The organism is Thermus altitudinis, assembly GCF_022760835.1.
GTDB classification, from domain to species: domain Bacteria; phylum Deinococcota; class Deinococci; order Deinococcales; family Thermaceae; genus Thermus; species Thermus altitudinis.
In genome coordinates this window covers 1-53,581 of the sequence record NZ_JAKTNQ010000004.1, presented here as the reverse complement: position 1 = coordinate 53,581, position 53,581 = coordinate 1, and the positions used below count along the sequence as shown (strand labels likewise).

Annotated in this window: 58 protein-coding genes and 2 tRNA genes (1 of these 60 cut by a window edge); 35 read left to right on the top strand and 25 right to left on the bottom strand. The window is 66.0% G+C overall.

The window, feature by feature from the left end:
- On the top strand, nt 1–596 hold the final stretch of the coding sequence (locus tag L0D16_RS02655) for an ATP cone domain-containing protein (RefSeq protein WP_243029838.1). The gene continues 838 nt to the left of window position 1, outside the view; the window shows 596 of its 1,434 coding nt (coding positions 839–1,434); its start codon lies off the left edge, out of view; the stop codon is at nt 594–596.
- Nucleotides 589–927 (top strand): hypothetical protein, encoded by a 339-nt coding sequence (locus L0D16_RS02650; RefSeq protein ID WP_243029836.1) that lies wholly within the window; start codon nt 589–591, stop codon nt 925–927. Before L0D16_RS02655 ends, L0D16_RS02650 begins: the two co-directional genes overlap by 8 nt.
- Here the strand turns inward: L0D16_RS02650 and L0D16_RS02645 are convergent.
- From L0D16_RS02645 to L0D16_RS02625, 5 genes are all read right to left on the bottom strand, one after another.
- Entirely contained in the window at nt 900–1,196 is a 297-nt protein-coding gene (locus tag L0D16_RS02645; protein WP_243029835.1) for a hypothetical protein, read from the bottom strand. The two genes, L0D16_RS02650 and L0D16_RS02645, sit on opposite strands and share 28 nt — an antisense overlap.
- Nucleotides 1,196–1,510: a hypothetical protein gene (locus L0D16_RS02640; protein ID WP_243029834.1), complete on the bottom strand. Its 315-nt coding sequence runs from the start codon at nt 1,508–1,510 to the stop codon at nt 1,196–1,198. The genes L0D16_RS02645 and L0D16_RS02640 overlap by 1 nt, the downstream gene beginning before the upstream one ends.
- Nucleotides 1,511–1,522: 12 nt before the next feature.
- Entirely contained in the window at nt 1,523–2,578 is a 1,056-nt protein-coding gene (gene thrC, locus L0D16_RS02635; RefSeq protein ID WP_243029833.1) for a threonine synthase, read from the bottom strand.
- A 134-nt stretch (nt 2,579–2,712) separates the two neighbouring features.
- On the bottom strand, nt 2,713–3,273 hold the full coding sequence (locus tag L0D16_RS02630) for a Uma2 family endonuclease (RefSeq protein ID WP_243029832.1): 561 nt from the start codon (nt 3,271–3,273) through the stop codon (nt 2,713–2,715).
- A 4-nt stretch (nt 3,274–3,277) separates the two neighbouring features.
- A complete protein-coding gene (locus L0D16_RS02625) occupies nt 3,278–4,276 on the bottom strand; it encodes a homoserine dehydrogenase (protein ID WP_243029831.1) in 999 nt (332 codons plus the stop codon).
- A 31-nt stretch (nt 4,277–4,307) separates the two neighbouring features.
- On the opposite strand from L0D16_RS02625, the gene queG reads away from it, so the two are divergent.
- Nucleotides 4,308–5,456 carry a tRNA epoxyqueuosine(34) reductase QueG gene (gene queG / locus L0D16_RS02620; protein WP_243029829.1) on the top strand — a complete coding sequence of 383 codons (1,149 nt, stop codon included), beginning with the start codon at nt 4,308–4,310 and terminating at the stop codon, nt 5,454–5,456.
- On the opposite strand, the gene L0D16_RS02615 is transcribed toward queG, so the two are convergent.
- Nucleotides 5,364–6,068, bottom strand: a complete 705-nt coding sequence (locus L0D16_RS02615; protein ID WP_243029827.1) for a metallophosphoesterase family protein — start codon at nt 6,066–6,068, stop codon at nt 5,364–5,366. The two genes, queG and L0D16_RS02615, sit on opposite strands and share 93 nt — an antisense overlap.
- A 70-nt stretch (nt 6,069–6,138) precedes the next feature.
- On the opposite strand from L0D16_RS02615, the gene lnt reads away from it, so the two are divergent.
- Together lnt and L0D16_RS02605 are read left to right on the top strand one after the other, a co-directional pair.
- Nucleotides 6,139–7,470, top strand: a complete 1,332-nt coding sequence (gene lnt / locus L0D16_RS02610) for an apolipoprotein N-acyltransferase (RefSeq protein WP_243029825.1) — start codon at nt 6,139–6,141, stop codon at nt 7,468–7,470.
- Nucleotides 7,449–7,535 (top strand) — tRNA-Leu (locus tag L0D16_RS02605). The genes lnt and L0D16_RS02605 overlap by 22 nt, the downstream gene beginning before the upstream one ends.
- A gap of 128 nt (nt 7,536–7,663) precedes the next feature.
- On the opposite strand, the gene L0D16_RS02600 is transcribed toward L0D16_RS02605, so the two are convergent.
- From L0D16_RS02600 to L0D16_RS02580, 5 genes are all read right to left on the bottom strand, one after another.
- Nucleotides 7,664–8,245 carry a DJ-1/PfpI family protein gene (locus L0D16_RS02600; protein WP_243029823.1) on the bottom strand — a complete coding sequence of 194 codons (582 nt, stop codon included), beginning with the start codon at nt 8,243–8,245 and terminating at the stop codon, nt 7,664–7,666.
- Nucleotides 8,246–8,292: 47 nt separating this feature from the next.
- Nucleotides 8,293–9,054: a methyltransferase domain-containing protein gene (locus tag L0D16_RS02595; RefSeq protein ID WP_243029821.1), complete on the bottom strand. Its 762-nt coding sequence runs from the start codon at nt 9,052–9,054 to the stop codon at nt 8,293–8,295.
- On the bottom strand, nt 9,045–9,689 hold the full coding sequence (locus tag L0D16_RS02590; protein WP_243029820.1) for a class I SAM-dependent methyltransferase: 645 nt from the start codon (nt 9,687–9,689) through the stop codon (nt 9,045–9,047). The genes L0D16_RS02595 and L0D16_RS02590 overlap by 10 nt, the downstream gene beginning before the upstream one ends.
- Before the next feature lie 5 nt (nt 9,690–9,694).
- The gene (locus L0D16_RS02585; protein ID WP_243029818.1) at nt 9,695–11,281 is read right to left on the bottom strand and encodes an alpha-amylase family glycosyl hydrolase; all 1,587 of its coding nucleotides are present in this window, start codon (nt 11,279–11,281) and stop codon (nt 9,695–9,697) included.
- 82 nt (nt 11,282–11,363) lie between these two features.
- Nucleotides 11,364–11,573, bottom strand: coding sequence for a CDGSH iron-sulfur domain-containing protein (locus tag L0D16_RS02580; protein WP_243029816.1), 210 nt, complete (start codon nt 11,571–11,573; stop codon nt 11,364–11,366).
- 31 nt (nt 11,574–11,604) lie between these two features.
- Here L0D16_RS02580 and L0D16_RS02575 point away from each other — a divergent pair, with 31 nt between their 5' ends.
- The 3 genes from L0D16_RS02575 to L0D16_RS02565 all read left to right on the top strand — a co-directional run bounded on the left by L0D16_RS02575 (nt 11,605) and on the right by L0D16_RS02565 (nt 13,604).
- Nucleotides 11,605–11,997, top strand: a complete 393-nt coding sequence (locus tag L0D16_RS02575) for a hypothetical protein (RefSeq protein ID WP_243029815.1) — start codon at nt 11,605–11,607, stop codon at nt 11,995–11,997.
- Nucleotides 11,990–13,534 (top strand): tRNA lysidine(34) synthetase TilS, encoded by a 1,545-nt coding sequence (gene tilS, locus L0D16_RS02570; protein WP_423247853.1) that lies wholly within the window; start codon nt 11,990–11,992, stop codon nt 13,532–13,534. The genes L0D16_RS02575 and tilS overlap by 8 nt, the downstream gene beginning before the upstream one ends.
- Nucleotides 13,513–13,604: transfer RNA gene (locus tag L0D16_RS02565), tRNA-Ser, on the top strand. The genes tilS and L0D16_RS02565 overlap by 22 nt, the downstream gene beginning before the upstream one ends.
- Before the next feature lie 21 nt (nt 13,605–13,625).
- Here the strand turns inward: L0D16_RS02565 and L0D16_RS02560 are convergent.
- Nucleotides 13,626–14,234, bottom strand: coding sequence for a YkgJ family cysteine cluster protein (locus L0D16_RS02560; protein ID WP_243029813.1), 609 nt, complete (start codon nt 14,232–14,234; stop codon nt 13,626–13,628).
- On the bottom strand, nt 14,231–14,443 hold the full coding sequence (locus L0D16_RS02555) for a hypothetical protein (protein WP_243029811.1): 213 nt from the start codon (nt 14,441–14,443) through the stop codon (nt 14,231–14,233). Before L0D16_RS02555 ends, L0D16_RS02560 begins: the two co-directional genes overlap by 4 nt.
- A gap of 23 nt (nt 14,444–14,466) precedes the next feature.
- Between L0D16_RS02555 and L0D16_RS02550 the strand changes: the two genes are divergently transcribed.
- Both L0D16_RS02550 and L0D16_RS02545 read left to right on the top strand, forming a co-directional pair.
- Entirely contained in the window at nt 14,467–14,961 is a 495-nt protein-coding gene (locus L0D16_RS02550) for a DinB family protein (RefSeq protein WP_243029810.1), read from the top strand.
- A 38-nt stretch (nt 14,962–14,999) separates the two neighbouring features.
- Complete coding sequence (locus L0D16_RS02545) at nt 15,000–15,395, top strand: DUF3197 domain-containing protein (RefSeq protein ID WP_243029809.1); 396 nt, start codon at nt 15,000–15,002, stop codon at nt 15,393–15,395.
- Here the strand turns inward: L0D16_RS02545 and L0D16_RS02540 are convergent.
- From L0D16_RS02540 to L0D16_RS02500, 9 genes are all read right to left on the bottom strand, one after another.
- The gene (locus L0D16_RS02540; RefSeq protein ID WP_243029808.1) at nt 15,392–16,252 is read right to left on the bottom strand and encodes a hydroxymethylglutaryl-CoA lyase; all 861 of its coding nucleotides are present in this window, start codon (nt 16,250–16,252) and stop codon (nt 15,392–15,394) included. The two genes, L0D16_RS02545 and L0D16_RS02540, sit on opposite strands and share 4 nt — an antisense overlap.
- Nucleotides 16,253–16,256: 4 nt before the next feature.
- A complete protein-coding gene (locus tag L0D16_RS02535; RefSeq protein ID WP_243029807.1) occupies nt 16,257–17,933 on the bottom strand; it encodes an acyl-CoA carboxylase subunit beta in 1,677 nt (558 codons plus the stop codon).
- A gap of 24 nt (nt 17,934–17,957) precedes the next feature.
- Entirely contained in the window at nt 17,958–18,428 is a 471-nt protein-coding gene (rnhA, locus tag L0D16_RS02530; protein ID WP_243029806.1) for a ribonuclease HI, read from the bottom strand.
- Nucleotides 18,425–18,754 (bottom strand): Uma2 family endonuclease, encoded by a 330-nt coding sequence (locus L0D16_RS02525; RefSeq protein WP_243029804.1) that lies wholly within the window; start codon nt 18,752–18,754, stop codon nt 18,425–18,427. The genes rnhA and L0D16_RS02525 overlap by 4 nt, the downstream gene beginning before the upstream one ends.
- A 4-nt stretch (nt 18,755–18,758) precedes the next feature.
- The gene (locus L0D16_RS02520; RefSeq protein WP_243029802.1) at nt 18,759–19,139 is read right to left on the bottom strand and encodes a VOC family protein; all 381 of its coding nucleotides are present in this window, start codon (nt 19,137–19,139) and stop codon (nt 18,759–18,761) included.
- A complete protein-coding gene (locus L0D16_RS02515) occupies nt 19,139–19,426 on the bottom strand; it encodes a glutamine synthetase/cystathionine beta-lyase binding protein (protein WP_243029800.1) in 288 nt (95 codons plus the stop codon). Before L0D16_RS02515 ends, L0D16_RS02520 begins: the two co-directional genes overlap by 1 nt.
- Before the next feature lie 141 nt (nt 19,427–19,567).
- The gene (gene guaA / locus L0D16_RS02510) at nt 19,568–21,079 is read right to left on the bottom strand and encodes a glutamine-hydrolyzing GMP synthase (protein ID WP_243029799.1); all 1,512 of its coding nucleotides are present in this window, start codon (nt 21,077–21,079) and stop codon (nt 19,568–19,570) included.
- 76 nt (nt 21,080–21,155) lie between these two features.
- Nucleotides 21,156–21,905: a DNA-processing protein DprA gene (locus L0D16_RS02505; protein WP_243029797.1), complete on the bottom strand. Its 750-nt coding sequence runs from the start codon at nt 21,903–21,905 to the stop codon at nt 21,156–21,158.
- A complete protein-coding gene (locus L0D16_RS02500; protein WP_243029795.1) occupies nt 21,890–22,393 on the bottom strand; it encodes a ComF family protein in 504 nt (167 codons plus the stop codon). The genes L0D16_RS02505 and L0D16_RS02500 overlap by 16 nt, the downstream gene beginning before the upstream one ends.
- Before the next feature lie 370 nt (nt 22,394–22,763).
- On the opposite strand from L0D16_RS02500, the gene L0D16_RS02495 reads away from it, so the two are divergent.
- The 19 genes from L0D16_RS02495 to L0D16_RS02405 all read left to right on the top strand — a co-directional run bounded on the left by L0D16_RS02495 (nt 22,764) and on the right by L0D16_RS02405 (nt 44,098).
- Complete coding sequence (locus L0D16_RS02495) at nt 22,764–23,231, top strand: S-ribosylhomocysteine lyase (RefSeq protein WP_243029794.1); 468 nt, start codon at nt 22,764–22,766, stop codon at nt 23,229–23,231.
- The gene (mtnN, locus tag L0D16_RS02490) at nt 23,228–23,893 is read left to right on the top strand and encodes a 5'-methylthioadenosine/S-adenosylhomocysteine nucleosidase (RefSeq protein WP_243029792.1); all 666 of its coding nucleotides are present in this window, start codon (nt 23,228–23,230) and stop codon (nt 23,891–23,893) included. Before L0D16_RS02495 ends, mtnN begins: the two co-directional genes overlap by 4 nt.
- A gap of 15 nt (nt 23,894–23,908) precedes the next feature.
- Nucleotides 23,909–24,832 carry a ribose-phosphate diphosphokinase gene (locus L0D16_RS02485; protein WP_243029790.1) on the top strand — a complete coding sequence of 308 codons (924 nt, stop codon included), beginning with the start codon at nt 23,909–23,911 and terminating at the stop codon, nt 24,830–24,832.
- Nucleotides 24,833–24,999: 167 nt separating this feature from the next.
- Complete coding sequence (locus L0D16_RS02480; protein ID WP_243029789.1) at nt 25,000–25,344, top strand: hypothetical protein; 345 nt, start codon at nt 25,000–25,002, stop codon at nt 25,342–25,344.
- Between the two features lie 2 nt (nt 25,345–25,346).
- A complete protein-coding gene (locus L0D16_RS02475) occupies nt 25,347–25,751 on the top strand; it encodes an OsmC family protein (RefSeq protein ID WP_243029787.1) in 405 nt (134 codons plus the stop codon).
- The gene (locus tag L0D16_RS02470) at nt 25,748–26,470 is read left to right on the top strand and encodes a sulfite exporter TauE/SafE family protein (RefSeq protein WP_243029785.1); all 723 of its coding nucleotides are present in this window, start codon (nt 25,748–25,750) and stop codon (nt 26,468–26,470) included. The genes L0D16_RS02475 and L0D16_RS02470 overlap by 4 nt, the downstream gene beginning before the upstream one ends.
- 84 nt (nt 26,471–26,554) lie before the next feature.
- Nucleotides 26,555–27,175 (top strand): 50S ribosomal protein L25, encoded by a 621-nt coding sequence (locus L0D16_RS02465; protein WP_243029783.1) that lies wholly within the window; start codon nt 26,555–26,557, stop codon nt 27,173–27,175.
- A gap of 134 nt (nt 27,176–27,309) precedes the next feature.
- Nucleotides 27,310–27,879: an aminoacyl-tRNA hydrolase gene (gene pth / locus L0D16_RS02460; RefSeq protein WP_243029781.1), complete on the top strand. Its 570-nt coding sequence runs from the start codon at nt 27,310–27,312 to the stop codon at nt 27,877–27,879.
- Nucleotides 27,880–27,888: 9 nt separating this feature from the next.
- Nucleotides 27,889–28,857, top strand: a complete 969-nt coding sequence (ddl, locus tag L0D16_RS02455; protein WP_243029779.1) for a D-alanine--D-alanine ligase — start codon at nt 27,889–27,891, stop codon at nt 28,855–28,857.
- Between the two features lie 95 nt (nt 28,858–28,952).
- A complete protein-coding gene (locus tag L0D16_RS02450) occupies nt 28,953–29,744 on the top strand; it encodes a carbohydrate deacetylase (protein WP_243029777.1) in 792 nt (263 codons plus the stop codon).
- 12 nt (nt 29,745–29,756) lie between these two features.
- Nucleotides 29,757–31,010: an MFS transporter gene (locus L0D16_RS02445; protein ID WP_243029775.1), complete on the top strand. Its 1,254-nt coding sequence runs from the start codon at nt 29,757–29,759 to the stop codon at nt 31,008–31,010.
- A 6-nt stretch (nt 31,011–31,016) separates the two neighbouring features.
- On the top strand, nt 31,017–32,744 hold the full coding sequence (locus L0D16_RS02440) for a glycoside hydrolase family 2 TIM barrel-domain containing protein (protein ID WP_243029774.1): 1,728 nt from the start codon (nt 31,017–31,019) through the stop codon (nt 32,742–32,744).
- Between the two features lie 12 nt (nt 32,745–32,756).
- The gene (locus L0D16_RS02435) at nt 32,757–35,246 is read left to right on the top strand and encodes a glycoside hydrolase family 31 protein (RefSeq protein WP_243029773.1); all 2,490 of its coding nucleotides are present in this window, start codon (nt 32,757–32,759) and stop codon (nt 35,244–35,246) included.
- Nucleotides 35,243–37,291: a glycoside hydrolase family 2 TIM barrel-domain containing protein gene (locus L0D16_RS02430; protein ID WP_243029772.1), complete on the top strand. Its 2,049-nt coding sequence runs from the start codon at nt 35,243–35,245 to the stop codon at nt 37,289–37,291. The genes L0D16_RS02435 and L0D16_RS02430 overlap by 4 nt, the downstream gene beginning before the upstream one ends.
- Entirely contained in the window at nt 37,291–38,550 is a 1,260-nt protein-coding gene (locus L0D16_RS02425) for an MFS transporter (protein ID WP_243029911.1), read from the top strand. The genes L0D16_RS02430 and L0D16_RS02425 overlap by 1 nt, the downstream gene beginning before the upstream one ends.
- A gap of 35 nt (nt 38,551–38,585) precedes the next feature.
- Nucleotides 38,586–40,046 carry a glycoside hydrolase family 36 protein gene (locus tag L0D16_RS02420; protein WP_243029771.1) on the top strand — a complete coding sequence of 487 codons (1,461 nt, stop codon included), beginning with the start codon at nt 38,586–38,588 and terminating at the stop codon, nt 40,044–40,046.
- Entirely contained in the window at nt 40,030–41,076 is a 1,047-nt protein-coding gene (gene galT / locus L0D16_RS02415) for a galactose-1-phosphate uridylyltransferase (RefSeq protein ID WP_243029770.1), read from the top strand. The genes L0D16_RS02420 and galT overlap by 17 nt, the downstream gene beginning before the upstream one ends.
- Nucleotides 41,073–42,563, top strand: a complete 1,491-nt coding sequence (glpK, locus tag L0D16_RS02410) for a glycerol kinase GlpK (RefSeq protein ID WP_243029769.1) — start codon at nt 41,073–41,075, stop codon at nt 42,561–42,563. Before galT ends, glpK begins: the two co-directional genes overlap by 4 nt.
- Nucleotides 42,560–44,098, top strand: a complete 1,539-nt coding sequence (locus tag L0D16_RS02405; RefSeq protein WP_243029768.1) for an FAD-dependent oxidoreductase — start codon at nt 42,560–42,562, stop codon at nt 44,096–44,098. Before glpK ends, L0D16_RS02405 begins: the two co-directional genes overlap by 4 nt.
- Here the strand turns inward: L0D16_RS02405 and ftsH are convergent.
- Nucleotides 44,095–45,948: an ATP-dependent zinc metalloprotease FtsH gene (gene ftsH / locus L0D16_RS02400; protein WP_243029767.1), complete on the bottom strand. Its 1,854-nt coding sequence runs from the start codon at nt 45,946–45,948 to the stop codon at nt 44,095–44,097. The two genes, L0D16_RS02405 and ftsH, sit on opposite strands and share 4 nt — an antisense overlap.
- Nucleotides 45,949–46,021: 73 nt before the next feature.
- Between ftsH and L0D16_RS02395 the strand changes: the two genes are divergently transcribed.
- Nucleotides 46,022–47,374, top strand: coding sequence for a tetratricopeptide repeat protein (locus tag L0D16_RS02395; protein WP_243029766.1), 1,353 nt, complete (start codon nt 46,022–46,024; stop codon nt 47,372–47,374).
- On the opposite strand, the gene L0D16_RS02390 is transcribed toward L0D16_RS02395, so the two are convergent.
- Nucleotides 47,371–48,408 (bottom strand): DUF4388 domain-containing protein, encoded by a 1,038-nt coding sequence (locus L0D16_RS02390; protein WP_243029765.1) that lies wholly within the window; start codon nt 48,406–48,408, stop codon nt 47,371–47,373. The two genes, L0D16_RS02395 and L0D16_RS02390, sit on opposite strands and share 4 nt — an antisense overlap.
- A 3-nt stretch (nt 48,409–48,411) precedes the next feature.
- The gene (gene ruvB, locus L0D16_RS02385; protein ID WP_243029909.1) at nt 48,412–49,383 is read right to left on the bottom strand and encodes a Holliday junction branch migration DNA helicase RuvB; all 972 of its coding nucleotides are present in this window, start codon (nt 49,381–49,383) and stop codon (nt 48,412–48,414) included.
- 30 nt (nt 49,384–49,413) lie between these two features.
- Between ruvB and panB the strand changes: the two genes are divergently transcribed.
- From panB to L0D16_RS02360, 5 genes are all read left to right on the top strand, one after another.
- Entirely contained in the window at nt 49,414–50,199 is a 786-nt protein-coding gene (gene panB, locus L0D16_RS02380; RefSeq protein ID WP_243029764.1) for a 3-methyl-2-oxobutanoate hydroxymethyltransferase, read from the top strand.
- 70 nt (nt 50,200–50,269) lie between these two features.
- Nucleotides 50,270–51,010, top strand: coding sequence for a metal ABC transporter ATP-binding protein (locus L0D16_RS02375; RefSeq protein WP_243029762.1), 741 nt, complete (start codon nt 50,270–50,272; stop codon nt 51,008–51,010).
- Nucleotides 51,003–51,809 (top strand): metal ABC transporter permease, encoded by an 807-nt coding sequence (locus L0D16_RS02370; protein ID WP_243029760.1) that lies wholly within the window; start codon nt 51,003–51,005, stop codon nt 51,807–51,809. Before L0D16_RS02375 ends, L0D16_RS02370 begins: the two co-directional genes overlap by 8 nt.
- A 23-nt stretch (nt 51,810–51,832) precedes the next feature.
- Entirely contained in the window at nt 51,833–52,279 is a 447-nt protein-coding gene (locus L0D16_RS02365) for an RrF2 family transcriptional regulator (protein WP_114314050.1), read from the top strand.
- Between the two features lie 52 nt (nt 52,280–52,331).
- The gene (locus tag L0D16_RS02360) at nt 52,332–53,489 is read left to right on the top strand and encodes a cysteine desulfurase family protein (RefSeq protein WP_298628613.1); all 1,158 of its coding nucleotides are present in this window, start codon (nt 52,332–52,334) and stop codon (nt 53,487–53,489) included.
- The last annotated feature ends 92 nt before the right edge of the window (nt 53,490–53,581 follow it).

Genomic DNA, 53,581 nt, shown 5'->3' with positions numbered 1-53,581 from the left:
TGGCCTACCGCCTGGGCATCACCCACATCGTTCCCTCGGATGCCGTGCGGGAGGTGTTTCGGGCCTCCCTTTCCCAGGACCTCCTTCCCACCCTGCACCTTTCCACCTTTGAGGCCTGGAAGGCCCTTTTGCCCGACCTGAGCGGGGAGGAAAGCCACGAGGAGCGGGTGATGCGGGGCTTTCTGGACCAGGTGGCCCGGGTGGCGGTGGGCCTTAGGGCCATCCAGGAACGGAGCGCCCTCGAGGGGACCTCCATCGTGCTGGAAGGGGTGCACGTGGTCCCCCGCTACCTGGACCATCCCTACCGGGACAGGGTGCTCACGGTTCCCATGCTGGTGGTGCTTCAGGACGAAAAGCTCCACCAGGATCGCTTTCTCCTTAGGGACCGGGAAACGGCCCACGCCCGGCCTCGGGAGAGGTACCTCACCCATTTCCCCGAGATCCGGCTTATCCAGGATCACCTCCTCCGTTGGGCCCAGGAGGAGGGGGTTCCCGTGATCCCGGGCGAGGACCTGGACGAGGCGGTGGAGAAGGCCCTAGAGGTCCTGGTGGCCTATCTGGAGGCCCATGGTTCCCGGGAGGTGGCCCGTGCTTGAGGTCCTGGGGTTTGTGCTCCTCCTCTTTCTGGCCTTCCGCTGGCAGGGTCGTCTGCCCCTTTGGGCCTTGGGGATCTGGCTCAATCTGGTCTGGTTTGTGTACCAAAACGAGCTGGGCTCGGGGTGGCTGGCGTATCTGAGAGGGCTTGGGGCAGGGGTTTTTCTGGCGGCGGGTTATGGGCAGCCGGGCTTGGCCTGGGCCCTCACCCCTTGGCCCCTTCTCCTCTACCTTCGCCTGGACGTGCGGGAGCTGACCTTTTACCTTCCCGCCTTGGGGGAGGGGATGGTCCTGGGGGCCCTCCTCTATCTGGCGGGTTTCCGCAGGCGGTAGGCCAGGTAGGGAAGCCCCATCCCCAGCGCCCCACCCAGGAGGAAGGGAAGGGGGTGGCCGAAGAGGAGCTGAAGGAGAAAAAGAACCCCGTATAGGCCCAGGAAGAAGGGAACAGGGAAGGGTTTTTCCCCGTAGGCCACCCCCATGGTGCCCACGAAGAGGCCCACCGCCAAGGCCATTCCTTCCTGGTGGGGGCGGAGGAAAAGGAAATAGGCATAGGCGGCTACCCCTAGAAGGGCCAGGCTTTGGGAAAGGCGGCTGGGATTCATCACCTATGCACGAAGCGCTTTACCAGGAGTTGGGAAAGCACCAGGGCCACCCCACCCCAGGCCACCTGGGGCTCCTGGCCTAAGAAACCCATGGCGGCCGAGAACATGCCCGCTACCAGGAAGAAGGGAACGTACTTGGGGTTCACGGTAAGGCCCAGGACGAAGGCCACGATAAACCCGGCTATTCCCGGGGGCAAGGTGGCCCCCAGGGCCAGGAAGAGGAGCATGAGGGCGATGGTGATGGCCCCTGCCAGGTAGTAGGCTCCGGGGAAAGGTTCTTTGGGCTTCCTACGGGCGTCTTTGGCCTCGGGCATGGCCCAAGCTTATCACAAGAGCCCGGCGGCTTGGGCCACGGCCTCGAGGGTGGCTGGCACCGGCGGAAGAAGCCCCGCCACCTTCTCCGCCGTGGCCGGGTCCTTGAGGCCATGGCCGGTAAGGGTGAGGACCACGGTGCTGCCCGGTTCCAGACGCCCTTCCTTTAGGAGCTTCCACACCCCGGCCATGGCTGCCGCCGAGGCGGGTTCAGAGAAGATCCCCTCCGCCTCCGCCAGGTAGCGGTAGGCGGCGAGGATCTCCTCGTCCGTCACCGCTTCAATCAGCCCCCCCGACTCCTCCTTGGCCCGGATGGCCCCCTGCCAGCTGGCGGGGTTGCCGATGCGGATGGCGGTGGCCAGGGTCTCTGGCTTCTCTATGGGATGGCCCAGGACCAAGGGAGCAGCCCCCGCCGCCTGGAAGCCCAGCATCCGGGGAAGGCGGCTGGCCTTGCCCAGGGCGTGGTATTCCCTATACCCCATCCAGTGGGCGGTGATGTTGCCGGCGTTGCCCACGGGAAGGGCGTGGTAATGGGGGGCATCCCCCAGGTCGTCCACCACCTCAAAGGCCAGGGTCTTCTGGCCCTCGAGGCGGTAGGGGTTCAAGGAGTTCACCAGGGCCACAGGGTAGGTCTCGGTGAGGGCCTTGGTGAGGGCCAAGGCCTGGTCAAAGTTGCCCTCAATCTGGATGATCCGGGCTCCGTGCACCAGGCTTTGGGCCACCTTCCCCAGGGCCACGTACCCCGCGGGCAGGACCACGATGGCCTTGATCCCGGCCCGGGCGGCGTAGGCGGCGGCGCTGGCCGCGGTGTTTCCCGTGCTGGCGGCGGCCACCGCCTTGGCCCCTTCCTCCACCGCCTTGGACACCGCCAGGGTCATGCCCCGGTCCTTGAAGCTTCCCGTGGGGTTCAGGCCCTCAAACTTGGCGTAGAGGTGGACGCCCTGTCTTCGGGCTTCTTCCGGCCCTTTCAAGGGAATCAGGGGCGTGGAACCCTCCAGGAGGGAGATCACCGGGGTGTTTATGGAGACGGGCAGGTAAGCCCGGTACCGCTCTATAAGGGGAAGCCGCATGGGGATATGTTTTCCCCTCAGGGGTCCAGGCGTCAAGGGATAGGCCTTTTGGGGTGTATCCTGGGTACCCTTGAAGCTGGCCTGGAGAAGGGCTAGGCCGGGATCCCCGCCACGGCGAGGTGGCATCAGGGGTGCTAGAGGAAGAGCTCCTGGGCGTCCAAGGTGAAGCTGGGAAGCTCGGGGTCTAGGGGAATCCTTTGCGGGTCCGAATACTCCTCCGCGCCTCCTTGGCGGTGGACCTCCACCCGGTGGGTGTAAGGGTCCAGGAGGACCACCACACGGGTGCCGTTGGCCAAATAGGCCCGGGCCTTTTGCCGGAGTTCCTCCAGGGTCTGGCTTCGGGAGCGGATTTCAAAGTCCACATCTGGGGCTAAGGGGGGGAAGGCCTCCCGTTCCTCTGGGGAGAGGCCTAGCCAGCGATCCCGGAATAGGATGGCGGCGTCGGGGGAGAGGAGGGAACCATCGGGAAGCTTGAACCCGGTGGCCGAGCTGAATACAAGGCCTAGACCCCTCTGCTGGTTCCAGCGGTAAAGCTGGCCTAGGAGGAGGGCTTCCAGGTAGCCGCTTTCTCCCCCTCTCGGCGACACCATAAGCCTCCCGTCTTTCCACCGCTCCAGCTGCCAGCCGGGATTCTTGGCCGAAAGCTGGTGGAGTTCCTCATCGCTCACGGCGCGGAGGAGGTCCAGGAAGGGCACGGCCTCATTCTACCTTGGGCAAAGGGCTTCCCTCCGCCAAGGGAGGGGTGGGGGCAGGGGCGGGCAGGTGGCCCAGGTGCCCGGACAGGAAGCGGAAAAGATCACCAAGGAGGCCGCTGGCCGTGGCCCCTCCGCCGGCCCCGGGGCCGGTGACGTAGACCTCCCCCAGGGGATGGGCGCGCACCCAGAGGATGTTGCCCTGGGCCCGGGCCAAGGGGTGGTCCTGGGGCAGGCGCCGGGGGGCCACCGCCGCCCGCCAGCGCCCCCCTTCCCCATAGAGGCTTGCCACCAGGCGCACCCTTTCCCCTTGGCCTTGGGCCCTCTGGAGGGCTTCCGGGGTAAGGCGGGTGATGCCTTGGGTTTGCACCTCCGAAAAAGGGAAGCCAGGGTCCACCAGGAGCCTGGCCAGAAGGGTGAGCTTGTGGGCGGCGTCTATGCCCTCCACGTCCAGGGTGGGATCCGCCTCGGCGTAGCCCAGGCGCTGGGCCTCGAGGAGGGCCTCCCCGTAGGTCCGCCCCTTTTCCATCTCCTGCAGGATGTAGAGGGTGGTGCCGTTTAGGATCCCGTGGAGCTCCAAAAGCCGGCTTCCCCTGAGGGTTTCCAAAAAGGAAAGGGCCGGGGTGCCGGCCATCACGCTGGCCTCGTGGTAGATGAGCCCTTCCTCGGCATAGGGGCGTAAGGCCTCCCAGGCCTCCGCCAAAAGGGCCTTGTTGGCGGTGATGAGGGGGATACCGGCCTCCAGGGCGGGCAGGACCAGGGCCAAAGGCGTCTTTACCCCGCCCATGGCCTCCACCACCACGTCCGCCTGTAGGAGGTCCGGGGGTTCGGCGCGGAGGAGCTCCTCGGGAATGGGCCGGGGCTTGGCCCTATCCCGCACCAGGACTCCCAGGAACTTGGGAGCGTAGCCCAGGGCCTGGAAGTCCGCCAGGCGTTCCTGGACCAAGGCGTAGAAGGCACTACCCACGGTCCCCCCGCCCAGGAGGGCGATCTTCACCTCTTCCATGCGGGGGATTATACCCGTCTAAAGTGGAGGTGTGGAGGCCCGCTGGCTTTTGGAAGGGGCCCTTGGGGAGCGGGGGCTTCTTTACGCCTGGGCCCCCTTGGCCCTACCGGAAGAGGCCGAAGGCCGCTTCCGCCGCTTTTTAGCCGAGGGGCGGCATGGGGGTATGGCCTATTTGGCCAAGGGGGTGGAGGCTCGCTTTCACCCCAAACACCGCTTTCCCTGGGCGCAAAGCGCCCTTCTCCTCTTTGCCCCCTACGCCTACCCCGACCCCGGGGTGCCCCCTGGGGGCCTCAGGGTGGGCCGGGTGGCCCGCTACGCCTGGGTGCGGGACTACCACCGGCTTCTGGGGGAGGAGCTAAGGGCCCTGGAGGACCTGGCCCAAAGCCTTGGGGTACAGGCCAGGGGTTACGTGGACCACGGGCCCATCCCCGAGCGCACCCTGGCGGCCCTTACCGGGGTGGGCTGGATTGGGAAAAGCGGCATGTTCCTCTCGCCGGCCTTTGGGGTGCATACCCTTGTGGGCGTCCTCCTTACCTCGTTGGCGGTGGAGGTCGCCCCTCCGCACCCTAACCGTTGTGGGCGCTGTACCCGTTGCCTGGTCTCCTGTCCTACGGGGGCCCTTCTGGGGGATGGCACCTTGGACGCCCGGGTGTGCGTGAGCTACCTCACCGTGGAGCATAAGGGCTTCATCCCGCCGGCGGTTTGGCCGGGGGTGGGGGAGTGGCTTTTGGGGTGCGACCTCTGCCAGGAGGTGTGCCCCTGGGACCGGTTCGGCAAGGTGTGGCGGGGTTTTCGGCCAGAGCCCGAGCTGGCCCATCCCGACCTGGAGGAGTTCTTCCGCCTTTCGGGAAGAGGCTTTCAGCGCAAGTTCGGGGATACCGCCTTCGCCCGCCCGGGAAGGGCCCGCATGGCCCGGAATGCCCTTATCGTGTTGAGCAATCTCGGCCTTGGGGAAGGCCTCATGGCGGTGGCGGCCAAAGACCCCCATCCCCTGGTGCGCCGCACGGCCCTTCACGCCCTCCACCGGGCGGGGAAGCCCATTGAGGGTTTCCTCCAGGACCCGGATGAGGAGGTTAGGGCTGAGGCCCTATTCCTCCTTGGGGAAGCGCCCCGTGCGGTAGACCTTTTCCAGGATGGGAGGAAGCCCCCAGGCCCGGAGGTCAAAGATCAGGGGGCCTAGGTCATAGGGTACCTTGAGAAAGCGGACCTCGAGGGTCTCTGTGTCCAGGACCATAGCGTCGGCCCCGGGTTCCCCACTCAAGGAGAGGCCCACGCTCCCGGGATCCGCCACCAGGCCCCTGCCCACCCGGCGGGATAGGGGCAGGTGCCGGCCTCCTAGGAGGAGGGTGGCGGCCCCGTAGCGCTCCAGATGGGGCAGGAGCTCGTTGGCGGGGCCCAGAAGGTCCAGGTGTCTCTCGGGGTCACCAGGGGTGCCGTGGAAGGCCACCAGCCGGTTTTCCCCGTAAACTTTCCGGTGGGAAAGCCTTAGGGAGCGGAGGTAGTGGAGTTCCCTTTCCGAAAGTTGGGACCGGGTCCATTCCCAGGTGGCCTTGCCCACCCCTTCGGGTAGGGTGCCCGGCAAGGGGTACGCTACCCTCAGGTCCCAGGCCCCGGCGATGGCGGGAAGCCCTTCCTTGATGAGGCGGCCGATCACCTGTTTGGGGTGGGGGCCGTAGCCCACCAGGTCCCCCAGGACCAGGACCTCGTCCACGCCTTCTTGTCTCAGGGCCTCGAGGGCCGCCTCCAGAGCCGGCAGGTTGGCGTGGATGTCGGAAAGGACCCCAAGACGCATGGCCCTATTCTTTCATGAACCTTGGGAAAGGCCTGTGAAAAACCGGGTACTTACCCCTTATGTTAAGGGGGTGCGGCCCTTCTTCTTAGGCCTTCTCCTGGCCCTCACCCTGCCTCCCTTCCCTTTGGGTGTTCTTGCCCCCATCGTCCTGGCCTTTCTCCTCCGGGGTGGCTTCCGTACGGGCTTCCTCATGGGCCTCGGGTTTTGGGGCCTCCACCTCATCTGGCTTCCCCAAAGCTTCGCCCAGCTCTTTGGCCCCTTCGGGGTGGTCCCCTTTTTCCCTCTGGTGCTTCTTAAGGCCTTTTCCTTTGGGCTTCTCTTTGCCCTCACCCCTACGCCCCTGGCCCGGGTGGGGGGGTGGGTGCTGTTGGAGTGGCTCACAGAGCAAGGTGAGCTGGCCTTCCCCTGGGGTTTCCTGGGTTACAGCCTGGTGGAGGCCCCGGGGCGGGTGCTAGCCGCTTGGGGCGGGGTTTACCTTCTCTCCCTCCTGGTTCTGCTCTTCGCCTGGGGTTTTAGGGAAGGTCGTTACTGGCTTGTCTTACCCTGGGCGGCCCTCTGGGTATCTCCTTTACCCCCGGTGAGGGGTGAGGAGCAGGCCCTTTTGGTCCAGGGCAACGTCAATCCCTTGGTCAAGGTCCAAGGAGAGCTGGGGGATGAGGTATACCTCCGCCTGACCCAGGAGGGCTTGGCGAAGCACCCAGAGGCCCGGCTGGTGGTCTGGCCGGAGACCGCGGTTTGGCAAATCCCAGAGGGCACGGATGCCCTTCTGCAGGGCCGCTACCTCCTCACGGGGCTCAACCTCTACGGCCCCAACCGGGCGGTCCTCTACTGGGAAGGAAGGGTGCTGGGCCACTACGACAAGGTGCGCCTGGTGCCCTTTGGGGAGCGCTTTCCCTTCCGAGGGGTTTTGGGGGGGGTGTATAGCCTCTTCTTCCGCACCTTTGGCCTGGGGGAGCTAGGGGACCGGACGCCTGGAGAGCGGCTCGCCCCCATCGGCCCCTACGGGGCCATGGTCTGCTACGAGTCGGTGTTTCCTTCCGTGGCCCGCACCCTGGTTTCCCAAGGGGCCAGGGTATTGGTTCTCCTTACCAATGACGCCTGGTATGGGCCTTCCTTTGGGGGGCGGCAGCACTTCGCCTTAGGGCGGCTTAGGGCGGTGGAGACAGGGCGCTGGCTCCTAAGGGCGGGCAATGACGGCATCACCGCCAGCATGGATCCCTATGGCCGGGTGGTGGCCCAGATTCCCCCCCATCGGGAAGGCTACCTTTTGGCCCCCTATGGCCTTAATGGGGGAAGGACCTTCTACGTGCGCTACGGGGACTGGGCGGTAGGGGTGGCGTTGACGCTTTTCCTCTTGGGCTTTATCCTTAGGGTGCGCGCGCCGGGGTGGCGGAACCGGTAGACGCGGCAGACTCAAAATCTGCTGTCCGCAAGGACGTGCGGGTTCGAGTCCCGCCCCCGGCACCAAAAGGGGCCAGGCCTAAAGGGCCTGGCCCTAGGTTTTCTACGTCGGTTAGCGCCACCCGGGGTCTTTTCCCCGTCAGGCCGGAAGAAGGACCCTACCGGGGCCCCCTCCTGGCGAAGCCCAGGTGGTGTTACACCCCTTCTACCCGCACCCCCAGGACCTCCAAAAACCGGGCCAGCCACACGGGGTGGGCCGGCCAGGCGGGGGCAGTCACCAGGTTCCCGTCCACCACGGCCTGGTCCACCGGTACTTCCACGTACTCGGCCCCCGCCAGGGTGAGCTCTGGCCCCACCGCAGGGTAGGCGGTGGCCCTGCGCCCCTGCATGACCCCGGCGGCGGTGAGCACCTGAAGCCCGTGGCAGATGGCGGCCACGGGTTTGTTGGCCTCAAAGAAGTGGCGGACGATCTCCAATACCCGGGGCTCCCGGCGGATGTACTCCGGGGCCCGCCCCCCGGGGACCACCAGGGCGTGGTACTGGGCAGGGTCCACCTCGTCAAAGGTGTGGTTCAGGGTGAAGTTGTGGCCGGGCTTTTCCGAATAGGTCTGGTCCCCCTCAAAGTCGTGCACCGCGGTGCGAATCCGCTGGCCCGAGCGCTTGCCCGGGCAGACGGCGTGCACCTCAAAGCCCAGCATCTTCAGGGCCTGGAAGGGCACCATGACCTCATAGTCCTCCACGAAATCCCCTACCAAGAAAAGGATCCGGCGTGCCATACCTCACCTCCTGGCCTCGAGGGCTTCTTCCAGCTTACCCTCTTCCCTCAGGCCCCCGCAAGGGGCCTTTCCCCAAGGGCCAGGGTGTAGCCCTCCTCCAGGATGAGCCTTGGGGGATTTCCCAGGGCCGTTTGCAGAAGGGTTTGGAGACGCTCTGGGGAAAACCGGTTTGCCAGAGGGGGACCTTCCTCCTCCTGGCGGAAGGGCCACTCCAGGACCGCCACCCGCCGGGCTACCCGGGCGGCTTCCCTGAGGGCGGGGATGGGGTCCAAATGATGGAGGCTTAGACCGAAAAAGGCCAGGTCAAAGCTCTGGTTGGGGAATGGGAGATCTTCCCCGCGGGCTTCCAGAAAGTGGGCTTCCTTCACCTTGGCCCGGGCCACCTCGAGGCGGTCGGAGCGCGGGTCTATCCCCACGGTAAATAGGCCCAGGCGGGTGAAGGCCTCCGCGAAAACCCCGGTGCCCGTGCCGATGTCCAGGACGCTCCTGGCATCCAGGTCCTCTAGGGCTTTCCTGGCTATCTCCAAGGGGGGGAAGCGCTTTAGCCGCTCGGGTCTGCGAAAAGGGTCCTGGGCCTCGCAGGCGTTGGTGAAAAGGGCCCACATCACCGTGGCCCCTTCCTCTCCCGCGGCCAGGAAGGCGGCCTTGAGGGCTTGGAATACGGCCTCTTCCTCCCCCAAGAGTTCCGTGTGGGTGGGGAAGACCCGGTGGGCCACCGGGCTTCCATCCAGGGCCAGGAGGGCCTTTTCCACCGCCCGGTAGTCCCCCTGCAGGAGGGGGTAGAGGGCGAAAAGGACCTTTACCGCCATCTCCCCAAGTATAGGGCGCCGCGGTTTCCCGCCCGCCGGCCTGCCTGGTCTGCCTCAGGAAAGGGGGGTTGGGCCTCGGGGGCCAGGAAAAGGACCTCCTCGGCCTGGAGAGGGGGGCCTAGAAGGGCCTCCAGGTCCTCCCGGCTCAGGAAGCGGGCCCCTTGCCAGGGCAAGACCCCTCTTTCCCCCAGCCTCCGGTAAAGGGCCGCCCAAGGGGAGAGGGCCTCGAGGATCCCCACCACCAGGCTCCCCCCATCCTTTAGGACCCTTCTCGCCTCGGCAAGAACCCTCTCCACATCCTCCACGAACTCCAGCACGGTGAAGAGGAGGACCACGTCAAAGCCCTTCTCGGGGAAGGGCAGGGCCTCCCCCCGGCCTGGGATCCATTCCACCTCGGGTACCCTGGCCCTCCCCACCTGGAGCATGGCCGAAGAGGGCTCAAGCCCCACCCTCTTGGGGTACGGGAGGCGCTTAAGCCAGTAGCCGGTTCCCGCCCCCACCTCCAGGAGGCTCTCCCCAGGGGGAAGCAGGTTTTTCAGGGCCCTTTCCTCCTCGGCGATGGCGAAGGCCCCCAAAGGGGTCTCGTACCAGGCCTCGTAGGCCTCAGCCAGGTGCCTAAAGGGATCCTCCCGCATCCCCTTCAGCTTAGACGCACCACCACCCCCTCGTGGGGCCGCAGGCGCAGGGAGGTGGGGGTGGGTTCCTCCCGGTCCAGGTGGGTGGAGAGAACCACCAGGCCTCTTTGGGGCAACTCCAGCATCTTTTCCCGGTCCGAAAAGTTAAGGGCCGTCAAGAAGGCCTCCCCCCGCAGGTAGGCGAGGATTCCGCCCCCTGCCCGGTAGGTGCGGTAAGGGCCGTAGAGGAAGCTTTCATCCCGGCGCAGGGCTATAAGGCGCTTCACCAGCTGGAGCATGGACCGGGGGTCTTGTTCCTGGACCGCCACGTTCCGCACCGGCCAGTCGGGGTTCAGGGGAAGCCAAGGCTCCACCGTGGAGAAGCCGGCATAGGGGGAGGTGTCCCAGGGCATGGGGGTGCGCTCGGGGTCGCGGCCTGGGGGTAGACCGTGTTCGCCCAAGCGCCCCTTCTGCCTTAAGGCGGCAGGGTCTTGAACCTTTTCTGGGGGGATTTCCCCGTTGGGCAGGGCCAGCTCGTCCCCGTAGTACCAGGTGGGGGTGCCCCGCAGGGTGAAGAGGAGCATGGCCGCTACCCGGGCCTGGGCCTCTCCGAGCCTCGAGGCCAGCCGGGGCTGGTCGTGGTTGCCCAAGACCCAGTTGGGCCAGTCCCAGGGGGTGAGGAGGCTTTCGTACTCCTCCACGAGGCGGGCTATGTTCTCGGGCCGCCAGTCGGGGAGGCCCCGGAAGATGAGGTGAAAGTTGAAGGGAAGGTGGCACCCCGCTTGGTAGTAGCGCACCAGCTGGGGATAAGGAAGGTAGATTTCCCCCACCATGACCCTCTCCCTTCCGGGCTGGCTGAACTCGTCCAGCACATAGCGCATCTCCCGCACGTAGGCGTAGGTTTCCGGCTGGTCCTCGGTGAAAAGGTGGAGGTGCCGGCCCCGGTCCCACATGCCGGGACGCCAATCCGGGTTGCCGGGTTCGTCCCGGAAAAGGGGGTCTTCCGCCAAAAGCCAGAGCACGTCCACCCGGAAGCCATCCACCCCCCTCCTTAGCCAGAAGCGCATGGCCTCGTAGATGGCTTCCCGCACCGCAGGGTTACGCCAGTTGAGGTCGGGTTGTTCGGGAAGAAACTGGTGCAGGTAATACTGGCCTGTCCTTTCGTCCAGGGTCCAGGCGGGTCCCCCGAAGAAGCTCTGCCAGTTGTTGGGCGGGCCTCCATCCGGCCCCGGATCCTTCCAGACGTACCAGTCCCGCTTGGGGTTGTCCTTGGAGCTACGGGATTCCAAAAACCAGGGGTGCTGGTCCGAGGTGTGGTTGGGAACCAGGTCAATGAGGACCCTAAGCCCCAGGGCGTGGGCCTCCTGTAGGAGGCGGTCAAAGTCCTGGAGGGTGCCGAAGATGGGGTCCACGTCGCAGTAATCGGCCACGTCGTAGCCGAAGTCCTTCATGGGGCTTTTGTAAAAGGGGGAGAGCCAGATGGCCCCCACCCCCAGGTCCTTGAGGTAGGGAAGTCTTCTCCGGATGCCCTCGAGGTCCCCGATGCCGTCATGGTTGGAGTCTTGGAAGCTCCTTGGGTAAATCTGGTAGATAACGGTTTCCTTCCACCACATGCCCCGAGTTTACCCCCTGGCGCCGGGAGTTGCGGAAGGGCTTCCAAAACCCTCTCGGGGGCCTGGGCAGACCTTGTCTCGCTTAGGGCTCCACCAGGATCTCCCCTGCCTCCCCTTGGAACCCCACTTCCTTGTGGGTTCCGTCGCAGAAGGGCTTGTTTCCGGACTGGCCGCAGCGGCAAAGGGCCAGTTTGGCCTTCTCCAGGCGCCTTTCTTCCCCGTTGAGCCGGAAAGGGGTTCCCTCGGGCAGGTCCAACACGTAGGGTCCGTTTTCCCGGAAGCGGAGCTTCATGCCCTCAGGATACCGGGGGTAAAGTGGAGGTATGGTATGCCCGCAAAACGGAAGGGTGGGCCTCGAGGTGCCCCTTAAAACGGTGAAAAACTTCCTCACCGGTGAGGCCCTTTCCCGCCTGGACCCCAATAGCCCCCACCATCTCTGCCAAGACCCCGCCTGCCCGGTGGTCTACTACGGGGAGGAGGGGGTTTGCACCTTGGCGGAGGTGCGTTTCCCCATCTACGACAAGGGTGCCCCCCTTATCTGCTACTGCTTTGACTGGACCCGGGAGAGGGCCTTGCAGGCCTTGCGCCAAGGACAGGACCCGGTGGCGGAGGTGGAGGCTGGGGTTAGGGCCAAGCGCTGCGCCTGCGACCAGCGCAACCCCAGGGGGCGTTGCTGCCTTTCCACCTTGAAGGCGGAGGTGGCCAGGCTTGCCTGAGGAGGTGGCCCAAGGGTTGGAGGAGGCCTTCCGGGAACACCTGGCCCGGCTTGCGCCCAAGGACCCTTTGGTGCTGGCGGTTTCGGGGGGTGGGGATTCCGTGGCCTTGGCCCACCTGGTGAGGCGGGCGGGGCGAAGGGCGGTGGTGGCCCATCTGGACCACGCCCTTCGCCCGGAAAGCGGGGAGGACCTGGCCTTCGTGAAGGCCCTTGCGGCAAGGCTTGGTTTTCCCTTCTATGGCGAGCGGGTGGAGGTAGCCAAGGTGGCCCAGGCCCGGGGGGAGAACCTGGAGGCGGTGGCCCGGGAGATCCGCTACGCCTTCCTCCATCGGGTGGCCAAGGGGGTGAGGGCCAAGGCCATCCTCACCGCCCACACCCTGGACGACCAGGCGGAAACGGTGCTTTTAAAGCTCCTCCAGGGCACGGCCCGGGGCCTTGGCATCCGGGAAAAGGAAGGGCTGGTGGTGCGGCCCCTCCTGGCCTTCCGCCGGGAGGAGCTCAGGGGTTTCTTGCGGGAACTGGGGGAAGCCTGGCGGGAGGACCCCAGCAACCAGGACCTTTCTTTGGACCGAAACTACCTTAGGCTCCGGGTTTTCCCCCTCCTTCTGGAGCGGTTTCCCAAGGCCCGGGAGGCCCTTTCCCGCTTCGCCTTGGTGCGCGAGGAGGAGGACAAGTACCTGGAAAGGGAGGCCCGGGCTCGCCTTCTGCCCGATACCCGTTTTTTCGTTCCCGCCTATCGGGTGGTGCCCCTTTTAGGGGCTCCCGCGGTTCTGAGGCAAAGGGCTTTGCGCTTCCTTTTGGAGGCCTTGGACCTCCGCCCCGAGGCCCGGCTCATCGCCCTTTTGCAGGAGGCTTTGGAGGGTGGGGTGGCCACCCTGCCTGGCGGGTATACCGCCAGGCGCAAGGGGGGCACCCTTTTCCTCATCCCTCCCAAGCCCAGCCTTCCCCTACCCCCAGGCTTCCGCCGGCCCGAGCCCGGGGACTACCTGGCCATGCCCTATGGGCGGAAGCGCCTAGTGGACTTCCTGGCGGAAAAAGGGGTGCCCAAGGAGCTTAAGGCCCTTTGGCCGGTACGGGCCGAAGGGAAGGAGGTGGTGGAGGTCCTGGGCCTCCATCCGCCTTCAGAGGAGGAGCGGTATATGGCCTTGGCCCTGGAAGAGGCCAAAAGGGCCTACCAGGAGGGCGAGGTGCCCGTGGGGGCGGTCTTGGTGGTGGGGGAAAGGGTCCATAAGGCCCACAACCGGGTGGAGGCCACGGGGGACCCCACGGCCCATGCGGAGATGCTCCTTCTCCGGGAGCTGGGCCAGGAGGCGCGTGGGGGAAGGCTTTATGTGACCCTGGAGCCCTGCCGCATGTGCCACCATGCCCTCCGGGAAGCGGGGGTGGAGGTGGTCTATGGGGTGGAAAACCTAAAGGAGGGGGCCCTAACCCGCTATGGCCAGGGGGAGGGCTTAAGGGGTGGCGTTTTGGAAGGGGAGTGTGCTAAGCTCCTAAAGGGTTTCTTTGCCCGGCTCAGGGAGGGGTGCCGGAGCGGTTGAACGGGCCGGTCTCGAAAACCGGTAGGCCCCGTAAGGGGCCTCGCGGGTTCGAATCCCGCCCCCTCCGCCAAAGGCGGCCTGCGGGCCGCTTTTACGTCACCTGAAACCCCCACCATCCCCCCAGGATCCCCAGTTCCTCTAAGAGGGCTTCCGCCTCCTCCCTTTCCTGGGGGAACCCGGAAAGAAGCAGGTACAAAAGGGTGGCCAGCTCCCCTAGGACCAGGAAACCGTACCGCCTTTTTTCCTCCTCCCAGACCGCCTCCAGGCGTAGGCGGGCCATGCGCCAGGGAGCGGGGAGGAAGTGGCCCTGCTGCCGGCCCGCCTCGGGCTGGCAAAGCCTGGGGTCACCCTGGGTGAGAAGCCCCCGGCAGGCGAGCGGACGCCAGGGATAGACCCCGCAGAGGCCCTCTTCCAGCAAGGGGCAGGGGGTGCGGGAGAGGAAGTAACGGCTCGGAAAGCGGGGGTCGTCCTTGCCTTCCCTCAGGAGGGCAAGCCGCTTGGGGCCTTCCTCCAGGAGCCTGGACCTTTGGGCCTGGCTGAGGTGGGGGAGAAGGGCCTCCCCTTCCAGGCGGGAAAGGGTTACAAGGCCCCAGCAGCAGGCAGAGCACCCGGCCCGGCAAGAGGGGGTGATCCCCTTTTTGGTCAGGTAGTCGGCCAGGTCCGCCTCGAGGCCCTGCCAGTGTACCTCCACCGGGTTCATCGCCGCAGGCGCCAGACGCCCCTCCTGGGGTCAAAGGGGCAGGCCCGCACGGCCACCTGGGGGCAGTAGCGCCGGTGCCGGGCCACCTCCTCCGCCAGGGCCTTGGGCAGGTGGCAGCGGGGGCAACGGGCCTGGGTTAGGGGGGGCCGCATCCCGGAGGCTAGGAGGAGGACCAGAACCAAAAGGAGAAGAAGGCCCAACGTGTCCATAAGGGTTAGTGTACGCTCTTCTCATGGCTAACCTTGCGCCTTTCCTGGAGCCTTTGGTGCCCGGGGTTCCCCCGGCAGTGTCCGCCTGGATCAAGGGGCTTAAGGAGGTGGAGCGCCACCTGGAGCGCTGGGCCTTTGACCTGGGCGAGGAAGGCTTTTGGTGGCGGCCCAAGGAGGGGCTGAACCCCATTGGGGGCCTGGTACGGCACATCACGGGAAGCTCCTTGCGGCTTTTCAGCTATGCCTTCCCCCAGGAGCTTCCCGATTGGGCTCAAAGGGGAAGGGAGTGGGAGCTCCAGGGGGAGCCTGAGCCCAAGGGGGTGGTGGAGGCCCGCTTCCGGGAGGCTTGGGCAAGGCTGGATTCCGCTTTCCGGAGTCTACGGGAAGAGGAGCTTTCCCAGGAGGTTCCCGTGGGTGCCCAGGGCCTGATGGCCCCCAGGGCCCATATCCTCCACCACCTGGTGGAGCACGCCCAGCACCATGCCGGCCAGGTCATCTACGCCCGCAAGCTCATGTAAGGACCCTTGTCCTCGAGGGTTGGCCGTAAGATGTTCCCATGGAACGCATCGGCCTGCGCGGTTCTCCCAACCTGACCCTCGAGGCCCTCAAGGAGGCCCTGAAAGGCGTGCGGATCCCTGAGGCCAAGGTCTACCTCATCACCGACTGGCAGGACCGCCGGCACCAGGCCCGCTATGCCCTCCTCGTCCACGGGGGCAAGAAGGACCTCCTCACCCCCGATGCCTTCGGCCCGGCCTTCCCGGGCGGGGAGGAGGCCCTTTCGGAGCTGGTGGGCCTTTTGCTGCGCCTAGGGGCCAAGAAGTTCTACGAGGCCGTGGTCTCCCCGGCGGAGCTCACCGCCCTTTGGGAGCTTCCGCCTGAGGAGCTCATCCGGCGGGTGAACGCCATCGCCAACCCCACGGACCCCGGCATCTACTTGCAAAGGGCGGCCTAACCGTAGAGGAGCTTAAGCCTGGCGGCCTCCCCCGCAAGCTGGGGAAGAGCCCCAAGGTCTATCCCGGTGGCGTAGCCCTTGCCCTCCAAGTAGGGGACGACCTTTTCCGTGGGCAGGTTGCCCACGAGCTCATCCCCGGCGAAAGGGCACCCCCCCACCCCCGCCAGGGCCCCCTCCAGCCAGAGGACCCCGGCTCCCAGCACCGCCTCCACCTTTTCCAAGACCCCTTCGGGCCGGGAATGGAGGTGGGCCCCCAGGCCTTCAGGGCCAAAGCGGGCCACCGCCTTTTCCAAGACCTCCCCGATGCGACTGGCTTCCGCTATCCCGTAGGTGTCCGCCAAGGCGATCTCCCTGACCCCAAGCTCCCGTAGCCTGGCGATATCCTCAAGGACCGCTTCCACGCTCCACGGGTCCCCATAGGGGTTGCCGAAGGCCATGGAGAGGTAGACCACCAGGCCAAGCCTGCCCTCCGTGGCCTCCACCATGGCCTTCACCAGGGGCCAGGATTCCTCCCGGGAACGGTTGGTGTTCTTTAGCTGGAAGGTTTCCGAAAGAGAAAAGGGGTAGCCGATGGCCGTGAGGTTGGGGGCCGTAAGGGCCCTTTCCAGGCCCTTCTCGTTGGCCACGATGGCCAGGTAGGTGCGGCCCTGGGGTGGGGGCAAGGCGGCCAAGACCTCCTCGGCATCCGCCATCTGGGGCACCCACTTGGGGGAGACGAAGCTGGTGAGGTCAAGGTGGCGGAAGCCCGCTGCCAGGAGCTGGTGCAAAAAGGCCACCTTCTCCTCCGTGGGGATGAAGCGGCGGAAGCCTTGCCAGGCATCCCGGGGGCATTCCACGTAACGGAGGACCTGGGCCATGTCGTTACACCTGGAAGACCCCGATGCGCAAGGGCTCCCGCTCGGGGTTGAGGGCACAGGCCTCGAGGGCTCGGATAAGCCACTTGCGGGTTTCGTGGGGGAGGAGGATCCCGTCCACCCAAAGCCGGGCAGCGGCGTAGCGGGGGTCTAGGGTCTCCTCGTAGCGGCCCTTGATGCGCTGGTAAAGCTCCTGGAGTTCCTCATCAGAGGGTTCCTTCCCTTCCCGCTTAAGCTTTTCCACCTCCAGCTCCAAAAGGGTCTTGGCCGCCTGGGCCCCGCCCATCACCGCGTACTTGGCGCTAGGCCAGGCAAAGATGAACCTAGGGGCGTAGGCCTTGCCCGCCAGGGCGTAGTTCCCCGCCCCGAAGGAGCCCCCCAGGATTAGGGTGATCTTGGGCACCACGGAGTTGCTCACCGCGTTCACCAGCTTGGCCCCCCGGCGGATGATGCCGGCTTGCTCGGACTCCTTGCCCACCATGAAGCCGGTTACGTCCTGGAGGAAGAGGAGGGGGATGTTCATTTGGTTGACCTCGAGGATAAACCGGGCCGCCTTGTCCGCGGCTTCCGCGTAGATCACCCCCCCCACCTCAATCCGCCCCTTCTTCTTCAGGATGAGGCGCTGGTTGCCCACGATGCCCACGGGAAACCCCCCGATGCGGGCAAAGCCGGTGACCAGGGTCTCCCCGTACCCTCCCTTGTACTCCAGAAACTCGGAGCCGTCCACCAAGCGGGCGATCACCTCCCGGAGGTCATAGGGGCGGCTGCCGTCGGGGGCGATGAGGCCGTAGAGGTCCTCCGCGGGGTAAAGGGGTTCCCGTGGCTCCTTGCGCCCTTCCGCCCAGGGGGCGAGCCGGGGGGGTGGGTAGAGGGCGATCAGCTGGCGGATCCTTTCCAGGGCGGCCTCGTCGTGGGGTTCGTAAAAGTCCACGGTCCCGGAGACCTCAAAGTGCATGCGGGCCCCGCCCAGCTCCTCGCTGGTCACCTCCTGGCCGATGGCCGCTTTCACCAGGGCAGGCCCCGCCAAGTAGAGCCCGCTTCCCTCGGTCATGATGAGGACATCGGTCATGACGGGAAGGTAGGCCCCCCCGGCCACGCAGTTGCCCATGATGGCGGAGATCTGGGGGATGCCCAGGGCGGACATGCGGGCGTTGAGGTAGAAGATGCGGCCGAAGTCGTCCTGGTCCGGGAAAACCTCGTCCTGGAGGGGCAGGAAGACCCCGGCGGAGTCCACCAGGTACAGGGTGGGGATGCGGTTTTCCAGGGCGATGGTCTGGGCCCGGATCACCTTCTTGGCGGTGATGGGGAAGAAGGCCCCGGCTTTTACCGTGGCGTCGTTGGCGATGATCATCCAGTCCTGGCCCTGGATCTTGCCAATGCCGGTGATGACCCCTCCTGCCGGGGCCCCGCCCCATTCCTCGTACATCCCCCACCCGGCGAAGGCCATGAGCTCGTAGAACTCCGTTCCCGGGTCCAGAAGCCTGGCGATGCGCTCGCGGGCGGTGAGGCGGCCCTTCTTGTGCTGGCGCTCCACGGCCTTGGGCCCACCCCCTTGGCGCACCTTCTCCAGGCTTTCCTTGAACTCCCGCACCAAGGCCACCCAGGCGTCCTTGTTGGCCTTGAAGGCAGAGCCTTCCCGTTCCTCTGGGCGGAGCTTGCTCTCCAGGCGGGCTTCGGGACCCATGGCCTTACTATAACGTTTTCTTGCCTAATCGGGAAAAAGCGTAGTCTCAGGGGGCGGGCAAGGGCTTGGGGTCTGCGCCTTTTGGGCCTGGGCCTGTCGCCTGGCCTCCCGGTCCACCCGTTCGTTCTCCGGGTGGCCGTTATGCCCCCGCACCCAGTGGGGCACCACCTGGTGCCGCTTCAACTCTTCCCCGATGGCCTCCCAGAGGTCCTGGTTTTTCACCCCGCGGAAGCCTTTCCCTTGCCATCTAGGTAGCCACTCCGTAAGGGCCTTCACCAGGTACTGGCTGTCCGAGAACAGGTGCACCTCGCAGGGCTCCTTCAGGGCCCTTAGGCCTTCCAGCAGGGCGGTGAGCTCCATGCGGTTGTTGGTGGTGCAGGCCTCACCCCCAGAGAGCAGGCGTTCGTGCCTCCCATAGCGCAAAAGGGCCGCCCACCCACCGGGGCCGGGGTTTCCCAGGCAGGCGCCATCGGTGTAAAGCTCCACCCGTTTCACCGGCAGGGGATGGGGCGGTCGGGATGGGCCAAGGGGGCTTTGGCCTCGCCGGGGAAGACCCGCTCCTTTGGGCGGCCCTGGTCCCCCTTGGGGTAGGGGTGGACCTCCAGGGCCCCCTCCACAAGGTGCACGCCCCAGACCTCCGGAATGCCCGCTTGCCCAAGGAGGGCTGGCTTCCTCCGGCCGTGGTCCAGGCTGGCGTCGGCCACCTCTATGGGGAGGACGTCCTGGGGCTCGGGTAGGCCCTCGCCGTACGGTTCCAGTGGGGGGTTTTGCCGGTCGGGTTGGGGTTCAGCGTCGGGGAAAAGGCGGTACCGGGTGGCCATGCCCCTATTCTAGGCCCCAGATGGCAGCCGGGGCGAGCTCCACCAGGTTCCCAGCGGGGTCGCGGGTGTAGAGGCTTTTCCCCCGGGGCCACTCGGCCCACCACACGGGAAAGCCCGCCTCCTCCAGCCTCTTGGCCCAAGAGGGAAGCTCCTCCTCCGCCACCTTGAAGGCCACGTGGACGCTACCCTTGGCCCCGTGGGGGGGAAGGTTTTCCTCCTTCTCCGTCTGGTGGGGGTTGAAGACCAGAAAGACCCCCCTACCCGCCCGGAAGAAGGCGTGGCGCGGGGGCTGGTACTGGAAGCAGGGAAGGCCTAGGACCCCCTCGTAGAAGGCCCGGGCCTCCTCCAAATCCTCGGCGTAGACCGCGGTTTCCAGGACCTCCACTACTTGAGCTTGGCGATGAGTTCGCCCACGGGGATGGCCTCGAGGGTGGTGGTCCGCACGCTCCCCCGGGCCGAGAGGTGGAGCATGGCCCGGGCCACGGCCAGGGCATCCTCCGCCTCCACGATGTTCACGAAGTCATAGGGCCCAAGGACGGCGTACTGGGCCACCACCTTGACCCCGAAGTCCCGCTCCAGCTCCTGGTTGACCTCCTTGACCCGCTCGGGGTTTTTCACCAGGGTCTCGGCGCCGTCATCGGTAAGGGTGCTGAGCACTATAAAGGTGGGCATCTTGGCCTCCTTTCCCTTTCAGGATAGCCCCAGGGTGGCCGTAGGGCAACCCCGCCTGGGCCCCCATCCTGGGAGGCCCACCTGGGCTTGGGCCAAAAGGGGTGGCTTCCCAGGTCCAAAAGGCCCTGGCCGCCTCCTCTATCACTCCCATTCAATGGTGGCCGGGGGCTTACTGGTGAGGTCGTAGACCACCCGGCCAATCTCCGGGACCCTGCGGGTGATGCGCCGGGCCACCTGGTCCAGAAAGTCCAGGGGAAGGCGGGCCCAGTCCGCGGTCATGAAGTCCTCGGTGGTCACGGCCCTTAGGGCCAGGACGTAGCCGTACTTCCTTTCATCCCCCGCCACCCCCACGCTCCGCACCGGGGTAAGGACCGCCAGGGCCTGGGCCACGCTTCCGTACAGCCCCCACTCCTTGAGAAGGCTTATGAAGATATCGTCAGCCTGGCGCAGGATGGCCAGCTTTTCCTCCGTGACCTCCCCCAGGATGCGCACCGCTAGCCCCGGCCCCGGGAAGGGGTGGCGCAGGCGGATGGGGTCAGGGAGGCCCAGGAGCAGGGCCAGCTCCCGCACCTCGTCCTTGAAGAGAAGGCGGAAAGGTTCCAGGAGTTCAAACTGCAGGTCCTCGGGGAGCCCGCCCACATTGTGGTGGCTTTTGATTTTGGCGGCCCCCGCCTCGCCCGCGGACTCAATCACGTCGGGGTAAAGGGTGCCTTGGGCCAGGAAGCGAAAGGGCCCCGTCTCCCGGGCCACCTGGGAGAAGACCTCCACGAACTCCCGGCCGATAACCTTGCGCTTTTCCTCGGGGTCCTCCACCCCCTTTAGGGCCTCGAAGAAGCGTTCCTTGGCGTCCACCACCCGCAGGTTCACCCCTAAGGCCCTTAAGGCCCCCTCTACCTCCTCCCTTTCCCCCAGGCGCAGGAGGCCGTGGTCCACGAAGACCGCCAGATGGTCCACCCCGGCCCTGGCCAGGAGGAGGGCTAGGGTGCTGGAATCCACCCCACCGGAGACCGCCAGGAGGACCCGATCCCTTCCCACCTTGGCCCGCACTTCCTGGATCAGGTCCTCTAGGATGTGCTCTGGGGTCCAGTCCCGGGATACCCCGGCGATCTCCAGGAAGTTTTCCAGTATCTGCATGCCTTTTGGGGTGTGGGCCACCTCGGGGTGGAACTGGACGGCGAAGGTCTTGCCGTCAGGGGCCTCCATGGCCGCCACCGGGTTCTCCTCGGTTTCGGCCGCCACCCGCCAGCCTGGGGGAAGCTCGGTGACGGCGTCTTGGTGGCTCATCCAGACCTGCACCTCCCCCTCGAGGCCCCTGAAGAGGGGGCCCTGGAAGCGGGTGAGGAGGGCCTTGCCATACTCTGCCCGCCCGGAGCGCTCCACCTTGCCCCCTAGCTCCTGGGCCAAAAGCTGCATCCCGTAGCAGATGCCCAAGGTGGGGAGGCCCAGGGCCAGCACCTGGGGGTCGGGCCGGGGGGCTTGGGGGTCAAAGACGCTTTTGGGACCGCCTGAGAGGATGAGGGCCTGGGGCTTGTGCCGGAGGACCTCTTGAAGGCTTGCCGTCCCCGGCAGGATCAAGGAGAAGACCCTGAGTTCCCTGAGCCTCCTGGCGATGAGGCGGGTGTACTGGGAGCCGAAGTCCAGGACCAGGACCATGTAGGCTAGTTTACCGGGTAGAAAGGAGGAAAAGTACTTGGCCTGTTAAGCCCTCCTGTTGCCCAAGGGGGGCTGTTTACAAAAGGCGGGGTTGATAGACGATTTTTTTCTCGTCTGCGTTAGGAACAGCTGGACCCAACGTGGCCTCAATGAACTCAAACCCTTCTTTTCCCGGGGGGATAGGAATCGCTGGAAGGCTACGTTTAAGGGCCTGATTTCCCTCAATGGGGAGGTCCAGAACGAAGACGGGTCGGCCCATTGCGTGGGCTTTTTCTGCCGCATCCCAAGTGCCGCTTTGCCGTGGACGACCGTCTACTTCCTGGGCTTTGGGCCCCGTTTGAATGATTAAAACCGCATCCGCCAAACCCACTACAAGGCGGTTACGCCTCATGGCGTGGTGCGCCCGCCAAGGTAGATAGGGTTCCAGTTCGGACAGGAGAAGAAGGCGTTCTGATAGGTATTGTCCAAGTTTCCGCAACAGCCGAGTGGCGTCGGGACTCTTGAGGCCAAAGGGGACCACACCTATGGCGTAACCCCTTTCCAAAGCGCCCAATGTGGCTTCCCAGTCCACACCCCGAGCCAGGCCCGTTATTACCGTATAGGAGGCTTTAGCAAAGTACTCGGCCGCTTCGCGAGCTAAATGGAGGGCTTCTTCTAAGGCGTGGCGAGAGCCGAGAATGGCCAAAGCTTTAGTTGGGTTGGCCAAGTCCTCCCGTCCGAGAAAGTACAGGGAAGGGGGTTTGGCTAGGGTCCCCTTCAGCGAATCTTCTAGGCGTGAGGGGTACCCTGGGCTTCCAGGGAGAACCTTTTTCAAGGAGATAGCCATGCCTTCATGGTATCAGAAGGGTCCTGTGAGGGCGCTATGGTCAGCGCCCAGGCCTCTATGGCGTCAGCTCCAGCAGATAGGAGCCTATTTTGGCAGGCCTCGAGGGTGGATCCCGTACCTACGATGTCGTCCAAGAGAAGAATCCTCTTCGGAAGGACCGCCCCTTTCTGAAGGTGGATGCGTTTTTCTAGCTCATGGGCACGAAGTTCATTGGGGATATTCTTAACGGGCACACCGTCTTCCTTGTGCAGTACGTGCTTTACAGGTAGGCCTAGGAAATTGCCAAGGGCTTCGGCTAGAAGAAGAACAGGTTGGTGGGAACGCTTTATGCTAGGAGGAGCTGGAACGATGGCTTCGTAAGAGGCGTTCACTCTACGTATTTGGTAGGCCAGAGTGGAGGCAAGAAGGTGGATCAAACCGTGTAGATCTGGAAAGGGAAGGTTTCCGTATTTGGCTCGGTAGAGGAGTTCGCCCACGGGGGTGCGCAAGGGGGTTGGCATATGCTTGCTTTTTAGCGTATGAAGGTCAAGCGTTCGGACGCGAAGGGTGCCTGGCCCATGGAATATATAGGGTTGGAAAGCTACGGGGGGAAGGTATCCTTTTTCCAGTAGATAACGGGCAGTTTGGGAACCGATGGGCCCCTCGGTTATTCCCCGGACAAAAACCTCCCGGACGGGAATCCCAGGTTGGGTGGGACCAATAGGCCATTGCCGTAAGCCTTGGCCTTTCAGGGTGTTCAACTCCTCTGGCCATAGAACGTGGATGTATTCTTCTGTAGGGGCTAGGAATACAGTTCCAATGGGCCAAAAGGAAGGCACATCTTCATTATAGGCACCTATTTGAGGTGTAATGGGGCCTATGGCCGAGGTGGAAAGCTTTGCGTTGGACCACACCAAGGTTCAAGCGCCTTACGTGCGCTTGGCGGGAAGGAAAACGGTGGGGAGCGGCTTGGTGGAAAAGTACGACCTGCGCCTGGCCCAGCCCAACCGGGAGGCCATTCCCACAGGGGCCTTGCACACCCTGGAGCACCTTCTGGCCGGCTATCTGCGGGACCACCTGGAAGGGGTCATTGACCTTTCCCCCATGGGGTGCCGCACCGGGTTTTACCTGGTGGTGGAGGGTCCTTTGGAGGAGGAGAGGGTCTTGGTGGCCTGGGAGCGAGCCTTGAGGGACGTTCTGCTGCACGAGGGCCCTATTCCCGGGGCTAGCTTCAAGGAATGCGGCAACTACCGGGACCACGACCTCCAGGGGGCCAAGGCTTGGGCGGAGAAGGTGTTGCGGGAAGGCCTGAAGGTGCAACCCACGGTTCCTTTGGAGGGAAGGTGACCGCCTTTTTCGCCGCGGAGCCTGAGGAGGCTTCGGCGCTGAGGGAGGCTTTGGAGGTCCAGGAGGTCCTCGAGGCCCCTTTCCCCCTCCACCGGGCCCCAAGGGTCCTGGTGGCGGAAACCGGGGTGGGCAAGGTGGCGGCGGCCTCGGCGGTGGCCTACGTCCTGGCCCGTTTCGCTCCCCAGGAGAGCTACTTCCTGGGGGTAGCGGGGGCTTTGGACCCCTCCTTGCGGGCCTTGGACCTCCTCCTGGCGGAGAGGGCGGTGCAGTGGGACGTGGACCTCACCCCCTTTGGCCGGGAGCCTGGGGAAACGGCCTTTGGGGTGCGGTTCTTCCCCTCGGACCCGGCCCTTTTGGGGAAGGCGGAAAGGGCGGCAGAAAGCCTGGGCTTCCCCTTGCGGCGGGGGGTGGTGGCCACGGGGGACCGGTTTCTGGCGGATAGGGAGGAGGCCAGGAGGCTTGCAGGGCTTCACGGGGCCCAAGCGGTGGAGATGGAAGGGGCCGCGGCCCTCATGGTGGCCTGGCGCTTCCGCCATCCCATGGCCTTGGTGCGGGTGGTAACCGACGGGGCGGGGGAAGAGGCCGCCCGGGACTTCCAGGCCTTTTTGCAAGGGGCCTCGAGGCGGCTTGGCCTCCTGGCCCAGGCCCTTTTGGCATACTGAAGGGGGAGGAGGTCCATGGAAATCAGGCTTTTTGCGGGGAATGCCCACCCCGACCTGGCCCGGCGGGTGGCGGAGGCCCTAGGGGTTCCTCTGGGCAAGGCTTTGGTGGACCGTTTCCCCGATGGGGAGGTGCGGGTGCAGCTTTTGGAAAGCGTTCGGGGAGACGACGTCTACCTGATCCAGCCCACCAGCCCTCCCGTGAACGACCACCTCATGGAACTCCTCCTCCTGGCCGATGCCGCTAGGAGGAGCTCAGCGGGGCGCATCAACGCCGTCATCCCCTACTTCGGCTATGCCCGCCAGGATAAGCAGACCCAAGGCCGCGAGCCCGTGAGCGCCAAACTGGTGGCCAACCTCCTGGAGGCGGTAGGGGTGCACCGGGTGATCGCCATTGACCTGCATGCGCCCCAGATCCAGGGCTTCTTTGATATTCCCGTGGACCACCTTTCCGCCGTACGGCTTTTTGCCCGCTACCTCCAGGAAAAGGGGTACACGGAAAACGGGGTGGTGGTCTCCCCGGATGCCGGCCGGGCGGAGGAGGCCAGGCGGCTTTCCGAAAGGCTGGGCCTGCCCTTTGCCATGCTGGCCAAGCGGCGCCACGGCCCCAAGGAAACCTCGGTCACCTACGTGATCGGGGAGGTGGCGGGGAAAAGGCCCTTGATCATAGACGACATCGTTTCCACCGGGGGCACCATCCGGCGGGGGGTGGAGGCGCTGCTCATGGCCGGGGCCTTGCCCGAGATGGTGGTCATGGCCACCCATCCGGTGTTGGTGGGGGAGGCCCGGGAAAACCTCTCCCACCCGGCCATCCGGGAGGTGATCTTCACCGATACCATTCCCCTTAAGGACGGGGGGTATACGGTGCTTTCCACCGCCGAGCTCCTGGCCCAGGCCATTCAGCACGTGCACACCAACCAATCGGTGAGCGCCCTGATCTAAAGCCCTGGCGATACCCCTTTTGGCCGCTCCCTGCGCCAGGTGCTTCCGGGATGGGTCCAAGGGGAGGGCCTATCTGGGGCTTCCACCCCTGGCATGGGCCAGGTGGCGGGGTACGACGAGGTACCTATGTCCCCCGGGGATGGGGTAAGCTACCCTCCGGGGGTTTTATGGCTAAAGTAGTCATCCACATTTTCCACGGGGAGCCCAGCAGCCTGAACACGGGGGTACACCTGGCCGAGCGCATCCGCCAAGTGAAGGAGGAGCGGGGGGTGGACTTGGAGGTCTACATCTTCGGGCCTGCCGAGCGGGCGCTTTTGGACCCTGCCTTGGCCGAGTACAACCGGGGGGTGGATAGCCTCGTGGCCCAGGGGGTGCCGGTGTACACCTGTCTTAACTCCGCTAGGGCTTTGGGGGCCGAGGAGGCCTTCAAGGCCCGGGGTATCCGGCTGGCCTATGCCCGGGATCGCTTCGTGGACTACGCCCTGGAAGGGGCTACGGTCTATAGCTTCTAGCCATGTCCCAGGCCTACCGCGTGGAAGTACGCCGCCAGGATGCCCAAAGGGCCTTGGCGGAGGCCCGGGGGTTCACCTTGGTCCTGGGGGCCCGCCGCGCCGACCTGGAGGCGGGGGTTAATCCGGTGGAAACCCTCCTGGCCGCCTTGGGCAGTTGCCTTCTTACGGGTATCCAGTTTGTGGCGGAGTCCTCCAAGGTGCCGTTGGCGGGGGCCAGGGTGGTCCTCGAGGCCCGCCGGGAGGACAAACCTCCGAGGATCGCCCAAATAGGCTTTGTTCTGTACCTGGAGAGCTCGGCTCCGGATGAAAGGTTGCAAAGGCTCTTTGAGCTGACCCTTAAAAACTCCACCCTCTACCAAAGCCTCAAGGACGCCATTCCCATGGCGGGAAAGTGGGAGCGGACATGAACCCGGTGGTGGTGGTAGGTCTCTTCTTGCTGGCCGTGGTGTCCGGCATGCTGGGCCTGGGGGTGGCCTTTGCCGCCGTGCCCTTCTTGAGCCTCTTCTTGCCGGATTTGGTCCACCAGGTTCAGCCCCTTTCCCTTCTCCTCAATGGGGTGACGGCTCTTTTTGCCGTCTTCGGCTTCGCCCAAAGCGGCTTGGTGGATTGGCGCAAGGCCATCCTCCTGGCCCTGGTTACCACCTTCTTCGCCCCGGTGGGAGCCTGGCTGGTGCAGCGGGTGGAGGTGCGGTACGTGTGGTGGATCTACCTGGGGGCGGTGGCCTACCTGGCCTACAACCTCTTTCGCCCCGTTTCCCCGAAGGCGCCTCGGGAAAACTTCCCCGTGGCCTTGGCCTTGGCGGCCCCCATCTCGGTGCTTTCCGGGTTTTTGGGGGTAGGCCCGGGGTTCCTCCTCATGCCCACCCTAATTCTCACCGGCCACGACCCCAAGCGGGCTGCGGCCATCAACGCCTTTGCCGTGACGCCCCCTTCCTTCTCCTCCCTCCTGCCCCATCTCCCCACCGCCCGGCTGGACCTGGGGCTCACCCTTTCCTTGGTGGTGGCGGGGGCTTTGGGCAGTTACCTGGGCTCCCGCCTCACGAGCCTCTACCTGCCTTCTCAGCGCCTAAAGCAGCTTTTTGGGGTGCTGATCCTGCTGGTGACCCTTTACAAGGTCTTCTCCTAGGCGCGGGTGGATGGAAAGCGCAGGGATGTGCTAAGCTTTCCCTTAGTGTGCCCCTTGGGGGCCTTGGACAGTTCAGGAGGAGACATGGAATACCGTTTGCGAGCCCAGTACCGGGAGGGGGAGAAGCCCGCCGCTTTGCGCCGTGCGGGGAAGCTCCCCGGTGTCATCTACAACAAGCACCTGAACCGGAAGGTGTACGTGGAGCTGGGGGAGTTTGACAAGGTCTTCCGCCAGGCTTCCATCCACCACGTGATCGTTCTGGAACTCCCCGATGGCCAGGAGCTTCCCACCCTGGTGCGCCAGGTGAACCTGGATAAGCGCCGGCGCCGCCCCGAGCACGTGGACTTCTACGTGCTCTCCGATGAGCCGGTGGAGATGTACATCCCCTTGCGCTTCGTGGGTACGCCCCAGGGGGTGCGGGAAGGTGGGGTGTTGCAGGAGATCCACCGGGACATCCTGGTCAGGGTGTCCCCGCGGAACATCCCCGAGTTCCTGGAGGTGGATGTCTCCAGCTTGGGCATCGGGGATAGCCTCCATGCCGCCGACCTGAGGCTTCCTGAAGGTGTTAAGCTGGCCGTTTCCCCCGAGGAGACCATCGCCGCGGTGGTGCCCCCTGAGGACGTGGAGAAGCTGGCGGCCGAGGCCCTCGAGGCCCCCGCCGAGCCCGAGGTGATCAAGAAGGGCAAGAAGGAAGAGGAGGAGTAATACCCCCCACCTTGGCTGTCCCGGTGCCTCCCTTTTCCGGGCCAGGCTCTGGAGCACCTCGGGAGCACCCTATGGCGAGGGAGGTATAGGGGGCGGGATCGGCGGGCGGTCCCGCCTCCTTTTTGGGAGGAGGAATGTTTTTGGTGGTGGGCCAGGGAAACCCGGGGGAGCGCTACGCCAGAACCCGGCACAACCTGGGGTTCATGGTCCTGGACCGGCTGGGGCTGGAGTTCCGCCCCCAGGGGGAGGCCCTTTTGGCCGAGGCGGAGGTGGCAGGGGAGAAGGGGATTTTCCTCAAGCCCCTCACCTACTACAACCTAAGCGGCCAGGCGGTGGCTCCCCTGGTGCGCTTTTACAAGATCCCTCCGGAGCGCCTTTTGGTGGTTCACGACGAGATGGACCTGCCCTTAGGCCGCCTGCGCCTCAAGGCCGGGGGTAGTCCGGCGGGAAACCGGGGGGTGGCCTCCATCGCCGAGGCCCTGGGAACCGAGGCCTTTCACCGCCTGCGCCTGGGCATCGGCAAGCCCCCTGCCCGGGAGTTGGGGGCGGAGTATGTGCTTTCCCCCTTCCTTCCTGAGGAGTGGCCGGTGGTGGAGAGGGTCCTCGAGGCGGCCAAGGAGGCGGTGCTGTGCTGGGTTAGGGAAGGGCTTGCCCCGTGCGCTTCCCGCTACAACCGTCTGGACCTTTCCCAAGAGGGAGGCTAAGCTCTAGACATGGCCGCGCCTAGAGTCCTCCTCATCGCCGGGGGAAGGAGTCCCGAGCACGAGGTTTCCTTGCTCTCCGCCCAGGGGGTTTTGGAGCACATGCCCTTTCCCACCGAGCTCGCCGTGATCGCCAAGGATGGCCGGTGGCTTCTGGGCCAGGAGGCCCAGGAGGCCCTCAAAGCGGGCGTGGCCCTGGAGGGCCGGGATGCCTTCCCACCCTCCTTGGAATGGAGCCGGTTTGACGTGGTCTTCCCCTTGTTACACGGAAGATGGGGAGAGGACGGCACCCTTCAGGGTTTCCTGGAAATGCTAGGCAAGCCCTACGTGGGGGCGGGGGTGGCGGCCAGCGCCCTTTGCCTGGACAAGGACTTGAGCAAGGGGGTCTTGGCCCAGGCGGGGATTCCCGTGGTGCCCTGGGTGGCCCTTTACCAAGGGGAGCGCCCCTTTATCCCCTTTGAGCCCCCTTTTTTCGTCAAGCCCGCCAACACGGGTTCCAGCATCGGCATCCGCCGGGTGGAGGGGTACGCTGGGCTGGAGGAGGCCCTGGCGGAGGCCTTCCGCCACGACCAGAAGGCCGTGGTGGAGAAGGCCCTTTCGGGGGTGCGGGAGCTGGAGGTGGGGGTCTTGGGCAACATCTTTGGGGAAGCCAGCCCGGTGGGGGAGGTGCGCTATCGGGCGGCCTTTTACGACTATGCAACCAAGTACACCCCGGGGCGGGCGGAGCTTTTGATCCCGGCGCCCTTGGACCCGGGCACCCAGGAAACGGTGCAGGAGCTGGCCCTGAAGGCCTATAGGCTGCTGGGCATCCGGGGCATGGCCCGGGTGGACTTCTTCCTGGCGGAGGGGGAGGTCTACCTCAACGAGATCAACACCATCCCCGGCTTCACCCCCACCAGCATGTACCCCAGGCTTTTCGCCGCCGGGGGGCTTCCTTACCCCGAGCTCCTCAGGCGGCTGGTGGAGCTGGCCTTGGAGTAGCCACCCCCTGGGTGGGTTGGCCGCAAGGGCCCTTTTTCCCTGGCATTCCCCTAGCCTCTGCGCTAGGATGGAATCCTGAAGGGAAAGGGGGTCTTATGGACCTTTTGGCGAGGCTTGGCCTTTTCGGACGTCGGGTCCTCCTCTTGCACCACGACGACCTGGGCCTGACCCATGCGCAAAACAGCGCCTACCAGGCCCTGGGCTTTCCCACGGGAAGCGTGATGGTGCCAGGGGCCTGGGCCAGCGGGGTGAGGGGGGAGGATTTGGGGGTGCACCTGGTGCTCACCAGCGAGTGGCCCGCTCCCCGGATGCGGCCCCTGACGGAAGGGGAAAGCCTTAGGGATGAGGCGGGGTATTTCCCCAGTTCCTTGGAGGTTCTGTGGCAAAGGGCCCGCCTCGAGGAGGTGGAACGGGAGCTAAGGGCCCAGATTGCGGCGGCCAAAAGGCTTTTCTCCCCCACCCACGTGGATACCCACCAAGGGGCGGTACTAAGGCCCGACCTGGCGGAAGTTTACCTGCGGTTGGCCCAGGAGTACCACCTGGTGCCCTTGGTGCCGGAGAGCCTCGAGGGCCTGGGGGTTCCCCCGGCCTTCCTGCCCGACCTGGAACGCCTCCTGGCCCGGGTGCCCTTCCCCAGGGTGCGCTTCCTGGATGCGTATGGCCTTCCCCCGGAGGAGCGGCTGGGCTTCTACTTGGACCTGGCCCAGCTCCCTCCGGGCCTTTACTACCTGGTGCACCACAGCGCCCTCCCCACCCCCGAGGGCCGGGCCCTTCCCGACTGGCGGACGCGGGAGGCCGACTACTTCGCCCTGGCCCACCCCGAGGTGCGCCGGGTTTTGGCGGAGTTCCACCCCCTTACCTGGCGGATGGTCCGGGATGCGCTTTAGAAGGAGGCGGTGATGAAAAAGTGGCGCTACGCCTCGGGGCAGCTGGGGCTTACCTTGGTTTCCGAAAGCTTTGGCACCTATCTGGCCTTCTTTTATCTGGAAAAGCTGGGCCTTTCCGCCGCCTTCTATGCCCTGGCCCGCACGGTGTATGCCTTCTGGGATGCCGTCAACGACCCCCTATTCGGCCACCTTTCCGACCGCACCAAGACCCCCTTGGGCCGCAGGCGCCCTTGGCTCCTTTTGGGGATACCCCTTTTCCTCCTTTTCTACATCCTGGTCTTCTGGGTGCCCGAGTGGGCCCGTTCTCCCCAGGTTCTTCCCTACTATTTCGCCCTGGCTATCGTCCTTTACGAGACCACGGCCACCGTGGTTTGGACCAACTACGGGGCCCTTTTCCCGGAGATGTTCCGAGGACTTTCCGAAAGGGCGGGGGCGGCCGCCTTAAAGCGGGGCACGGAGCTTTTCGGGCTGATCCTGGGGATTGCCGTGGCCCCCCTGGTCTACGCCCAGGTGGGGTTTTTGGGCATGGCCCTCCTCTTCGCTGCCCTTGCCCTTGGGGCCTTTCTCCTCTTCCTCCCGGGTATCCAGGAGGATCCCAAGGCGGAAAGCGGCCTGGGGCTAAGGGACTCCTTCCGCCTGGTCCTGGCCAACCGGGCCTTCTGGGTGGCGGCCCTGGTGGGGCTTCTCTTTGAGTTTGGGCGCATGGTGATCCAGACGGGCATGGCCTTTTACGCCAAGCACAGCCTGGGCCTGCCCGAGGCCGCCACCACCTTTCTCTTCGCCGCCGTCTTCCTGGTGGCCTTGCCCTCGGTCTTCCTCTGGGGAAGGCTGGCGGGGGCCTTGGGGGGGAAGCGGGCCTGGCGGCTTGCCCACCTGCTCATGGGTTTGGCGGCCCTGCTCCTCTTCCTGCCGCAAAGCCTTTTCCCCGCCATCCTGGTGGGGGCCTTGGTGGGGGTGGGGTTTGCCGGGGTGCGGGTCACGGGGGAGGTGGTGATGGCCAAGGTGATTGACCTGGATGCCGAGAGGACGGGAACCCGGCGGGAAGGGGCCTATTACAGCCTGGTGGGGCTTTTGGGCCGGGCCTCGGGGGCCCTGGTGGGGCTTTCCTTTGCCCTCCTGGGGCCCCTTTTCGGCTACGTGAGCGGGGAAAACCCCGGGCCCAATCCAGGCCTGGCCTTCCGCTTCCTGGTGGCGGTGATCCCGGGGGTGGCCATCCTCTTGGCCTATTTCCTCACCGCCCTCTTCCCCCACGAGATAAGGGAGTAAGGCCCTATGAAGCTGGACCCCAACCATCCAAGGCCCACCCTAGAGCGTCCAGGTTGGCGGGACTTGTCCGGCCCTTGGGACTTCGCCCTGAGCGAGGCGGAGGGCCCGGAAAGGGTGCGCTTTGACCGCAGGATCCGGGTGCCCTTTCCCCCCGAGGCCCCGGGTAGCGGGGTGCAGGAGCCCTGGGTAGGGGTGGCCTGGTACCGAAAGGTCCTAAGGGTCAAGCCCCGGCCCGGCTTTCGCCTTTTCCTGCGCTTTGGGGCCGTGGACTACCGGGCGGAGGTTTTCCTGGATGGGGTGAGGGTTCTGGCGCATGAGGGCGGGCATACCCCCTTCAGCCTGGAGCTTACCCCCTTCCTGGGGAGGCCCTTGAGGCTGCTGGTGCGGGCCGAGGATGACCCTTCCGACCCGGAAATGCCCCGGGGCAAGCAGGCCCTGGGCGAGCCCGAGGGCATCTTCTACCCCCGCACCACGGGGATCTGGCAGCCGGTGTGGCTGGAGTGGGTGCCGGAAAGCCATATCGCCGCCCTGCGCCTCACCCCGGACCTAAAGGCCTTGGGCTTCCACCTCGAGGCCCAGGTCCAAGGGGAAGGGGACGGGGTGGAGGTGGCCCTTTTCCCGGGGGCGAAGGGGGAGGTGTCCTTTGGGGATAAACCGTGGCTGGAAGCCCATTTTCCTCTTGCGGGCGGGCTCGCCCGGGGGTTTTTGGGGCTTCCCTTGAAGGGGAAGGGGGAGGAGTTCCTTTGGCGGCCGGAAAACCCGGTGCTTTTCCCCTTGCGCCTCCGCCTCCTTAGGGGAAGGCGGGTGTTGGACGAGGTCTATTCCTACGGGGGCCTAAGGGAGGTTTCCGCCAGAGAGGGGGTCTTCTTCCTCAACGGGGAGCCCTACTTCCCCAAGCTGGCCTTGGACCAGGGGCTTTGGCCCGAAGGCCACCTGGCGGCCCCGGGCCTATCCGCCCTTAGGCGGGACGTGGAGCTGGCCAAAGCCTTGGGCTTCAATGGGGTGCGCAAGCACCAGAAGCTGGAAGACCCCCGCTACCTCCACCTGGCGGACCGGCTTGGGCTTTTGGTCTTTGCCGAGATGCCCAGTTTCTTCCGCTTCTCCCCGACTGCGGCCCGGCGTTACCTGGCCGAACTCCAGGCGGCTTTGGAGCGGGACTATAACCACCCCAGCGTGGTGGCCTGGGTCCTTTTCAATGAAAGCTGGGGGCTTGCCCCCTGGAGGCGGGAAACCCAGGCCTTCCTCCAAGGGGTCTTCCTGCTCGCCCGTTCCTTGGATCCCGGCCGCCTTTTGGTGGACAACGACGGTTGGGAACACGGGCCCTTTTGGGACCTCTACACCGTGCACGACTACGCTCCCCCCGAGGTTCTATCCCGCCGCTATGCGCAAGGGGCTTTTCCCCTGGCCCCCATGGGCCGGCCCCTTTCCTGGGAGGGGGTGCCTGAGGGGGTGCGCCCCTTCCTCTCCGAGTTTGGGGGCTTGAGGCTCAAGGGGCCTACCCCGGGCTGGGGCTACCGGGAGGTGGAGGGGGAGGAGGCCTTCTTGGCGGAAGTTCTGCGCTACGTGCAGGTGGTGTGCGAAAGCCGTCTAAGCGGGTTTGGCTACACCCAGCTCTACGACACCTTTCAGGAGGAAAACGGGCTTTTGGACTTCCGGCGTAGGCCCAAGGTGCCTCCGGAAAGGGTGCGGGCCCTGCTGGAGGGGTGCGAGGTGAGGCGGATCCTTTTGGAGTAGGGAGGGGAGGGTATGGGCGCACCCCGCAAAGGTTGGCTGAAAACGCTTTGGAGTGCGGCTAAAACCGTGGCCTTCCTGGGCCCGGGCATTATCCTTCTCGCCCTCCAGTACGCCCGGAGGAGGGACCAGCTGGAGGCTATGGAGGGGAGGGCCTCCAGGGCGGAGGCTTGGCAGGGGGTGGGGAGGCCTAGGGGCCTCGAGGCCATTCCCGGGGGGGTTAGGGTGTACTTCCAGGAGGCCAAGCCCGGCCAAGGAGCTAGTCCGTATCCTGGTCACGGACAAGGTCCGTATCTTGGTCACGGACGGAGTCCGTATCTTGAAGCGGTCTTCCTCGGCGAGGACCTCCTCCGCCTCACCTGGTTTCCCCGGGAGGCCGTGCCGCCCTATGCCCTGGCGGACAGCAAGCCCCCGCTCTGGGAACCCGAGCGCCTAGAGACCCCGGAGGGTTACCTTCTAAAAACCCCCCGCCTGGCCCTACGTCTAGAGGAGGAAGGCCTCAGCATCTGGGATGGGGAAGGAAGGCTTTTGCGGCGGGAGGCCTACCCCGAGCGCTCGGGAAGGGCCTGGCGGCACCGGGTGCGCCTAGCCTCGGGGGAAAGGGTTTTGGGCCTGGGAGAAAGGGCCTTTCCCCTGGACCGCCGGGGTGGGGTCTTCCGCTTCTGGAACCGGGACCCTGGGGGAAGCTACGGCCTGGGGGAGGACCCCCTTTACCTTTCCGTGCCCCTTTGGCTTTCCCTCCTTCACGAGGGGGGGTACCTGGCCTTCTACGAGAACCCCGCGGACGGCTTTGCCGACCTTCGGGGGGAGGAGGCCTTGGTGGGCTTTTGGGGTGGCCCCTTCCGCTACTACCTGATTCCCGGGCCCCTGGAGAAGGCTTTGGCCCGGTACCTGGGCCTTACCGGCCTTCCGCCCCTGCCGCCCCGCTGGGCCTTGGGCTTCCACTATGCCCGCTGGGGGCTGAGGAGGAGGGAAGAGGTGGAGGAGGTGGTGGAAGGTTTCCTAAGGCGGGGCCTCCCCTTAAGGGCCGTGCACCTGGACATAGATTACATGCGGGGTTACCGGGTTTTTACCGTGGACGAAGGGCGCTTCCCCGACCTAGGGGGGATGGTGCGGGCCTTCCGGGAAAAGGGCGTGCGCACGGTGCTCATCCTGGACCCCGGGATCAAGGCGGAAAAGGGGTTTCCCCCCTATGAGGAGGGCCTAAGGGAAGGGGTGTTTTGCCGCCTGCCCTCGGGGGAGGTTTTCCTAGGCCCTGTCTGGCCCGGGCTGGCTGCCTTCCCCGACTTCACCGATCCCCGGGCCCGGGACTGGTGGAGGGATAGGCTTAGGGGCTTTTTGGAGCTGGGGGTTTCGGGCTTCTGGCTGGATATGAACGAGCCCGCCCTCTTCGCCGCTTGGGGGGAGCCCACCTTTCCCAAGGGGGTGCGCCATAGCCTCGAGGGCCAAGGGGGCGACCACCTCCTGGCCCACAACCTCTACGGCCTCCTCATGGCCCGGGCCAGCTGGGAAGGGTTTCGTACATGGGCCCCGCTTTCCCGGCCCTTCCTCCTCACCCGCGCCGGGTATGCGGGGGTACAGCGGTTCGCCTGGGCCTGGACCGCGGATGTGGAGAGCACCTGGGAGGGCCTCAGGACCACCTTGTGGGCCCTTCTCGGCCTTTCCCTTTCCGGGGTGTACTTCGTGGGCTCGGACATCGGGGGGTTTAGCGGGGACCCTTCCCCCGAGCTTTACCTGCGCTGGTTCCAGATGGCCGCCTTCACCCCTTTCTTTCGCCTCCACTCCGCCCGCTGGACAAAGCGCCGGGAGCCTTGGCGCTTGGGGGAGGAGGTCTTGGCGGGGGTGCGCTGGGCCATGGGGCTTAGGGAAGGGCTTCTACCCTACCTCTACACCCTGGCCTATGAGGCAAGCCACCAGGGGCTTCCCCTCCTACGGCCCCTTTTCCTGGCAGGAGGGCCCTACAGGGATCCGCCCCATGGGGCTAGCCTTGGGGAGGCTTTCCTCCTGGGGAAGGCCCTTTTGGTGGCCCCGGTGTTGGAGGAGGGCGCCCGGGCCAAGGAGGTGCCCTTGCCCCCGGGCCGCTGGTACCCCTGGCAGGGGGATGGGGCCTTGGAGGGGCCCGGCTGGGTGCGGCTTCCTGCCCCCTTGGACCGGATTCCCCTTTTGGTGCGGGGGGGAAGCCTTCTGCCCCTTTTGCAGGAGGAGGGGCTCACCCTACACCTTTACCCGGGGGAAGAAGGGGCCCAGGGCCTCCTCTACTGGGACGAGGGGGATGGGGCGGGGGCCTATCGGCTAGACCGTTTCCGCGCGCAAAGGGTGGAGGGGGGCTTTCGTCTCCTCTGGGAAAGCGAAGGGGACTACCCTTGGCCCTGGGACGGGATCGGCCTAAAGCTTTTTGGCGGGAGGCTTTCTCGGGTGTGGGTGCAGGGGAAGGCGTACCCCGCTGGGGAAGGAGGGGTGCGCCTTCCCCCCTTCGCCGAGGCCTTTTTGGAGGTGGCAGGATGAGGCTGGAAAAGGCGTGGTTTTTGGCCCAGGGGGCGGAAACCCCAGCGGAGCTTCCCCAAGGCGGTTGGCGGGAGGTGGCGCTTCCCCACCAGTGGGCCCTCGAGGGCCTGGAGGCGGAGGTGGGCTGGTACCGCCTGGCGTTGCCGGAAGGAGGCCCTAGGCGCTTCCTCCGTTCCTTGGGGGACTATTACCAGGAGGCCTGGGTGGAGGGGGTCCATCTGGGCCGGCACCTGGGGTACTTCTTCCCTTGGCTCCTGGAGCTGCCCCCAGGTGGGGAGGTGTTCCTGAGGGTCGCGGCCCCCCGGGAACCCCTAGGGGTCTGGCCCCGGTTCAAGCGGCAGATCAAGGGGGTCTTGGGCCAGCACGACTGCCGTCCTGGGGGAACCACGGAAAGGGGCCAGGAGCGGGGGACGGGGGGGCTATGGGGCGGGGTGGAGGTCTGGCTGCGGGAGGAGGTGGCCCTTTTGGGCCTCACCTACCGCCTCCTTCCCCGGCCCGGGGGGTGGCGGCTATGGGTGCGCCTCATGGTGGACGCCCCAAGGCCCTTTCGCGAGGAGGTGCACCTTAGGATTGGCCCGGAAAACTTCCCCGGGGAGGCCCTGGAGAAGAGGGCGGTCCTCGAGGGGGAAGGGGGGCGGGGTTGGCGGGAGGTGGTGTGGGACCTGCCGGAAATGCCGTTATGGGAGGTGTGGGAGCGGGGGTTTCCCCATCTTTTCCGCCTGGAGGCGGAGGTTTTGGGGGCCAGCCTCAGCGTGCCCTTGGGCTTCCGCACCGTGGAGCTGGATGGGGAGGGCTGGCTTCTCCTAAACGGGAGGAGGCTATTCCTAAGGGGCACCAACATCATCCCCACCCAGTGGCTTGCCGGTTACACCGAGGCCATGGCCCAGCGGGATGTGGCCCTCCTTAAGGAGGCCAACCTCAATGCCGTGCGGGTCCACGCCCACGTGACCCACCCCGCCTTCTACCGGGCCTGCGACCGGGAAGGGGTATTGGTCTGGCAGGACTTCCCCTTGCAGTGGGGCTACGCCCCGGACGAGGCCTTCGCCCAGGAGGCCCTCCGCCAGGCCCAGGCCATGGTGGAGGTCCTGGGGGCCCATCCCTCCCTTTACCTCTGGTGCGCCCAAAACGAGCCCACCCACAACCGCCACACCTTAGGCCCCCTCCTTTCCGCCGGCTTCAGGGCCGCTGACCCCACCCGCCCGGTGAAGGAGGCCTCCGACTTCCGCGAGCATCCCTACCCCGGCTGGTACTGGGGCCACGTGCGGGACTTCCTGGCCCTTCCCGGGGCCCCTCTTCCTTCCGAGTTTGGAGCCCAGGCCCTCCCCCGGGCGGGGCTTTTGCGCCAGGTCCTAGGGGAGGCCGCCTGGCCCCCCAGGTGGGAGGTCTGGGCCTACCACAACTTCCAACCCCACGAGACCTTCCGGGTGGCGGGGGTGGAGCTGGGGGATTCCTTGGAGGCTTTCGTGGAAAACTCCCAGGCCTACCAGGCTCAGCTTCTGGAGTTTGCCATCCACGCGTACCGCCGGGGCAAGGGGAGGGTGGTGGGCTACTTCCAGTTCATGTTCGTGGAGCCCTGGGAGGGGATCACCTGGGCGGTTTTGGACGTGGAGCGGGTGCCCAAGAAGGGCTTTTTCGCCCTAAAGGAGGCCAGCAGCCCGGTTCTCCTCTCCCTTGTCCCCTACCGAAAGAGGGTGGAGGTGGGGGGGCCTCCCTTGCAGGAGGCCTGGCTCATAAGCGACCTGGAAAGGCCCTTAAGCCTCCGGGTTCACCTTTTCCTGGAAGGCCCGCAAGGCCTTTCCCTTTACGCGGAGGAGGTGGCCCTGGCCCCCGGGGAGGCCCGAAGGTTTTTCAGCCTGGGGGAGCTTTGGGAAAGCCCCCTCGAGGTCCAGGCCCGCTACCTCCCCCTACAGGAGGCTTTAAGGCAGCTTTCCCCGGGGGCTTACCGCCTGGTGGGGGAGGCCTACGAAGGGGAAAGGCTCTGGTCGCGGCATGTCCTCGAGGTGGAGTACCTGGAACCCATCCTGCCCCTGGGGGTGGCCTGGTGATCCCCACCCGGATCGCCTACGCCCTGGGTGCCCTGGGGCTTACCCTGCCGGGCCAGACCTTCGGTACCTATTTGGCCTTCTACTACCTGGACCACATGGGACTGGCCGCCGGGGCCTTCGCCCTGGCCCGCCTGGTCTTCTCCGTGTGGGATGCGGTGAACGATCCCCTTTTCGGCTACCTCTCGGACCGGACCAGGACCCCGTGGGGCCGGAGGCGGCCTTGGCTTTTCCTGGGGCTTCCCCTTTTGCTTTTGGCCTTTTACCTCACCTTCAGCGTGCCGGAGCGCTTCCGGCAGGGTGAGGCCCTTTTTGGATACTGCTTGGTGGTGATCCTCTTTTTTGAGACCTTCGCCGCCCTCACCTGGGTGAACCACGCCGCCCTTTTTCCCGAGCTCTTCAGGAGCCAGGAGGAGCGGGCCCGGGCCAACGCCTGGCGGCAGGGCTTTTACTTCCTGGGCCTGGCGGTGAGCATTGCCCTAACCCCCTTGGTCTACACCGCCCTCGGCTTTTCCGGCATGGCCCTCCTCTATGGGGGCATGGGGGGCGTGTTGGTCCTCCTCTTTCTCCTGGCCATCCGGGAGGACCCGAAGGCCCAAGAGGCCGCGCCCCTTCCCTTCCTCCCCGCCTTCCGCTACACCCTGGAGAATGGCCCCTTTTGGCTTTACTCCCTGGCGGCCCTTTTCCTCCTCTTCGCCGTGGGGCTTTTCGGGGCGGCCATGCCCTTTTACGCCAAGTACGCCTTGGGTTTAGGCCCCGAGGCCACCTCCTTGCTCTTCGCCTCGGTGCTCCTTTCGGCCCTGCCCTCGGTGTTCCTTTGGGCCCGGTTGGCCGGGGCCATGGGCCCCAAGGGGGCGTGGCTCTTGGCCATCGGCCTTTTGGCCTTGGGGGCCCTCCTCCTGCTGTGGCCCCGTACCCTCCTGCAGGCCCTGCTCGTGGGGGTGCTGATCGGGGTGGGGTTTGGCGGGGTCTTGGTGCTGGGAGACCTCCTCCTGGCCGAGGTCATTGACCGGGACGCCCAAAGGACGGGAAGGAGGCGGGAAGGGGTCTACTATAGCGTCTATGGTTTTGTAAACCGGCTTTCCGGGCCCCTGCAGGCCCTTTCCTTTGCCCTCCTCACCCCCCTATTCGGCTACGTGAGCGGGGAGGCCCCAGGGCCCAATCCCGAGGCCGCCTTCCGCTTCCTCATGGCGGGGCCTCCCTTTCTGGCTGGCCTCTTGGCCCTGGCCCTGGCCTACCGGTTTCCTTACGGGGCCAGGTAGAATGCCGGCAGCAGGGAGAAGCCTGTGGAGGGGCCATGCGGCTAGAGTTTTGGGATGCCTTGCGGGGAAGCCGCCTCGAGGTGGGGGTCACGGCAGCCTCCTCGGAACCGGTTTCCGGGGGGTATCTCCTGAGGGGAAGGGAGGTTCGGGCCTTTGCGCCCTCTAGGGGGGTGCGGTTTTTCCGCCACGGGTGGCAGAGCTGGAGCCTGTCCGCCTGGGTGGACCTAGGGGAGCCCCCCAAGCCCCTTCTCCCCAAGGAGCGCCGCCCTCAGTCCGATGATCCCTTTCTTCTGGAGGCGGCGGAGTGGGGGAGGGCCTGGTGGGGTAGCGGCCTTGGGGCCTTGCGCCTTCCCGATGGCCAGGTTCTCCTCCTGGGGGCCTTGGACCTGGGGGCCAGGGTTTTGGGGCGGCAGGAGGTGCTTTTGGGGCGGTATGCCTCGGGGGAGGGCCGCTGGTTCTTGGCCTATGGACCGGAAGAGGAGGTTTTTCCCGCCTACGCCAGCCACCTTCCCCGGCGCCCTTCCGGAAAGCCCCCTAGGGTGTGGTGCTCCTGGTATGGCTACTACACCCGCATCAGCGAGGCCTTGCTCCTCGCCGCCTTGGAGGAGGTGGCCCACTTCCCCTTTGAGGTCTTCCAGATTGACGATGGCTGGCAGCGGGCCCTTGGGGACTGGGAGGCCAACGGTCGCTTCCCCCGGGGAATGGCCTTTTTGGCGGAGAGGATCCGGGAAAAGGGCCTCAGGGCCGGGCTATGGCTGGCACCCTTTCTGCTGACCCCGGACAGCCCCCTGGGGCACGCCCGCCCCGAGTGGGTGCTTAGGGATGGGGAAGGCCGGCCCGTCCCAGCGGGATTTAACTGGGGAAGACCCCTTTACGCCTTAGACTCGGGGAACGAGGAGGTTTTGCAATACGTGGCTGGCCTGGTGCATAAGGTCCGGGAGTGGGGGTACGATTACATCAAGCTGGACTTTCTCTATGCGGCTGCCCTTCCCGGGGCCGAGGGAGAGGGGCGGTACCGAGAGGCCATGGAACGGATACGGGAGGAAGCGGGTGGCGCTTATCTTCTCTTCTGCGGGGCCCCCATCCTGGCCTCCTTGGGGCTTGCCGATGGCCTGCGGGTGGGACCGGATGTGGCCCCCTACTGGGACAACGAGGACCGCTCCTTCTGGCTTCAGGACCCCACGGGCCCCGGGCTAAAGAATGCCCTCCGCACCACCCTGCACCGGCTGTGGCTTCGGGAAAACGTGCAGGTGGACCCGGATGTGGCCTATTTCCGAAGCCGTTTCTCCTTGCTGACCCCTGAAGAGAGGCGCCTCCAGGAGGCCATGGGGGAGATCACCGGCTTCAAGGCCACTTCCGACCCCCCCTCCTGGCTTACCCCGGAAGAGAGGGAAAGGCTTTTGGCCTTTCTGAGCCAGGACCAGGCGGTAAACCGGCTTGGCCCCTACCGCTTCCAGGTGGGGGAGGAGGTCTTGGACTATGCTTCCCTACTATAGGCGGGTCCACCGCAAAGCGGATGGACGGGAGCTCATCCTTTACGGGCTCCGTCCCCTCGAGGACCCCCCCCTCCCGGAGCCCGCCGAGCCCTTCAGCCCCGCTCCCCACCTCCGCTACCATCCCCTGCGGCAGGAATGGGTGGTCTACGCCGCCCACCGTCAGGAGCGCACCTTTTTGCCCCCCAAGGAGCACTGCCCCCTTTGCCCTAGCCGGGAAGGGGGTTTCCCCACGGAGATCCCCTTCGCCCGCTTCCAGGTGGCGGTCTTTGAGAACCGCTTTCCCTCCCTGGGGCCAAGCCCCACCCCTCCCCCGGAAGGGTTGCCCGTTCCCGCAGGGGAGGCTTTAGGCCGCTGCGAGGTGGTGGTCTACACCCAGGCCCACGTGGGGAGCCTGGCCACCCTCAAGGAGGAGGAAAGGCTGCTTTTGGCTTGGGTTTGGCGGGAGCGGTACCAGGCCCTGTATGCCCTAAAGGGCGTCCAGTTCGTCATGCCCTTTGAAAACCGGGGGGAGGCGGTGGGGGTGACCCTGCACCACCCCCATGGGCAGATCTACGCCTACCCCTGGGTGCCCCCCATCTTGGAGCGAGAAAGCCAGGCCTTCCGGGAGAGGCCGGTGCTCCTCGAGCTTCTTCCCCACTTGCAGCCCTACCGGGTGGACCAGGAGGAGGGGTTCTTAGCCTTCGTACCCCCCTTTGCCCGTTACCCCTATGAGGTTTGGGTGGTCCCTCGGCAGCGCCACCCCGGGCTTTGGACCCTTTCCCATGAGGAGATGGCCGCCTTCGCCCGCCTTCTGGGCCGGGTGGTGGCCCGCTACGACGCCCTTTTCGGGGAGGCCTTTCCCTACGTCATGGTCTTCCACGCAGCCCCCCTAGGGGAGGAGCGCACCTTCCATTTCCACGTGGAGTTCTATCCGCCCAAACGGGCCAAGGACAAGCTCAAGTTCCTGGCGGGCACGGAGCTGGGAGCGGGTACCTTTGTGGTGGACGCCTTGCCCGAGGAAACGGCAAAAAGGCTACGGGAGGTCTTATGAAATACCTTTTGGCCCTGGACCAGGGTACCAGCAGCAGCCGGGCCCTCCTTTTTACCTTGCAGGGGGAGCCTGTGGCCATGGCCCGGCGGGAGTTCCGGCAGCTTTACCCCCGGCCCGGCTGGGTGGAGCACGACCCCCTGGAGATCTGGGAAAGCCAGCTGCAGGCGGCCCAGGAGGTCCTGGCAAGGGCGGGGGTGGAGGCCCAGGAGGTGGTGGCGTTAGGGCTTACCAACCAGCGGGAGACCACCCTGGTGTTTGAGAGGGGGACGGGAAGGCCCCTCCATAACGCCATCGTCTGGCAGGACCGGCGCACGGCCCCTTGGTGCCAGACCCTTAAGGCCCAAGGTTGGGAGCCCCTTTTCCGGGAGCGCACCGGGCTCCTTCTGGACCCCTACTTCTCCGGCACCAAGCTGGCCTGGCTTCTGGAGAACGTGCCTGGCCTCAGGGAGAAGGCGGAAAAGGGGGAGGCCCTGTTCGGCACCGTGGACACCTGGCTCCTCTACCGCCTCACCGGGGGGAAGGTCCATGCCACCGACCCCTCCAACGCCAGCCGCACCCTGCTTTTTAACCTGCATACCCTCTCCTGGGACCAGGAACTCCTAGACGTCTTGGGGATTCCCCGGGCCATGCTTCCCGAGGTGCGCCCCTCGGCGGGGGATTTTGGGGAAACCCTGCCCGGGCTTTTGGGCGAGGCCCTTCCCATCCGCGGGGTTCTTGGGGACCAGCAGGCGGCCCTTTTCGGGCAGGCAGCCTTGGGGGCGGGGGAGGGGAAGTGCACCTACGGTACCGGGGCTTTCTTGCTGCTGCACACAGGGGAGCGGCCGGTGCTCTCCAAGAAGGGCCTCCTCGCCACCGTGGCCTGGAGCCTGGGGGATAGGGCCAGCTACGCCCTGGAGGGGAGCGTGTTCATGGCGGGGGCGGTGGTGGGGTGGCTTAAGGACCTGGGCCTGGTGCAGGAGAGCGCCCAGGTGGAGGCCTTGGCCCGGGAGGTGGCGGACACCGGGGGCGTGTACCTGGTCCCGGCCTTCACGGGCCTGGGGGCCCCCTACTGGGACCCTTACGCCCGGGGGGCCATTTTGGGCCTCACCCGGGGCACCGGCAAGGCCCACCTGGCCCGGGCGGCCTTGGAGGGGGTGGCCTTCCAGGTGGCGGACGTGGTGCGGGCCATGGAGGAGGAGGCGGGTCTACTCCTGAAGGAACTCCGTGTGGATGGGGGAATGGCCCAAAACCCCTTGTTCCTGGAGATCCAGGCGGACCTTCTGGGGGTGCCGGTCCTGAGGCCCAAGGTTACGGAGACCACCGCCTTGGGGGCGGCCCTGATGGCGGGGGTGGGAGCAGGGGCGCTGGGGCTGGAGGAGGTGAAGGGGGCCTGGACCCTGGAGGCGCGCTTTGACCCCCGGATGCCGGAGGAAAAGCGGAAGGCCCTCCATGGGGGTTGGCGGCGGGCGGTGGAGCGGGCCCTGGGCTGGGCAAGGGAGGAGGGATGAGCCCAAGCCGCGAGGAGCTTTGGGAAGGGCTCAAAGGGCCTTGGGACCTCCTGATCCTGGGGGGTGGGGCCACGGGGGCGGGGGTCCTTTGGGAGGCCACCCTGAGGGGCCTACGGGCGGCCTTGGTGGAGGCGGGGGACTTCGGCATGGGTACCAGCAGCCGCTCCACCAAGCTGCTCCACGGGGGGGTGCGCTACCTGGAGCTGGCCTTCAAGGAACGGAACCCCAAGCAGCTCCGCCTGGTGCGGGAGGCCCTAGGGGAACGCCAGGTGGTGATGGGCCTGGCCCCGCACCTGGCGCGGCCCCTCACCCTCCTCACCCCCCTCTTCCGCCCCCTCGAGCTCCCCTATTATTGGGTGGGTCTAAAGCTCTACGACCTCCTGGCGGGGGCCAGGCGCCTGGCCCCAAGCCGCTACGCTTCCCCCAAGGAGGTGGGGGTCCTTTTCCCCGACCTCCCCCCCACCTTGGGGGGCATCCTCTACCAGGACGGCCAGTTCGCCGACCATCGCCTGAACCTGGCCCTCATCCTCTCCGCCCTAAGCCGGAAGGCGGTGGCCCTAAACTACGCGGAGGCCACGGGCTTTCTTCTGAAGGAGGGGAGGGTGCGGGGTGCGGTGGTGAAGGACCGCCTTACGGGCCAAGAGGTGGAGGTCTGGGCCCAGGCGGTGGTGAACGCCACCGGGCCCCAGGCGGACCGGGTGCGCCGGCTTCTGGACCCTCACCTCCCACCTCTCCTCACCCCCTCCAGCGGGGCCCACCTGGTCCTGGACTACCCCTTAAAGGTGGGCCTCCTCCTGCCCAGGACGCGGGATGGCCGGGTTCTTTTTCTCCTGCCCTGGCAGGGCAAGGCCCTTCTGGGCACCACCGACCTCCTGGCCGAGGCCAGGGCCTGCCCTCTTCCCCGGGAGGAGGAGGTGGCCTACCTCCTGGAGGAGATCCGTCCCTACCTGAGGGACCTTTCGGACAGGGTCCTGGCCGCCTGGGCGGGCCTCCGGCCCCTGGTGGGGAAAGGGGAGACCAAAAGGCTGGAGCGGGACCACCTCATCGTGGAGGAAAAGGGGCTTTACACCCTCACCGGGGGCAAGTGGACCACCTTCCGCCTCATGGCCTTGGACCTACTGGAACGCCTGGCCCGGGACCTCTCCCTCCACCTTCCCCCCTCCCAAAGCCACTGCACCCTCCTCCTGGGGGCGGGGCCCAAGCCCCCCTTGCCCCTTCCGGAGGAGGTGGCGGCGCACCTTTATGGCCACTACGGCACCCGGGCGGGGGAGGTGGTGGCCCTGGGGGATCGGCCCCTGCTCCCAGGGCTACCCTACCTGGAGGGGGAGGTGGTTTTTGCCGTAAGGGAGGAGCTGGCGCAAAGGCCTTTGGACGTGCTGGCCCGCAGGATGGGCCTGGCCCTTTTGGACCGGAAGCGGGCAGAGGAGGCCTTGCCCCGGGTGGTGGACCTCATGGCCCCCCTCCTGGGGTGGGATGAGCCCACAAAAGAGGCCCTTCTTTCCGAGGCCAGAAGGGCCCTTCCTGCCCTTTGCTAGGGGCTTTCCTCCGAGGCCCTCTGCACCGGCTGCGTTTCCTTAAGGATGGCCCGCACCCGCTCCCCGGGGATGGTTTCCTCCCGGAGGAGCTCCTCGGCGATCCTGTGCATGGCCTCCGCATGGGCCATGAGAACCTGGCGAGCCTTGGCGTAGGCCTCGTCCAGGATTTGGCGGATGTCCTGGTCAATGAGGCGGGCGGTTTCCTCGGAGTGGTCCTTTTTCTTGGCGATCTCCTCTCCCAGGAAGATGGGGCCCGAGTCCGAACCCCAAGCGATGTTCCTGAAGTGCTCCCCCATGCCCCAGTCCAGGACCATGCGCTTGGCGATCTGGGTGGCCCGCTTGAAGTCGTCCTGGGCCCCGGTGGTCACGGTGCCGGTGAAAAGCTCCTCCGCCACCCGGCCCGCCATGAGGACGGCCAGCTCGTCCATGAGGTGGTCCTTGGAGACCAAGACCCTCTCCTCCGGCTTGCTCCAGCGGGCGCCCAAGGCCATGCCCCTAGGGACGATGGAGACCTTCTCGGTTTTGTCGGCGTGGGGCAGGACCTCCCCCACCACCGCATGCCCCGCCTCGTGGTAGGCCACGGCCCTTTTCTCCTCCTCGGAAAGCTTTAGGGCGGGCCGCTCCAGGCCTAAGACGATCTTGTCCAGGGCCTTGAGGAAGTGCTCCTTGCGGACTTGCTTAGCGCCGTCCCGGGCCGCCAGCAGGGCCGCCTCGTTCACCAGGTTCTTGAGGTCGGCCCCGGAGAAGCCCGGGGTGAGGTGGGCCAACTCCAGGGCGTCCACGTCCTCGGCCATGGGTTTGCCCCGCATGTGGACCAGGAGGATATCCCGGCGCTCCTCGAGGGCGGGAAGGCCCACCACCACCTGGCGGTCAAAGCGCCCGGGGCGCAGGAGGGCGGGGTCCAGGATATCCGGACGGTTGGTGGCGGCCAGGACGATCACGGAGGTGTCCTTCTCAAAGCCGTCCATCTCGGAAAGGATCTGGTTTAGCGTCTGTTCCCGCTCGTCGTGGCCGCCGCCTATGCCCGCCCCCCGCTTGCGGCCGATGGAGTCCAGCTCATCAATGAAGATGATGCTGGGGGCGTTCCTGCGGGCATCCTCAAAGAGGCTTCGTACCCGGCTTGCTCCCACGCCCACGAACATCTCCATGAACTCGCTGGCGGAAACGGAGAAGAAGGGCACCCCGGCCTCCCCCGCCACCGCCCGGGCCAGGAGGGTCTTGCCGGTTCCTGGTGGCCCCACCAGGAGGACGCCTTTGGGGATTTCTGCCCCTAGTTCCAGGTACTTTTTGGGATTTTTGAGGAAGTCCACCACCTCCATGAGCTCCCGCTTGGCCTCCTCGTGGCCGGCCACGTCCTTGAAGGTAGTGTTCACCTGCTTCTCCTTGCCGTAGAGTTTGGCCCGGCTCTGGCCGAACTGCATCACCTGGCCGGCCCCCCCTTGGGCCCGCATGAAGAAGAACCAGAAGAAGAGGATGAGGAGGACCGTGGGGCCCAGGTAGAGGAGGAACTGGGGCCAGAAGGAAGGGGGCTTGGTCATGATCTTGACCCCGTTTTCCTCCAGAAAGCGCAGGAGCTCGGGATCGGCCACCTGGGCGGGGGGCAAGGGCACGGCGAAGCGCCGGGCCACTTGGCTTCCCCCTTGGGGGGTGGGGAAGCGTTCCGGCTCTTTAAGGGTGCCCAGGATCCGGGTTTCCTCTAGGACCACCTCGGCCACCCTGCCTTCCCGTACCAGCTTGCGAAACTCGGTGTAGGAAAGGGTAGGGGCCGGAGGGCCCGTGAAGGCGGTGTAGGCCAGATAGCCTAGAAGGAGCAAAAAGATCAGGGTGAAAGGGTTAATCCGCTGCGGCAAGGTCTACCTCCCTGGTCCTATGGTAGCGCCTTTAGGGTGAGAGGATTGAGGGCTGTGGTATCCTCAAGCGGCGATGAGGGGGGTCCTCGAGGCCCTGCACCACGGGGATTACGATACCGCCATTGAGCGCCTCACCCGCAAGGCCCTTTTCGGCTCCAAGGAGGAGGCCAAGGAGGCCCTTCTCCTCCTGGCGGAGGTGCATAGCCTCTACGGGGAGGAGGGGCGGGAGAAGGCCCACCGGGCCCTGGAGGAGGCCTATGAGCTGGGGGGGCTGGAGTACGACCCCCTGTACCGGGCCCTTTTGGGGGAGCTTTTGGCCCTCGAGGGCCGGGGGGAGGGGGAGGTGCGGGCCCTTTTCCTCCCCACGGAGGACCCCCGGGCCCGCTACCACCAGGCCCAGGCCCTCTTCTACCTGGGCCGGTTTGAGGAGGTGCTAAGGACCCTTAAGGAAGGGCTTCCCGCCTTTTTGGCCTGGCGGGCGGAGGGGCTTAAGGGAAGGGCCTTGGAACAGCTTGGCCGCTACCCCGAGGCCGCCTTGGCCTACGAGAGGGGGGCGGAGCTGGCCTTGGGCCTGGAGCGCTACTGGCTTCTTTTGGATGCCGCGGCCATGTGGGTGGAGGCGGGGGAGGGGGAAAGGGCCCTCCTGGCCCTGGAGGAGGCCGCGGAGGCCGTGGGGGAAGAACCCCTCGAGGATGCCGCCACCCGCCACTACCTCCTGGCCCGGGCCCACCTCCTCCTGGATAACCCCAACCGGGCCCTGGAGGAGGTGCGGGAGGCCCTAAGACGGGAGGAGGAAAGCGGCCACAAGGCCTACGGCACCCCCCTTTTGCAAGGGCAGATCCTCTTACGCCTGGGGCGCTATCCCGAGGCCATGGCCGCCTTTCAGGAAGCCTTGGCCCGGGCGGAGGGGGTGGAAAGGGGGTATGTCCTCCACGAGATGGCGGTGGCGGCCCTGGACCAGGGGAGCCATCTAGAGGCCGAGGAATACCTGAAGGCCCTCTTGAAGGAGGAAGGCTACCCCTACCGGGCCCAGGCCCTGGCGGACCTGGCCGAGGTCCTGTATCGCCAGGGGCGGTACCAGGAGGCGGAAAGGCTAGCCCAGGAGGCCATGGCGGAAGGGGCTTTGGCCGCGGGGGAGCTCATCCTGGGCCACATCGCCTACGACCTCATGCACCTGGAGGAGGCCTTGGCCCATTACCGCAAGGCGGCGGAGCTCGCCGAGGAGGGAAGCCGGGAGTGGGTGGGGGCCCAGGAGATGGTGGTGGATACCCTGGCCCAGCTGGGCTACCGCTCCCCGGAGGAGATCCTGGCCCGCACCGAGGCGGTGTTGCCCCATGTCCACCCCGCCGACGAGTGGCACCAGGCCCTCCGGGCCTACCGGGAGCGGGCGGAGGCCATTCTCCGGGAAGGGAGGCGGCCCAACTAGCCTCCCCCGCGCCTCAAGGGGGCCAGGGCCTTCAGCACCTCCTGGGCCTTTAGGGGTTTGGGAAGGTGCAAGACCCTAAGGGGGCGGAAGAGAAGCCCCGGCGGGGTTTCGCTCACCAGGTACAAGGAGGCCAGCTTGCCCTCGGGGTGGGCCCTAAGCCTTCGGGCTGTTTCTAAGGCTTTTTCTCCCTGGAGGATGATGGCCTTGGGCCTCTCTTTGAGAAGGCGGAGGGCCATCTCCAGGTCCAAGGGGAGCTGCACCCGGTAGCGGTGGGCCTCCAGGAGGTAGAGAAGGAGCCGCCGCACCACCCCGCTTTCCGCCAACACCAGGACCAGGGGGTCGTCCGCCAGCAGGGTGGAAGGGCGGATCAGCCCCCGGCTTTTCAGTTCAAAGAGGATGTGGTAAACCTGCTCCTCCGGGAGGCCGGAAAGCAAGGCCACGCTTCGCGCCCGGCGCACCCCGTCCAGGAGTTCCAGCACCGCCCAGGCCTCCGGGCTCAGGGGATGGCGGGTGGGGTCCTCCACCAGGTGGAAGACCTCGTGGGGATCCACCTGGCCCTGGCGCCACTCGTCCAGGCGCCGGGCCGCTTCCAGAAGGGTAGCCTTGGTTTCCAGGGTCTGGGGAAGGGCCACTTGGCTTCCTTCCACCAGGGGCTCGGCCAGGATCTCCCCCTCCTTCTCCCCCAGCAGGGTGGCCAGGGCCTCGAGGACCTGGGCCTCCAGGGCCTCTTTAAGCTCCTCCTCCCCGATGAGGCCCAGTTCCAGGGCCAAGGCCCCCAAGGGGGTTCCCGGGTTTTCCCGCCCCTGGCGCTCCACCAGTTCTTGAACCTCATCCAGAGAAAGGTGGCCAAGGCGCACCAGGTACTCCCCCAGGTGGGGTCCCGGTTCGGTGCGGGCGTAGAGGATGCGCCCGTGAAGGAGATGGATCCGGCCATAGAGGCGCCCCTGGAAGGTGACCACGGCGCTTTTACGGTGGTCGGCCAGGACCTTCAGCAGTTCCGCCAGGTCCAGTTCCTCCAGGGTAGCCCTTACCATGGCCTAGAGGAGGGGTTCCACGGGAGGGGGGTAGCCCAGGTGGCGGTAGGCCCGCTCCGTGGCCACCCTTCCCCGGGGGGTGCGCTTCAGGAGGCCCTGCTGGATGAGATAAGGTTCATGGACTTCTTCCAGGGTGCCCGGGTCCTCGGAAAGGGCGGTGGCCAGGGTTTGCAGGCCCACCGGGCCCCCGCCAAAGCGCAGGATCAGGGTTTCCAGGATCTCCCGGTCCCGCCTTTCCAAGCCCAGCTCGTCCAGGCCGAGGGCGTTTAGGGCCTCGAGGGCCCGTTCCTGGGTGATGGTTTCCTCCCCCGCCACCTGGGCGAAGTCCCGCACCCGTCGGAAAAGCCGTTTGGCGATGCGCATGGTCCCCCGGCTCCTGCGGGCGATCTCCAAGGCGGCCTCCTGGGTGATGGCGATCCCCAAAAGCCTGGCGTCCCGCCGAACCCCCTCGGAGAGCTCCTCCAAGGAGTAGTACTCCAGGTGCTCCACGATGCCGAACCGGCTCCTGAGGGGGGCGGTGATGAGGCCCGGGCGGGTGGTGGCCCCGATCAAGGTGAAGCGGGGAAGCTCCAGGCGGATGGTGCGGGCCGCAGGTCCCTGGCCGATGACGATGTCCATCTTGAAGTCCTCCATGGCCGGGTAAAGGTGTTCCTCCGCCTGGCGGCTTAGGCGGTGGATCTCGTCAATGAAGAGGATGTCCCCTTCCTCCAGGGAGTTGGCCAGGATGGCGGCCAGGTCCCCCGGCTTCTCTATGGCCGGCCCCGAGGTAACCCGGAGGTTGACCCCCAGCTCATGGGCGATCACGTGGGCCAGGGTGGTCTTGCCCAGGCCCGGGGGCCCGAAGAGGAGGAGGTGCTCCAGGGGTTCGCCCCGGGCCTTGGCGGCCTCGAGGTAGACCCTCAGTTTCTTTTTCAACCTCTCCTGGCCGATGTACTCGTCCAGGGTCTTGGGCCTTAGGGCGAGGTCCGGGTGCACGTCCACGCCCTTTCATGATAGCCTCTTCCCGTGCGCCGGACGGTAAAGGACTTTCGCCATGCGAAGGGCCAAAGGCTGGTCTACCTCACCGCTTACGACTACCCCACGGCCCGCCTAGCGGAAAGCGCGGGGGTGGACGCCATCCTAGTGGGGGATTCCCTGGGCATGGTGGTATTGGGCTACCCCTCCACGGTTCCCGTCACCCTGGAGGAGATGCTCCACCACACCAAGGCGGCCAGGCGGGGCGCCCCGGATACCTTCTTGGTGGCCGATCTACCCTATCTTTCCTACGCCACCTTGGACCGGGCGCTGGCTTCCGCGGAAAGGCTTATGAAGGAAGGCGGGGCGGATGCGGTGAAGCTGGAGGGTGGGGAGGAGGTGGCGGGGATCGTCTTGGGCCTCACCCGGGCGGGGGTTCCGGTTTTGGGGCACGTGGGCCTTACCCCCCAGACGGCCAGCCAGCTTGGGGGATACAGGCTTCAGGGGAAGCGTCCTGAAGAGGCCGAGCGCATCCTTAGGGGGGCCTTGGCCCTGGAGGAGGCGGGGGCCTATGGGGTGGTGCTGGAGATGGTGCCCACGGGCCTGGCCAAGGAGGTCACGGAGAGGCTATCCGTCCACACCGTCGGCATTGGGGCCGGGCCTTACACGGACGCCCAGGTCCTGGTCTTTCACGACGTGGTGGGGCTTTATGGGGAGTTCAAACCCCGGTTCGTGAAGCGCTACCTGGAGGGGGGAAGGCTTTTCCACGAGGCCCTTTCCGAGTACGTACGGGAGGTGCGGGAAGGGGTTTTCCCAGGGGAGGACCACAGCTTTTAGGGCTTCCGTGGGCTTGGGTCCGGTGGGGCGTGGCTTGACGGGTTAGTTGAGAATGGACTAGCGTTATTGTGTGTTGGCCCTCGAGGTCCACCACCTGTCCGTGCGCTTCGGGGAGTTCCAGGCCCTGGAGGGCGTCAGCCTGGATGTGCCCCAAGGGGCCTTCGTGGCCATTGTGGGCCCCAACGGGGCGGGGAAGAGCACCCTTTTGAAGGCCATCCTGGGCCTGGTGCCCTTCCGGGGTGAGGTTCGGGTCCTGGGGCGCCCCCTAGCGGAAACCGATCCTTTGTGGTTCGGCTACGTGCCCCAGATCAAAACCTTTGACCGCACCTTTCCCGCCCTGGCCTTGGAGTTGGTGGCCACGGGCCTTAGACGGCGCTGGCCTTTCCGTCTTTCCCCTAGGGAACGGGAGGAGGCGCTTTCTGCTCTCAGGCGGGTGGGGGCCGAGGAGCTGGCCTTCCGCTCCTTAGGCCGGCTTTCCGGGGGGCAGCTCCAGCGGGTCTATCTGGCCCGGGCCCTGATCCGTAGGCCCAAAATCCTCCTTCTGGACGAGCCCGCCACCGGGGTGGACCGGGTGGGGGAGGTGGACCTGTACCGGTACCTGGAGGCCTACCAGGAGGAGTCAGGGGCCACGGTGCTCATGATCACCCACGACTGGGAGGCGGCCCACCACGCCAGCCACGTCCTGGTGATGAACCGGAGGGTGGTGGGCTTCGGTCCCCCGGAGAGGGCCCTCACCGAAGGGTGCCTGCGCCAGGCCTTCGGCCACCTGGGCCATGCCCACGGGCTATACCTGGGGGGTGGGCATGCTTGAGGCTTTGGGTTATCCCTTTTTCCAGCGGGCCCTTTGCGCAGGGCTTCTGGTGAGTCTTCTTTCCGGATTCCTTTCCCCCTTCGTGGTGCAAAGGCGGCTTTCCTTCCTGGGGGATGGGCTGGCCCATGCCGCCTTCGCTGGGGTGGCCTTGGGGCTTTTCCTAAGGGGAGAACCCCTTTGGTTTGCCCTGCCCTTCACCTTCTTGGTGGCCATGGCCATCACCTTGGTGAAGGAGAAGACCGAGCTCTCCGAGGACACCGCCATCGGGGTCTTCTTTGCCCTTTCGGTGGCCCTGGGGGCCGTCTTCCTCTCCAAGGCCAAGGGGTACGTGGGGGATGCCATGGGCTACCTCTTTGGCTCCCTTTTGGCTGTGGGGGCGGCAGACCTTTGGGCCATGGCCCTCCTCCTGCTCCTGGCCCTGCTTCTCCTACCCCTCTGGGGACCTTTGGCCTACGCCACCTTTGACCGGGAGCTGGCCCTTTCCGACCGGGTACCGGTGGTCCTCCACGACTACCTCCTCTCCGGCTTCCTCGCCGTGAGCCTGGTGCTGGCGGTGAAGGTGGTGGGGATCATTCTGGTGGCGGCCTTTTTGGTGATCCCCGGGGCGGTGGCCAGGCTCCTAAGCCCCACCTTTGCTGGGCTTACCCTCCTCTCCTTGGCGCTTTCGGTCCTGTCCACGGTCCTGGGCCTCTTTCTCTCCTTCCTCCTGGACTGGCCCAGCGGGGCCAGCATCGTGCTGTTGCAGGCCGCCTTGTTCGGCCTGGCCTTTGTGAAAACCGTGTTTTCCGGGGGGAAATGAGGCCTTTGCGGTATACTGGGGGCATGTGGGTGTCCACGAAGGCCCAGTACGGCCTCAGGGCCCTGGTGGAGATCGGCCTTAGGGCTCCCGAGGCGGTGCCCCTCAAGGAGGTGGCCGAGGCCCAGGGCATCAGCCAGCACTACCTGGAGCAGATCGCCGCCCAGCTCAGGCGCTCGGGGTTCATCCGCTCCGTGCGGGGGGCCAAGGGGGGGTACCGCCTGGCCCGCCCGCCCGAAAAGGTGACCGCCCTGGAGGTGGTGGAGTCCTTGGAGGGAAGCCTGGCGCCCGTGTCCTGCATTGAGGACCCCGAGGCCTGCGCCAAGGTAGGGCAGTGCTCCACGGAACTCCTTTGGAAGCGGGTGGACCTGGCCATGCGCCAGGTCTTAGGGGGAACCACCCTGAAAGACCTCATTGAGGAGCGGAAGCTCATTGAGGCCAAGCGCCTTATCCAGCTCCAGCCCACGGGTTAAGTCTCAGGCGGCTTCGGCTTAGCCTTGGTGGCTGCCCCAAGGGGGGCTTGCCGTGGACGTGGGGCCGAAGGCCGAGGAGGAGGATACCTTGCAGATCTATCTGGATTATGCGGCCACCACGCCCTTGGACAACGAGGTCCAGGAGGCCATGCGCCAAGTGGAAGGGGTTTTTGGCAACCCCAACAGCATCCACCGCTTTGGCCAGGAGGCCCGACGGGTGCTGGAAGGAGCCCGGGAACGGATTGCCGGCCTCCTGGGGGTGCGCCCCCGGGAGGTGGTCTTTACCGGTTCGGGTTCCGAGGCGGATGCCCTGGCCCTCCTGGGGGTGGCCCTGGCCAAGGGGAAGGGGCATGTGGTGAGCACGGAGGTGGAGCACTCCGCGGTCTTGGGGGCCTTGCGGCTTCTTGAGCGCCTGGGCTTTTCCGTGACCCGGCTCAAGCCCGATCGTTTCGGTTTGGTCTACCCCGAGCAGGTGGAGGAGGCCCTAAGGCCCGATACCATCCTGGTGAGCGTGATGGCCGCCAACAACGAGCTGGGCACCCTTTACCCCATCCGGGAGATGGCCCATATCGCCCAGGCCCACGGGGTCCTCTTCCACACCGACGCCGTGCAGGCCGTCGGACAGGTGCCCTTCCGGGTGGACGAGGTGGGGGCGGACCTGGTCTCCTTGAGCGCCCACAAGTTCTATGGCCCCAAGGGGATCGGGGCCCTGGTGGTGCGCCAGGGCGTGGACCTCTTCCCCTTGGTTCCCGGCAAGCAGGAGGGGGGAAGACGGGGGGGGACGCAAAGCCCCCTTTTGGCCCAGGGGATGGCGGTGGCCTTGGAGAAGGCCCTAAGGCTTTTGCCCGAGGAGTCCGCCCGGCTTCTGGCCTTGCGGAGGCGCCTCGAGGCGGGCCTGCTTTCCCTGGAGGGGGTGGAGCTCAACGGCCATCCCGAGCGCCGCCTTCCCAAGCTGGTTAACGTGACGGTGAAGGGAGCGGATGGGGAGGCCCTGCTTCTCGCCATGGACCTCCTGGGGGTGGCGGTCTCCTCGGGCTCGGCGTGTTCCGCGGGGAGCCTGGAGCCCTCCCACGTCCTTCTGGCCATTGGCCGCTCCCCCAAGGAGGCCCGGGCTTCCCTGCGCTTCTCCTTGGGCCGCTACACCACCGAGGCCGAGGTGGACCGGGCGGTGGAGGTGTTCCGGGAAGCGGTGGTCCGGGCCCGGGGCTAGGGGTTCCTCTTGGCGAACTCCTCGCGAAGCTCCCGCCTTAGGATCTTCCCCACGCTGGTCTTGGGGAGGCTATCGCGGAACTGGATGATGCG

Bases quoted from the DNA above. Each gene is read 5' to 3' on its own strand.
- L0D16_RS02645 (WP_243029835.1), bottom strand. From the start codon at position 1,196: ATGAATCCCAGCCGCCTTTCCCAAAGCCTGGCCCTTCTAGGGGTAGCC.
- L0D16_RS02640 (WP_243029834.1), bottom strand. From the start codon at position 1,510: ATGCCCGAGGCCAAAGACGCCCGTAGGAAGCCCAAAGAACCTTTCCCC.
- thrC (WP_243029833.1), bottom strand. From the start codon at position 2,578: ATGCGGCTTCCCCTTATAGAGCGGTACCGGGCTTACCTGCCCGTCTCC.
- L0D16_RS02625 (WP_243029831.1), bottom strand. From the start codon at position 4,276: ATGGAAGAGGTGAAGATCGCCCTCCTGGGCGGGGGGACCGTGGGTAGT.
- L0D16_RS02615 (WP_243029827.1), bottom strand. From the start codon at position 6,068: ATGCGTCTTGGGGTCCTTTCCGACATCCACGCCAACCTGCCGGCTCTG.
- L0D16_RS02600 (WP_243029823.1), bottom strand. From the start codon at position 8,245: ATGGCACGCCGGATCCTTTTCTTGGTAGGGGATTTCGTGGAGGACTAT.
- L0D16_RS02595 (WP_243029821.1), bottom strand. From the start codon at position 9,054: ATGGCGGTAAAGGTCCTTTTCGCCCTCTACCCCCTCCTGCAGGGGGAC.
- L0D16_RS02590 (WP_243029820.1), bottom strand. From the start codon at position 9,689: ATGCGGGAGGATCCCTTTAGGCACCTGGCTGAGGCCTACGAGGCCTGG.
- L0D16_RS02585 (WP_243029818.1), bottom strand. From the start codon at position 11,281: ATGTGGTGGAAGGAAACCGTTATCTACCAGATTTACCCAAGGAGCTTC.
- L0D16_RS02580 (WP_243029816.1), bottom strand. From the start codon at position 11,573: ATGAAGCTCCGCTTCCGGGAAAACGGACCCTACGTGTTGGACCTGCCC.
- L0D16_RS02575 (WP_243029815.1), top strand. From the start codon at position 11,605: ATGGTATGCCCGCAAAACGGAAGGGTGGGCCTCGAGGTGCCCCTTAAA.
- L0D16_RS02560 (WP_243029813.1), bottom strand. From the start codon at position 14,234: ATGAACCCGGTGGAGGTACACTGGCAGGGCCTCGAGGCGGACCTGGCC.
- L0D16_RS02555 (WP_243029811.1), bottom strand. From the start codon at position 14,443: ATGGACACGTTGGGCCTTCTTCTCCTTTTGGTTCTGGTCCTCCTCCTA.
- L0D16_RS02550 (WP_243029810.1), top strand. From the start codon at position 14,467: ATGGCTAACCTTGCGCCTTTCCTGGAGCCTTTGGTGCCCGGGGTTCCC.
- L0D16_RS02545 (WP_243029809.1), top strand. From the start codon at position 15,000: ATGGAACGCATCGGCCTGCGCGGTTCTCCCAACCTGACCCTCGAGGCC.
- L0D16_RS02540 (WP_243029808.1), bottom strand. From the start codon at position 16,252: ATGGCCCAGGTCCTCCGTTACGTGGAATGCCCCCGGGATGCCTGGCAA.
- L0D16_RS02535 (WP_243029807.1), bottom strand. From the start codon at position 17,933: ATGGGTCCCGAAGCCCGCCTGGAGAGCAAGCTCCGCCCAGAGGAACGG.
- L0D16_RS02525 (WP_243029804.1), bottom strand. From the start codon at position 18,754: ATGGCCACCCGGTACCGCCTTTTCCCCGACGCTGAACCCCAACCCGAC.
- L0D16_RS02515 (WP_243029800.1), bottom strand. From the start codon at position 19,426: ATGCCCACCTTTATAGTGCTCAGCACCCTTACCGATGACGGCGCCGAG.
- guaA (WP_243029799.1), bottom strand. From the start codon at position 21,079: ATGGTCCTGGTCCTGGACTTCGGCTCCCAGTACACCCGCCTCATCGCC.
- L0D16_RS02505 (WP_243029797.1), bottom strand. From the start codon at position 21,905: ATGGCTATCTCCTTGAAAAAGGTTCTCCCTGGAAGCCCAGGGTACCCC.
- L0D16_RS02495 (WP_243029794.1), top strand. From the start codon at position 22,764: ATGGCCGAGGTGGAAAGCTTTGCGTTGGACCACACCAAGGTTCAAGCG.
- L0D16_RS02485 (WP_243029790.1), top strand. From the start codon at position 23,909: ATGGAAATCAGGCTTTTTGCGGGGAATGCCCACCCCGACCTGGCCCGG.
- L0D16_RS02480 (WP_243029789.1), top strand. From the start codon at position 25,000: ATGGCTAAAGTAGTCATCCACATTTTCCACGGGGAGCCCAGCAGCCTG.
- L0D16_RS02475 (WP_243029787.1), top strand. From the start codon at position 25,347: ATGTCCCAGGCCTACCGCGTGGAAGTACGCCGCCAGGATGCCCAAAGG.
- L0D16_RS02470 (WP_243029785.1), top strand. From the start codon at position 25,748: ATGAACCCGGTGGTGGTGGTAGGTCTCTTCTTGCTGGCCGTGGTGTCC.
- L0D16_RS02465 (WP_243029783.1), top strand. From the start codon at position 26,555: ATGGAATACCGTTTGCGAGCCCAGTACCGGGAGGGGGAGAAGCCCGCC.
- pth (WP_243029781.1), top strand. From the start codon at position 27,310: ATGTTTTTGGTGGTGGGCCAGGGAAACCCGGGGGAGCGCTACGCCAGA.
- ddl (WP_243029779.1), top strand. From the start codon at position 27,889: ATGGCCGCGCCTAGAGTCCTCCTCATCGCCGGGGGAAGGAGTCCCGAG.
- L0D16_RS02450 (WP_243029777.1), top strand. From the start codon at position 28,953: ATGGACCTTTTGGCGAGGCTTGGCCTTTTCGGACGTCGGGTCCTCCTC.
- L0D16_RS02445 (WP_243029775.1), top strand. From the start codon at position 29,757: ATGAAAAAGTGGCGCTACGCCTCGGGGCAGCTGGGGCTTACCTTGGTT.
- L0D16_RS02440 (WP_243029774.1), top strand. From the start codon at position 31,017: ATGAAGCTGGACCCCAACCATCCAAGGCCCACCCTAGAGCGTCCAGGT.
- L0D16_RS02435 (WP_243029773.1), top strand. From the start codon at position 32,757: ATGGGCGCACCCCGCAAAGGTTGGCTGAAAACGCTTTGGAGTGCGGCT.
- L0D16_RS02430 (WP_243029772.1), top strand. From the start codon at position 35,243: ATGAGGCTGGAAAAGGCGTGGTTTTTGGCCCAGGGGGCGGAAACCCCA.
- L0D16_RS02420 (WP_243029771.1), top strand. From the start codon at position 38,586: ATGCGGCTAGAGTTTTGGGATGCCTTGCGGGGAAGCCGCCTCGAGGTG.
- galT (WP_243029770.1), top strand. From the start codon at position 40,030: ATGCTTCCCTACTATAGGCGGGTCCACCGCAAAGCGGATGGACGGGAG.
- glpK (WP_243029769.1), top strand. From the start codon at position 41,073: ATGAAATACCTTTTGGCCCTGGACCAGGGTACCAGCAGCAGCCGGGCC.
- L0D16_RS02405 (WP_243029768.1), top strand. From the start codon at position 42,560: ATGAGCCCAAGCCGCGAGGAGCTTTGGGAAGGGCTCAAAGGGCCTTGG.
- L0D16_RS02395 (WP_243029766.1), top strand. From the start codon at position 46,022: ATGAGGGGGGTCCTCGAGGCCCTGCACCACGGGGATTACGATACCGCC.
- L0D16_RS02390 (WP_243029765.1), bottom strand. From the start codon at position 48,408: ATGGTAAGGGCTACCCTGGAGGAACTGGACCTGGCGGAACTGCTGAAG.
- L0D16_RS02370 (WP_243029760.1), top strand. From the start codon at position 51,003: ATGCTTGAGGCTTTGGGTTATCCCTTTTTCCAGCGGGCCCTTTGCGCA.
- L0D16_RS02365 (WP_114314050.1), top strand. From the start codon at position 51,833: ATGTGGGTGTCCACGAAGGCCCAGTACGGCCTCAGGGCCCTGGTGGAG.